Source organism: Methanomethylovorans sp., assembly GCF_050177135.1.
Classification (GTDB): domain Archaea; phylum Halobacteriota; class Methanosarcinia; order Methanosarcinales; family Methanosarcinaceae; genus Methanomethylovorans.
The window spans coordinates 1-57,671 of the sequence record NZ_JBFXHJ010000001.1 but is presented as its reverse complement, the minus strand read 5'-3'; the positions used below and the strand labels follow the sequence as shown (position 1 = coordinate 57,671).

62 protein-coding genes, 1 tRNA gene and 1 pseudogene (1 of these 64 running past the window's edge) are annotated in these 57,671 nt (G+C 44.8%); 21 read left to right on the top strand and 43 right to left on the bottom strand.

Annotated features, from left to right (window positions below; genetic code table 11):
• The 28 genes and pseudogenes from AB7U21_RS00320 to AB7U21_RS00185 all read right to left on the bottom strand — a co-directional run.
• On the bottom strand, window positions 1-419 hold the beginning of the coding sequence (locus tag AB7U21_RS00320; protein ID WP_333786408.1) for a glycosyltransferase family 4 protein. The gene continues 757 nt to the left of window position 1, outside the view; only the first 419 of its 1,176 coding nucleotides appear in the window; its start codon is at window positions 417-419; its stop codon lies off the left edge, out of view.
• Between the two features lie 2 nt (window positions 420-421).
• Window positions 422-2,794: a glycosyltransferase family 4 protein gene (locus AB7U21_RS00315; RefSeq protein WP_333786409.1), complete on the bottom strand. Its 2,373-nt coding sequence runs from the start codon at window positions 2,792-2,794 to the stop codon at window positions 422-424.
• A 517-nt stretch (window positions 2,795-3,311) separates the two neighbouring features.
• Window positions 3,312-4,298, bottom strand: a complete 987-nt coding sequence (locus tag AB7U21_RS00310; protein WP_428386368.1) for a methanogenesis marker 12 protein — start codon at window positions 4,296-4,298, stop codon at window positions 3,312-3,314.
• A 16-nt stretch (window positions 4,299-4,314) separates the two neighbouring features.
• On the bottom strand, window positions 4,315-4,671 hold the full coding sequence (locus tag AB7U21_RS00305) for a DUF2103 domain-containing protein (protein ID WP_298685224.1): 357 nt from the start codon (window positions 4,669-4,671) through the stop codon (window positions 4,315-4,317).
• Window positions 4,672-4,763: 92 nt separating this feature from the next.
• Window positions 4,764-5,201 carry an ACT domain-containing protein gene (locus tag AB7U21_RS00300; RefSeq protein ID WP_333786411.1) on the bottom strand — a complete coding sequence of 146 codons (438 nt, stop codon included), beginning with the start codon at window positions 5,199-5,201 and terminating at the stop codon, window positions 4,764-4,766.
• A 41-nt stretch (window positions 5,202-5,242) separates the two neighbouring features.
• Window positions 5,243-6,547 (bottom strand): phenylacetate--CoA ligase family protein, encoded by a 1,305-nt coding sequence (locus AB7U21_RS00295; protein ID WP_428386366.1) that lies wholly within the window; start codon window positions 6,545-6,547, stop codon window positions 5,243-5,245.
• A gap of 30 nt (window positions 6,548-6,577) precedes the next feature.
• Window positions 6,578-7,552: pseudogene (locus AB7U21_RS00290) on the bottom strand (DHH family phosphoesterase).
• Window positions 7,553-7,629: 77 nt separating this feature from the next.
• Window positions 7,630-7,983, bottom strand: coding sequence for a prefoldin subunit beta (locus AB7U21_RS00285; protein ID WP_333786413.1), 354 nt, complete (start codon window positions 7,981-7,983; stop codon window positions 7,630-7,632).
• Window positions 7,984-8,031: 48 nt separating this feature from the next.
• Window positions 8,032-8,286, bottom strand: coding sequence for a KEOPS complex subunit Pcc1 (locus AB7U21_RS00280; RefSeq protein WP_333786414.1), 255 nt, complete (start codon window positions 8,284-8,286; stop codon window positions 8,032-8,034).
• An 8-nt stretch (window positions 8,287-8,294) separates the two neighbouring features.
• Window positions 8,295-8,750: an rRNA maturation protein gene (locus tag AB7U21_RS00275; protein ID WP_428386363.1), complete on the bottom strand. Its 456-nt coding sequence runs from the start codon at window positions 8,748-8,750 to the stop codon at window positions 8,295-8,297.
• A 4-nt stretch (window positions 8,751-8,754) separates the two neighbouring features.
• Window positions 8,755-8,892, bottom strand: coding sequence for a DNA-directed RNA polymerase subunit P (locus AB7U21_RS00270; RefSeq protein WP_292353231.1), 138 nt, complete (start codon window positions 8,890-8,892; stop codon window positions 8,755-8,757).
• A 12-nt stretch (window positions 8,893-8,904) separates the two neighbouring features.
• On the bottom strand, window positions 8,905-9,192 hold the full coding sequence (locus AB7U21_RS00265) for a 50S ribosomal protein L37ae (RefSeq protein WP_292353232.1): 288 nt from the start codon (window positions 9,190-9,192) through the stop codon (window positions 8,905-8,907).
• A 62-nt stretch (window positions 9,193-9,254) separates the two neighbouring features.
• Window positions 9,255-10,046: an exosome complex protein Rrp42 gene (gene rrp42, locus AB7U21_RS00260; protein WP_333786416.1), complete on the bottom strand. Its 792-nt coding sequence runs from the start codon at window positions 10,044-10,046 to the stop codon at window positions 9,255-9,257.
• Complete coding sequence (gene rrp41 / locus AB7U21_RS00255; RefSeq protein ID WP_333786417.1) at window positions 10,027-11,010, bottom strand: exosome complex exonuclease Rrp41; 984 nt, start codon at window positions 11,008-11,010, stop codon at window positions 10,027-10,029. The genes rrp42 and rrp41 overlap by 20 nt, the downstream gene beginning before the upstream one ends.
• 63 nt (window positions 11,011-11,073) lie before the next feature.
• Window positions 11,074-11,892 (bottom strand): exosome complex RNA-binding protein Rrp4, encoded by an 819-nt coding sequence (gene rrp4 / locus AB7U21_RS00250; RefSeq protein WP_428386360.1) that lies wholly within the window; start codon window positions 11,890-11,892, stop codon window positions 11,074-11,076.
• A gap of 11 nt (window positions 11,893-11,903) precedes the next feature.
• Window positions 11,904-12,596, bottom strand: a complete 693-nt coding sequence (locus tag AB7U21_RS00245; protein ID WP_333786419.1) for a ribosome assembly factor SBDS — start codon at window positions 12,594-12,596, stop codon at window positions 11,904-11,906.
• Between the two features lie 61 nt (window positions 12,597-12,657).
• Window positions 12,658-13,443 (bottom strand): archaeal proteasome endopeptidase complex subunit alpha, encoded by a 786-nt coding sequence (psmA, locus tag AB7U21_RS00240; RefSeq protein ID WP_333786420.1) that lies wholly within the window; start codon window positions 13,441-13,443, stop codon window positions 12,658-12,660.
• A gap of 63 nt (window positions 13,444-13,506) precedes the next feature.
• Entirely contained in the window at window positions 13,507-13,875 is a 369-nt protein-coding gene (locus AB7U21_RS00235; RefSeq protein WP_333786421.1) for an Rpp14/Pop5 family protein, read from the bottom strand.
• Window positions 13,872-14,609: a ribonuclease P protein component 3 gene (gene rnp3 / locus AB7U21_RS00230; RefSeq protein ID WP_333786422.1), complete on the bottom strand. Its 738-nt coding sequence runs from the start codon at window positions 14,607-14,609 to the stop codon at window positions 13,872-13,874. The genes AB7U21_RS00235 and rnp3 overlap by 4 nt, the downstream gene beginning before the upstream one ends.
• Window positions 14,602-15,033, bottom strand: a complete 432-nt coding sequence (locus tag AB7U21_RS00225) for an RNA-binding protein (protein WP_333786505.1) — start codon at window positions 15,031-15,033, stop codon at window positions 14,602-14,604. The genes rnp3 and AB7U21_RS00225 overlap by 8 nt, the downstream gene beginning before the upstream one ends.
• A 20-nt stretch (window positions 15,034-15,053) precedes the next feature.
• A complete protein-coding gene (locus AB7U21_RS00220; RefSeq protein WP_428386357.1) occupies window positions 15,054-15,644 on the bottom strand; it encodes a 50S ribosomal protein L15e in 591 nt (196 codons plus the stop codon).
• 163 nt (window positions 15,645-15,807) lie between these two features.
• On the bottom strand, window positions 15,808-16,809 hold the full coding sequence (locus tag AB7U21_RS00215) for a response regulator (RefSeq protein ID WP_428386355.1): 1,002 nt from the start codon (window positions 16,807-16,809) through the stop codon (window positions 15,808-15,810).
• A 314-nt stretch (window positions 16,810-17,123) separates the two neighbouring features.
• A tRNA-Trp gene (locus AB7U21_RS00210) sits at window positions 17,124-17,311 on the bottom strand.
• A 544-nt stretch (window positions 17,312-17,855) separates the two neighbouring features.
• On the bottom strand, window positions 17,856-18,920 hold the full coding sequence (gene cobT / locus AB7U21_RS00205) for a nicotinate mononucleotide-dependent phosphoribosyltransferase CobT (RefSeq protein ID WP_333786425.1): 1,065 nt from the start codon (window positions 18,918-18,920) through the stop codon (window positions 17,856-17,858).
• A gap of 39 nt (window positions 18,921-18,959) precedes the next feature.
• On the bottom strand, window positions 18,960-20,396 hold the full coding sequence (gene proS, locus AB7U21_RS00200) for a proline--tRNA ligase (RefSeq protein ID WP_428386353.1): 1,437 nt from the start codon (window positions 20,394-20,396) through the stop codon (window positions 18,960-18,962).
• Window positions 20,397-20,504: 108 nt separating this feature from the next.
• Window positions 20,505-21,230, bottom strand: coding sequence for a redoxin domain-containing protein (locus tag AB7U21_RS00195; protein ID WP_333786506.1), 726 nt, complete (start codon window positions 21,228-21,230; stop codon window positions 20,505-20,507).
• 75 nt (window positions 21,231-21,305) lie between these two features.
• Window positions 21,306-21,941: a ZPR1 zinc finger domain-containing protein gene (locus tag AB7U21_RS00190; protein WP_333786427.1), complete on the bottom strand. Its 636-nt coding sequence runs from the start codon at window positions 21,939-21,941 to the stop codon at window positions 21,306-21,308.
• Window positions 21,938-22,318 (bottom strand): cell division protein SepF, encoded by a 381-nt coding sequence (locus AB7U21_RS00185; protein ID WP_214044843.1) that lies wholly within the window; start codon window positions 22,316-22,318, stop codon window positions 21,938-21,940. Before AB7U21_RS00185 ends, AB7U21_RS00190 begins: the two co-directional genes overlap by 4 nt.
• A gap of 14 nt (window positions 22,319-22,332) precedes the next feature.
• Here AB7U21_RS00185 and AB7U21_RS00180 point away from each other — a divergent pair, with 14 nt between their 5' ends.
• Window positions 22,333-22,434 (top strand): hypothetical protein, encoded by a 102-nt coding sequence (locus AB7U21_RS00180; protein WP_428386383.1) that lies wholly within the window; start codon window positions 22,333-22,335, stop codon window positions 22,432-22,434.
• Between the two features lie 17 nt (window positions 22,435-22,451).
• On the opposite strand, the gene AB7U21_RS00175 is transcribed toward AB7U21_RS00180, so the two are convergent.
• Window positions 22,452-22,937, bottom strand: a complete 486-nt coding sequence (locus AB7U21_RS00175; protein WP_333786428.1) for an RNA-binding protein — start codon at window positions 22,935-22,937, stop codon at window positions 22,452-22,454.
• An 89-nt stretch (window positions 22,938-23,026) separates the two neighbouring features.
• Complete coding sequence (locus tag AB7U21_RS00170; protein ID WP_333786429.1) at window positions 23,027-25,627, bottom strand: valine--tRNA ligase; 2,601 nt, start codon at window positions 25,625-25,627, stop codon at window positions 23,027-23,029.
• 203 nt (window positions 25,628-25,830) lie between these two features.
• On the opposite strand from AB7U21_RS00170, the gene AB7U21_RS00165 reads away from it, so the two are divergent.
• Window positions 25,831-26,181, top strand: a complete 351-nt coding sequence (locus tag AB7U21_RS00165) for a DsrE family protein (protein ID WP_333786430.1) — start codon at window positions 25,831-25,833, stop codon at window positions 26,179-26,181.
• Between the two features lie 111 nt (window positions 26,182-26,292).
• Entirely contained in the window at window positions 26,293-26,643 is a 351-nt protein-coding gene (locus AB7U21_RS00160; RefSeq protein ID WP_333786431.1) for a class II SORL domain-containing protein, read from the top strand.
• 204 nt (window positions 26,644-26,847) lie between these two features.
• Here the strand turns inward: AB7U21_RS00160 and ahbC are convergent, their stop codons facing one another.
• From ahbC to AB7U21_RS00130, 6 genes are all read right to left on the bottom strand, one after another.
• Entirely contained in the window at window positions 26,848-28,050 is a 1,203-nt protein-coding gene (gene ahbC, locus AB7U21_RS00155) for a 12,18-didecarboxysiroheme deacetylase (RefSeq protein ID WP_333786432.1), read from the bottom strand.
• Between the two features lie 113 nt (window positions 28,051-28,163).
• Window positions 28,164-28,967, bottom strand: coding sequence for a uroporphyrinogen-III synthase (locus AB7U21_RS00150; protein ID WP_333786433.1), 804 nt, complete (start codon window positions 28,965-28,967; stop codon window positions 28,164-28,166).
• A gap of 5 nt (window positions 28,968-28,972) precedes the next feature.
• Window positions 28,973-29,737, bottom strand: coding sequence for a uroporphyrinogen-III C-methyltransferase (gene cobA, locus AB7U21_RS00145; RefSeq protein ID WP_333786507.1), 765 nt, complete (start codon window positions 29,735-29,737; stop codon window positions 28,973-28,975).
• A 145-nt stretch (window positions 29,738-29,882) separates the two neighbouring features.
• Window positions 29,883-30,284 carry a DUF1699 family protein gene (locus AB7U21_RS00140; RefSeq protein WP_292352721.1) on the bottom strand — a complete coding sequence of 134 codons (402 nt, stop codon included), beginning with the start codon at window positions 30,282-30,284 and terminating at the stop codon, window positions 29,883-29,885.
• Window positions 30,285-30,380: 96 nt separating this feature from the next.
• Window positions 30,381-31,667, bottom strand: a complete 1,287-nt coding sequence (gene hisD, locus AB7U21_RS00135; protein WP_333786508.1) for a histidinol dehydrogenase — start codon at window positions 31,665-31,667, stop codon at window positions 30,381-30,383.
• 25 nt (window positions 31,668-31,692) lie between these two features.
• Window positions 31,693-33,897: an ATP-dependent DNA helicase gene (locus AB7U21_RS00130; protein WP_428386347.1), complete on the bottom strand. Its 2,205-nt coding sequence runs from the start codon at window positions 33,895-33,897 to the stop codon at window positions 31,693-31,695.
• A 140-nt stretch (window positions 33,898-34,037) separates the two neighbouring features.
• On the opposite strand from AB7U21_RS00130, the gene AB7U21_RS00125 reads away from it, so the two are divergent.
• Window positions 34,038-35,009, top strand: a complete 972-nt coding sequence (locus AB7U21_RS00125; RefSeq protein WP_333786435.1) for a mechanosensitive ion channel family protein — start codon at window positions 34,038-34,040, stop codon at window positions 35,007-35,009.
• Window positions 35,010-35,110: 101 nt separating this feature from the next.
• Here the strand turns inward: AB7U21_RS00125 and AB7U21_RS00120 are convergent, their stop codons facing one another.
• A complete protein-coding gene (locus AB7U21_RS00120; protein WP_333786436.1) occupies window positions 35,111-36,415 on the bottom strand; it encodes a TrpB-like pyridoxal phosphate-dependent enzyme in 1,305 nt (434 codons plus the stop codon).
• Between the two features lie 217 nt (window positions 36,416-36,632).
• Between AB7U21_RS00120 and hisS the strand changes: the two genes are divergently transcribed.
• From hisS to AB7U21_RS00060, 12 genes are all read left to right on the top strand, one after another.
• Complete coding sequence (gene hisS / locus AB7U21_RS00115; protein WP_428386345.1) at window positions 36,633-37,874, top strand: histidine--tRNA ligase; 1,242 nt, start codon at window positions 36,633-36,635, stop codon at window positions 37,872-37,874.
• 14 nt (window positions 37,875-37,888) lie between these two features.
• On the top strand, window positions 37,889-38,380 hold the full coding sequence (locus tag AB7U21_RS00110; RefSeq protein WP_428386343.1) for a hypothetical protein: 492 nt from the start codon (window positions 37,889-37,891) through the stop codon (window positions 38,378-38,380).
• A 6-nt stretch (window positions 38,381-38,386) separates the two neighbouring features.
• Window positions 38,387-38,983: a hypothetical protein gene (locus AB7U21_RS00105; protein WP_428386341.1), complete on the top strand. Its 597-nt coding sequence runs from the start codon at window positions 38,387-38,389 to the stop codon at window positions 38,981-38,983.
• Complete coding sequence (locus AB7U21_RS00100; RefSeq protein ID WP_428386339.1) at window positions 38,964-39,464, top strand: hypothetical protein; 501 nt, start codon at window positions 38,964-38,966, stop codon at window positions 39,462-39,464. Before AB7U21_RS00105 ends, AB7U21_RS00100 begins: the two co-directional genes overlap by 20 nt.
• A 15-nt stretch (window positions 39,465-39,479) precedes the next feature.
• On the top strand, window positions 39,480-40,673 hold the full coding sequence (locus AB7U21_RS00095; RefSeq protein WP_333786441.1) for a DUF7284 family protein: 1,194 nt from the start codon (window positions 39,480-39,482) through the stop codon (window positions 40,671-40,673).
• Between the two features lie 165 nt (window positions 40,674-40,838).
• Window positions 40,839-41,297: a 30S ribosomal protein S15 gene (locus AB7U21_RS00090; RefSeq protein ID WP_333786442.1), complete on the top strand. Its 459-nt coding sequence runs from the start codon at window positions 40,839-40,841 to the stop codon at window positions 41,295-41,297.
• Window positions 41,298-41,509: 212 nt separating this feature from the next.
• On the top strand, window positions 41,510-42,724 hold the full coding sequence (gene glmU, locus AB7U21_RS00085; RefSeq protein WP_428386336.1) for a bifunctional sugar-1-phosphate nucleotidylyltransferase/acetyltransferase: 1,215 nt from the start codon (window positions 41,510-41,512) through the stop codon (window positions 42,722-42,724).
• 10 nt (window positions 42,725-42,734) lie between these two features.
• Window positions 42,735-44,564, top strand: a complete 1,830-nt coding sequence (glmS, locus tag AB7U21_RS00080) for a glutamine--fructose-6-phosphate transaminase (isomerizing) (RefSeq protein WP_333786509.1) — start codon at window positions 42,735-42,737, stop codon at window positions 44,562-44,564.
• 19 nt (window positions 44,565-44,583) lie between these two features.
• Window positions 44,584-45,882: a phosphoglucosamine mutase gene (gene glmM / locus AB7U21_RS00075; RefSeq protein WP_333786444.1), complete on the top strand. Its 1,299-nt coding sequence runs from the start codon at window positions 44,584-44,586 to the stop codon at window positions 45,880-45,882.
• Window positions 45,882-47,075: a bifunctional sugar-1-phosphate nucleotidylyltransferase/acetyltransferase gene (gene glmU / locus AB7U21_RS00070; protein WP_333786445.1), complete on the top strand. Its 1,194-nt coding sequence runs from the start codon at window positions 45,882-45,884 to the stop codon at window positions 47,073-47,075. Before glmM ends, glmU (AB7U21_RS00070) begins: the two co-directional genes overlap by 1 nt.
• A gap of 5 nt (window positions 47,076-47,080) precedes the next feature.
• A complete protein-coding gene (locus AB7U21_RS00065; protein WP_428386380.1) occupies window positions 47,081-48,433 on the top strand; it encodes a DHH family phosphoesterase in 1,353 nt (450 codons plus the stop codon).
• Complete coding sequence (locus tag AB7U21_RS00060) at window positions 48,430-48,672, top strand: KEOPS complex subunit Pcc1 (protein ID WP_333786446.1); 243 nt, start codon at window positions 48,430-48,432, stop codon at window positions 48,670-48,672. Before AB7U21_RS00065 ends, AB7U21_RS00060 begins: the two co-directional genes overlap by 4 nt.
• 31 nt (window positions 48,673-48,703) lie before the next feature.
• Here AB7U21_RS00060 and AB7U21_RS00055 read toward each other — a convergent pair whose 3' ends face one another.
• The 3 genes from AB7U21_RS00055 to AB7U21_RS00045 form a co-directional block, all read right to left on the bottom strand.
• Window positions 48,704-48,892, bottom strand: a complete 189-nt coding sequence (locus tag AB7U21_RS00055; protein WP_333786511.1) for a YegP family protein — start codon at window positions 48,890-48,892, stop codon at window positions 48,704-48,706.
• 195 nt (window positions 48,893-49,087) lie between these two features.
• Window positions 49,088-49,681 (bottom strand): uracil-DNA glycosylase, encoded by a 594-nt coding sequence (locus AB7U21_RS00050; protein ID WP_333786447.1) that lies wholly within the window; start codon window positions 49,679-49,681, stop codon window positions 49,088-49,090.
• 16 nt (window positions 49,682-49,697) lie between these two features.
• Complete coding sequence (locus tag AB7U21_RS00045) at window positions 49,698-50,621, bottom strand: 2-dehydropantoate 2-reductase (protein WP_333786448.1); 924 nt, start codon at window positions 50,619-50,621, stop codon at window positions 49,698-49,700.
• 202 nt (window positions 50,622-50,823) lie between these two features.
• Between AB7U21_RS00045 and AB7U21_RS00040 the strand changes: the two genes are divergently transcribed.
• A complete protein-coding gene (locus tag AB7U21_RS00040; protein ID WP_428386333.1) occupies window positions 50,824-52,332 on the top strand; it encodes a serine--tRNA ligase in 1,509 nt (502 codons plus the stop codon).
• A 175-nt stretch (window positions 52,333-52,507) separates the two neighbouring features.
• Window positions 52,508-53,095, top strand: coding sequence for a 30S ribosomal protein S3ae (locus AB7U21_RS00035; protein WP_333786450.1), 588 nt, complete (start codon window positions 52,508-52,510; stop codon window positions 53,093-53,095).
• Between the two features lie 44 nt (window positions 53,096-53,139).
• Here the strand turns inward: AB7U21_RS00035 and AB7U21_RS00030 are convergent, their stop codons facing one another.
• Together AB7U21_RS00030 and AB7U21_RS00025 are read right to left on the bottom strand one after the other, a co-directional pair.
• Window positions 53,140-53,379: a transposase gene (locus AB7U21_RS00030; RefSeq protein ID WP_428386331.1), complete on the bottom strand. Its 240-nt coding sequence runs from the start codon at window positions 53,377-53,379 to the stop codon at window positions 53,140-53,142.
• Between the two features lie 55 nt (window positions 53,380-53,434).
• Window positions 53,435-54,379 carry a YbgA family protein gene (locus tag AB7U21_RS00025; RefSeq protein ID WP_428386329.1) on the bottom strand — a complete coding sequence of 315 codons (945 nt, stop codon included), beginning with the start codon at window positions 54,377-54,379 and terminating at the stop codon, window positions 53,435-53,437.
• Window positions 54,380-54,537: 158 nt separating this feature from the next.
• Here AB7U21_RS00025 and AB7U21_RS00020 point away from each other — a divergent pair, with 158 nt between their 5' ends.
• Complete coding sequence (locus AB7U21_RS00020; RefSeq protein ID WP_428386327.1) at window positions 54,538-55,767, top strand: PLP-dependent aminotransferase family protein; 1,230 nt, start codon at window positions 54,538-54,540, stop codon at window positions 55,765-55,767.
• Window positions 55,768-55,840: 73 nt separating this feature from the next.
• Here the strand turns inward: AB7U21_RS00020 and AB7U21_RS00015 are convergent, their stop codons facing one another.
• The gene (locus AB7U21_RS00015; protein ID WP_333786454.1) at window positions 55,841-56,323 is read right to left on the bottom strand and encodes a hypothetical protein; all 483 of its coding nucleotides are present in this window, start codon (window positions 56,321-56,323) and stop codon (window positions 55,841-55,843) included.
• 154 nt (window positions 56,324-56,477) lie between these two features.
• On the opposite strand from AB7U21_RS00015, the gene queC reads away from it, so the two are divergent.
• Window positions 56,478-57,182, top strand: a complete 705-nt coding sequence (gene queC / locus AB7U21_RS00010) for a 7-cyano-7-deazaguanine synthase QueC (RefSeq protein ID WP_428386378.1) — start codon at window positions 56,478-56,480, stop codon at window positions 57,180-57,182.
• A gap of 16 nt (window positions 57,183-57,198) precedes the next feature.
• Window positions 57,199-57,671: DUF366 family protein (locus AB7U21_RS00005; RefSeq protein WP_428386325.1), on the top strand; the 473-nt coding region annotated here is incomplete at its 3' end.

Genomic DNA, 57,671 nt, shown 5'->3' with positions numbered 1-57,671 from the left:
GCCTCCTTTATCCCATAATATGTTGGATAATATCGGAATGTAAAAAAAACAAAGCAATCATAGTTATCCCTGTTATGGGAAATGTACTGCACCAGTCCGGGGCAATTTGGCCCCTGTTCGTTTATCCATGAGATCTCATCGTTTATTGTATGTGCAGAGTAATAAACAGCTTCCTGTATCTTTGTATGTTTATTTGGATTTCTTTTTGCTGCGTTCCTGAACCTATGTATACGAACCCCACTTATTATATCAAGACCTTCAGGATATTCATTTTTCCAGAAATGATACTCTGCTGCACAGGTAGTAAGAATTTCTATCTCATGGTATTGTCTCATTCTCTCGGCTACCAGTCTTGTGAAGTATTCGGCACCTCCGACAATATCTTCTCCATACCTTTGGACAACAAAAGCTATCTTCAAGTTTAAGCTATCTCCTTCAATTTTGCAATTATGGATGCTGCGATCTTGTCCCACGAATATCTGGATTCAACAAGTTTCCTCGCGTTTAGCCTTAACCTATTTCGTAAGGTTTCCGTGTTCATCAGTTCGATTATTTTTTCACGCATCTGATCTTCGGTACATATCAAGGCATGTATCCCATTTTCAATATCCAGACCTCTTGCACCTGTAGGAGTGCTGATGGTGGGGATGCCTGCACTCATATAGTCCAGCATCTTTAAATTCGTTCCCGAGCCGCTGAACATGGGATTTATGGCCAGGTCTGCCAGCTTATAAAGCTCATATTTCTCATCTTCATCGACAACACCGAAAGCCAGAACATTTTTCGGGAAATCTTCATATTCGTGCATATAATAATGTTTTATACTTCCGATAACTAAAAAAACACAGTCCGATAATTTGCTGGTGATCTCATCCAGAATGAACTTTAAAGCCTCCAAATTCGGGGGATGCCAGCTACCAATAAATAGAATAGTGCGGTGATCAGATAGTCCAACTTCTTTTTTCAGCTGCTTCTTTTCTTCCAGGCTTATAAGTTCAATTTTTGATGCATCCACTCCATTAGGAGTTACAAGGATCTTATTTCGGGCAATGCCATATAAGAGCATCAGATGCTCCTTATCTTCATCAGAGGTTGTAAAAACAAGATCCGACCTTTCAGCCGCTTCTTTCTCAATATCGAATACCTTTTGAGAGTAACGGATACCTGCGTAGTCCTTTTTAAGAAGGTATTCTACATTGTGTGATTCATATACGATGATCTTTTCATTCAGATCGACCCAGTTTTTCAGCACAAAAAGGTATGGGTGTGAGAATATAACTATGTCGGCGTCATCAGCCAGCTTTTTTACTTTTTCAATGTAGTTCTCTGATCTTTCAACAAGATCTATCATGAGGACATCATATAGGTTCAAACCAGTCTTTCCTTCTATCTCCCACTGGCACCTTGCGTGTTCGATGCTCTGTGGAATACATATTTGTGTCAGTCCATTCTTCAAGATAAGTTTCTGCTCCTCCTTATCATTTTCAATTATGGAGCAAATGGTCACATCAAATTTCTTTGCAAGTCTGGAATATATATTATATAGCCTTTGCTGGCCTCCCCCTCTTGGCGGATAACAGGAGTAAGTAGCCAATACAAGGACCTTCTTTTTTCTCTGGGATCGGATATCTCTTTCTCCTATCAGTTTAGCTACAAAGTCATTCCATGAGATCTTTTTTACTTTTTCATTTGCAAGAAGTCCCATTTTTCTGGCTTCTTCCACATGTTCAACGAAATAATTTATTTTATCTGCGATATGTTTAGGTTCAGGGTCAACTATAAACCCGGTTTTTGAATCCGACACAAATTCCAGGGGGCCACCACTGTCAAATGCTGTTATAACAGGTTTGGCACTCATCATTGCTTCAATGGTGATGTAACCATAGTCTTCATCCTGAGGAACGAACAGGACGGCAAGAGCATTTGCATATAGGTCTACCAGTTCATTTTCTGTAACGAACCCAAGGAATTCTATCCTTGTATCACCCTGAGCCAGTTCCATGAGCCTGGCCTTTTCGGGTCCCTCACCTGCGATCTTTAACCTGATGTTATGTGGAACGAATTTCATCGCCTCGATCAGCATATCTATACGCTTTGGGCTGTCCAGCCTGCTTGCAGTGAAAAGGTATTCAAAGCCACGACACTCAAAATCCTCTATCTTTGAAGGTGGATATATGACCTTGACCCGTGCAGAAGGCGGGAAGTAATCTTGCCGTTTTTTTACATTCTCCGATATAGAAAAATATTCTCTGATGTTCTCATATGACAATGCCCAACGATCAAGAAAATGGATGATCTTTCTTATGAATGGTCCTGGAAATGTGAATAATTCTTTTGTGTAATTATCCTGTTCGGATCTCAGCTGGAATAGTTTCTGGAACAGGTCTTCTACGTTCTTGTCCTTTCTGATCCGGATCTCAGTGATATCAAGGATCTCTTTAACAAGGCCGGTTCTGAGTTGAGCAGGAACTTCCGGATCATCATTACACAAATGATATGTATCGTACAGTCCCCTTAAAGGATGGACCATATATACTATGTGGTTACGATGTCTGACCATCCATGAAGGATATTTTGTGGAAATGATCATATCAAAATGTGATAGGTCCAATTGATAGAATTTATAATATGATTCAACCAGATCCCAGAAGGTATTCTCTTTAGTTGTCAGTTTTATGAGTTCACATTGGTGTGAAGTATAATTGTTTATGGCATCCTGCATACCACTGAACAGCAGTTCAGCTCCTCCGATAGTGAAAGGTACAGGACTTGGTGCAATGATTGCAATTTTCATATTATACCTCTTACTCATCCTTTTCCGTATTTGCAAAATCCCATTTCTACGCAGGGTCAATTTTCAGGCATGTTGATGTTATCATAGATAAGACATGAGCGTTCAGAATAATATTTATCAAGATGCTTTAGCATTGTCTGTGAATATCCCAGGACTTATTCCTCACCCTTAGCATTTAACCCATCCTTTCAAAGACGATCCTGTAGAAATCTGTCAATTGGTAACGCTTTACTTATATATAGGTTTGGTGAATATTAGTTTTAGTGTGTTGTTCTCTCTAATATCAATTTGCACTCAATAAGAAAAGAATAATGCACCATATCCCGGGTTCAAATGTGGGTTATTTTGATCTTTTTTCATTCGCTGTTCTCTCTGTTCCTTTTCACAAGATGAATGCAATTGTGTATCTGTAACTGCAGATGATGTGTCATGAGCTCACACAGAGGCGATACATCAGGAACCTTTTTGAGTTACAGCATCCTTTTTCCTCCGCATCCGTAAGGAATGCCACAGCCTTTCACAATCCGTACTTCACTTCAAGGCCAAGTATTTCCCTTGCACCCATGGCAATGTCCCTGGCAATTTCAGCACAACCGATAGCAGCACTCCATCTGTCAAGTACATGACTCTGTACTCCAAGGTGCTGTTCTATCTTTTCAACGACATATGGTATCTCAGCTACTGAACCTTCTATAAAGACAATGCCATGTACACCGTAATCCTTCAATAGCACCTGCATGCTGGCTATTTCCATGGCAGCAAAGAGCGCCAGTGTATCAAGCGCCAGTAAAGCCTTTGGTTCTTTCCTGTCTGCAGCATCAATTAACTCTTGCCTGCCAGAATAACCGGCTCTTTTGAGCACACCGGTATTTGTGAATGCCTCATTAGCACTTTTCTGTCCCTTATCAACTTCGCGGATAGCTCTCACATCCAACGGTCCATGGTGCAGGCCGGGTGCAAATATGCAGGCATCTATGGCTCCTATTATCCTTCCCTGTGCTACCCCCAGGGTCACAGTGTTCGAACTGATGTCTGATAGCACAAAATCCTGAGATCCCTTACAAAAGGCGTGGTATGCAATACCTATCTTTTCTGGACTGGTGGAATGAGAAAATATATTCATTCTGGGATCAGTGTTACTACCTTCGTGGATCCCTGGTATCACTACTGCAGGTATGCCGGAATTAAGTATGGCATCAAATACCTTTGACCCACCTCCTGTTTTCTGACCGGCGCCTTCTATGCTCTGGACACCTCTGTGTTGCACAGTGTGGATATCTTCTATAGCAGTGATACCATCACCCATAGAATAGGTGACTGCTATAAGCCCTATATCTTCTCTGCCAATCCCGAAACTTTTTTCAAGGGCACTTATGATCTGTTCCCCTGACATGGCCGCTGCATCCGTGCGTAGTATTTCCAGATTCACAGGTTCGTGTGTTCCTTCGAACAACGCAGTGAATCTCATTGCTGTCGTGCCATGGTCCACTCCGACATAGATCATTTTACCCTTACTCCAATCAATTTGAATGTTCCTCTATCATCTGGTTCAGTTCATTCATTATGCGCTCTCCACTTTGCACATCTCCCACAGTCGTGATTATCCTCAGTTCCTGGGAAGAAGTACCGTGTGAGATCAGAAGCCTCAGGTTGCCTCTGTCATCCGGTCGCAGTACTTTGCCAATGATAAGACCACCAGGATTGTTCTTTCCTCTCACAGTGATCACTGAAGGAACTATCTTCTTAACTTCTGTATGAAGGCTGATGAGCCGCACAAGTTTTTTTCCGTGCCTGCCCCCAATTATTGTCGTATGGGAGCCCCCGATCTTATTGTGGGGTTGTGCGACCGTAGAACACTGCCTGATGTCCTCTTTCATCTCATGGGAATTCTAATACGTCCTATAAATTCGTAGTGGTTTGTCTTCCAAATAGCGAGATCAGGAAGTCTAAAAAAGAAATAGGATAGAGGTCAAATACCTTCTATATCCCGCATATCTATCAACTTAATGCTATTTCTTTCCAGAGCATTAACTGCAGCTTTTATATCGCTGACCCTCAGGATGAGCAGTGCTTTTTCTGTCTTTGTGACAAAAGCATAGGCATAATCTATATTGATGTTCTCCTTGCCCAGCACATCAGCTATCTTAGCAAGCCCGCCGGGAACATCTTCCATCTCTACTCCAAGCACATTAGTTTCCGAGACCGTGAAACCACTATCATGCAATACCTCATGTGCAAGGTCGGGATCGTCCACAACCATCCTTATGATCCCAAAGTCACCAGCTTCAGCTATGGTGAAAGCCCGGATGTTCACTCCTGCATCCCTGAACTTATCTGCGATGTTTGCAAGCCTTCCAGGCTTATTCTCTGAAAACAGTGATATCTGTTTTATTATCTTGTTTTCCATAGGACCACCATCTGTTCAATTATTTAATGCGGTATCAGTTGTTATAATTTCCTGTTGTCGATGACCTTCTTGGATTTTCCCATAGACCTCGGGAGACTTCCATGATCCACAAGTTCGACCTTCACGGCAAGGTTCAATACTTTATGCAAAGCCGAAGCCACTTTCCCTTCAAGCTTTATTATATCGTTCACCTTGTCGCTAAAGGCAGCGTCGGTCATTTCTATCTGCACGGTCATCACATCAAGCTCGTTAACTCTGTCAACGATGATCTGGAAGTGTTCTCCTACTTCTGGAATGTTCATGAGCACGGACTCTATCTGTCCTGGGAAAACATTGATACCTCTTATGATAAGCATATCGTCCACACGGCCAAGTATCCGCATGATACGAGGATGTGTCCTTCCACATCTGCATGGTTCCTTGTTGAGCACCGTATTGTCACCGATGCGATATCTTATAAGCGGCAAGGCTTCCTTGGCAAGTGTGGTGATCACGAGCTCTCCCCTTTCCCCGTCAGGTAAAGATTCCCCTGTCTTAGGGTCAACTACTTCTATCAGGAACTGGTCTGCCCATATATGGATACCATCCTGATATGTACACTCAGTGAAAAGAGGGCCACTTAATTCCGACGTCCCAAATACGTCATAAGCTTTGATACCCGTGATCTCTTCGATCCTTGAACGCATTTGTTGCGACCACGGTTCGGCTCCGAATATACCGATCTTAAGTTTAGTGTCATCCTTCAGGCTTATTCCCATGCTCTTTGCCACTTCTGTCATGAAGAGGAAATAGGATGGCGTACATGCCATAGTCGTAGTACCCAGGTCTTTCATAAGCTCTATCTGCTTTTCTGTGTTACCGGAACTTGTGGGCAATACCGTAGAGCCCACTTCTTCAGCACCATAATGCAGGCCGAGCCCTCCGGTGAACAGGCCGTAACCATAGCTTACCTGAATAATATCTCCCCTTCCGACACCTATTGAAGTCATGGCTCTTGCAAGTGATGTTGCCCACTCGTGAATGTCATTCTTTGTATATCCGACAACAGTGGGTTTTCCTGTTGTACCTGAAGATACGTGGAAACGGGCAAGCTGTTCATTGGGTACACAGAACATCCCGGTGGGATAAGTGTCCCTCAGGTCTTTTTTATATGTAAATGGCAATTTAGTGACATCTGCAAGGGTTTTGATGTCATCGGGTCTTATTCCTGCTTCGTCGAACCTCTTTCTGTAAAAGTCAGAATGCTCGTAAACGTATCTCACTATACTTTTCAGTTTCTCTTCCTGTAATTTGTTTAGCTCCCCAAGGGGCATTCTTTCGATAAGAGGATTCCAGTATTCTATCATATATTCGCCTCTGTTCATGGAATATGGATATCAGAAGGATTCGCAGATTGATGGATTGGGTTTATTTTCCAATATCATTCTGACACGCTCCTTACATTCGTTCAGTACTTCGTTCATATCTGCCACTACATCTATTCCGGCTGCTCCTGCATGCCCCCCGCCTGTGCCTTCATACCTGAAACTTATCTCTTCCATGATCTTTCCCAGATTAACCCCGGCATTAACAGCTTCCCTTTTGGCACGGCCGCTCACCCGGATCGTGTCATCCCTTTCAGTACCAATGAAAGCTACATCTGCACCGATGTTCAGGAACATAGAGGATGCTGCACCACCAAAGGAGTTAACATGTGAACAAACCACCAGCCAATCATCTATTCTCTCTATTGTGGCTCTGGAGGCACACTTAAGCATTGCTATCCTCATGGATATATCCTGAGGGGTTGCAGCCATCATTTCCAGCACATCTGCGTATTCCACTCCACTGGTAATGACTATTTCCGCAACGTTACGGAAAGTTTCGGCTGTTGCATGCTTAAAATGCCCGGTGTCTGTTACTATACCCGTAAGCAGACCAAGTGCCGTGCGCCGCATGATCGGTGCATCCATACATTTGAGTATATCAAACACTATCTCAGCTGTGGATGTAGCGTTACGGTGCAGGTAAAATTCAGCATTCTCTGTAAGGGCCGTTGTGGAATGATGGTCTATCACGCAAGACGTCCCACGCTAGATATCATTGAGCTGGGAACTGGTGGAAGTATCTACAACCAGAGTGATAACGTATTCAGAGGGATCAGGTTTATCAATAACATCTATTCCCAGCTTATCGATAAGTAGTGCAGCCATCTTATTACAGCCATCTACAAGCCCGACTGTTCCACCAAGTGCTTCGGCAAGTGCAAAGGCGCTGCTAACTGCATCCGGATCGGCGTTCCGGTGACATAGATATAATATCTTATTGAAGTCCAGAAGGCGGTTATAGAACTCTATTTCATCAACCTGCATCGAAACCTCTACTCATCACTTAATAAAGTAATATGAGCATTAAAGCAGAGAGAGAGGGAGGGGAAAGGACAGAGCACTTATTGTGCCTGCTGGCCCATTGACTGCTGTATTTGTTCCTGCAGTTGAGTAAAGCGTTTTGAAATGCGTTCTTCCTGTCTTGAGATAGATTGGACCCTTAAAGATAATGTTTCTATTTTCTCTTTAAGCTTGGAAATAGTTTCCTGCTTTTCAGATTTTATCTGGAGGTCACCTACCGCCCTGTATATTACCGCATCATCTGGAAGTTTTTCAAGTTCCTCAAGAGCAAGTTCAGATTCTTTCTGCAGCGTTTCCATCTGGGATTTCTGAATGGCAAGTGATTGCGCTTGCTGTTGAACCTGCTGCAACTGAGCGATCTGGTTCTGTACTTGAGGGGGTATTTGCGTACTCATGTGGTTTCACCTGAATCTGAATTAACCTTAAATGATTTTAATGTTTCTCTAATTGGACTGCAGTTCCATGCTGGTATGCCCAAGTACTTCATATGCTACCTGTATCAGGCGTAACCAGGTGTTCATTGTGGAACGCAGAGAGACCAGGTCTGATGCGATCACTTTCAATATAAGTCTATCTTCCAGCACTTGCAGAGATATTTCTGATCGCTCAGTGACCGTTGTTCCTATCTCGGGTATCAGGGACCTATAAATGAGAAGTGCTCTGTCAGTTTCAAAGACCGATTCTGCAGTTGCTTCCAATGGATCACCTACCGGATACTTCTAATGTTCAACCTGAAAAGTTCCTGGCCTTCATACATAAAATCGAGTTGATCATTCGATATGTTGAGAACCAGGGGAGAAGCAGGCTCATCAACTAATTCTATTGCAAGTATCTTCGCCAGGATAGGTGCAATATCGGCATGCCCGGTTGCTACAGGCGGTGTTTTAGGAGATACCTTTTTCTGAAGCTTCTTTACAGCAGTTACACTTATCCGAATAGAAATAAGTTCCCTGCCATCCGGCGTATAGAATATCAAGCTTCCGGGATTTCCGTGGTATTCTCCGACTATCAATAATGGCCCAGGAGTATCTTCTATCAGGGAAAGCACTTCTTTCATTCCCATCTTGCCACGGTTGATACTCTCACAATGAAAAAAAGAAGCAAGGTCTTTGCAAAGAGCCCTGGTATTTATTGAAGGTTTACGAGAAGAAGTAATTAACATACTTCTACTCGGCCTTTATTCTTTTGATAGAGGTAGGCCTTTCTTTGACAAGTATGCGATGTCCGCAATAGTCGCAGCGTATACCGAGAGCCCTATAATTTATCTCTACCACTTTTTTGCAGCGTGTGCACTTGTATCCCATAGTTGTTATCACTCACTCCAGGATCTCTGTCGCCTTCTTTACAGAACGGGCAACTGTAAGGCCTACAGGTGTCTGAGGCAGGAATGTGCCGCCGGCAAAAGTATAGCCACATTTTTTACACTGCCAGATGCCTGTTCCTATTCTCCTTACGGTCGGACGCGCACATTTTGCACAGGTGTGGGGCATATGCATCTTTTCTTCAAGATCAGCAACCAGTTTGCGATCTTTCCTACCATATCTCACACCAAATCTCCCTGCAGATCTGGTCACACGTCCTTTCCTTGAATATTTCTTTGCCATGAGCATTCTCCTTGATCTTCAGTATACTGAAATTAACTTTTTATATAAATGACCATTTGCCCTCAGATGTTCAGCAGGTATTTTTCTCTGATCTCTTCAGCTTTAGCACATGCCATGTCCACTGCTTTCAACAATTGTTCCTGTGTCAGCATGCCTTCTCCTGTTTTCTGCATCGCAGAGATCGCACCGTTCTGGTTGGATGATATGGTCAATTTTGAATCTGCTACAGTTTCCTCTGCAAGTCCCGGATCTACCATCAATTCCCCGCCAATGTCCACCAGTGTAACACCTATAGGCATATCTCTGATCGGCATCATCATGTCCTCTCCCTTGCCTTCTCTTTCAGCAGGGACCTTTGAGGTCATGAGGGCAGCGATCGCACCAAGACATGATGCGTCCTGAAGATTGCCATCGTCATTCAGTACATGCACATCTATGAATACGATCCAGACTTCTTCTCCTTCCGTAATACATAACTTATTTAAATCAATTGCGCCTGATTCCCGAATCCCCCTGTCGGTGACCCTTGCCATCTCGATCGCACCTTCTTTTGGGGGTCCTGCTTCGAAGTCCGGTGAAGCAAGCGGGTTCATCTCCAGATTTGTGATGATCACACCTTCGTCAGGTGAATCAGAAAATGGGGCTCCTACCTGCAGTTTGACCCCTACCAGTACCTGGGTCTCTCCTATACACACTTTTGCAGAACCTTCTGCCTTATCAATGACATTTGTCTGCACAGTAATTTTTCGATACTCGTCGAATGAGCGTCCATCATCCCTTTTCCCTTTGAGCATCAGGTTGTAGATGTAATCCTTCTTAAGTGAGGCCATTACTTCACTGCTCATATCTTTCACCTACCTTCTCTGCTTCAGGGTCCTCAGGTTCATCTGTTTTTGACTCTTCATCTTCAGTAAGTTCTGTGAAACCCTCTCCTGAAGTTTCATCAGCAGGCTCAGATACATCTGTTTTAACTACGATCACTTCGATGCCTTCTTCATCGTCAAACTCAGATGTTTCAAAATCCTCTTCTATCAGTTCGATCTCGTTCTGGATATCCTCGGCTTTTTCTTCAGCAACTTCTACCAGGCTTTCTACGACCTCTTCATGAGATGCGAACTTCTTTTTCAAGGCTTCCTTTTGGATCTCGAGGATCTGTCTGCAGCCTTCTGTTGCCATTTCCAGTGCTTTTTTGAATTCTTCCTTTGTAAGATCTCCATCCATCTGCAGAAGGGATATCTCTCCGTCCTGGGTCATGGCAATGGGAAGGTCTGCGTTCCCATAATTGTCCTCATCCTTGTTCAAATCCAGCACCAGCTGTCCATCAACTTTACCTACAGCACATGCCGATATGAGCCCCTTCATCGGAATACCGGCGTCAGCAAGAGCGATGGATGCAGCGTTAATTGCTGCTGTCCTGGTGCCTGCATCAGCCTGCAATACCTCTGCAAAAACATCTATTACTGCACTGGGATAATATTTTGTCATTATGATAGGGGCAAAAGCATCCCTGCTAACTTTTGAGATCTCAATGCTTCTTCGGCTTGGTCCGGGTCTTGCCCTGTCCTCAACTGAAAAAGCTGCCATATTATACCTGTATCTCACTATGGCCTCATCAGGTTTCTGCATCCTGCGGGGATGCAGTTCCCTAGGACCATATACTGCTGCCAGTATCTTGTTCTTACCCCACTCTAAATAACATGAACCGTCAGCCCTTGATAAGACACCTATCTCGATGGTCATGGGCCTGATCTCATCAACTGCCCGTCCATCCAGGCGCAGGCCATTCTCATCAATGAACTTCTCAGGTTTATTAGCCATAATACATTCTCCAATATATACTAAATCTATTTTCTGATCATGTGCAGAACATACAGTAAACTTTCAGTTTTCCTCTGTATCCAGTAGCTGATCTACCTTTCTGCTGGTTTCGTCAACTTTCTCCTGGTCTTCACTGTATTCCTCATCTGCAGAATTTATATCTTCCACAACCTCTTCCTGCCCGATATCAGTGTCTCCAGTTTCTTCATACACAGTTGTATCTTCGGTTTCCTCTTCTACCTGAAGGAACCGGCTGATCTTGTCTGTCAGGCCGGAAGTATGGGATTCACGGATGATCATATCAATAGCTTCTGAAAGCTTATCCATATTCTCGTCTTTACCATTTATCCATATCCTTCCGTTCTGCCCCACGAATATCTCGCAGTCTGTTTCCTTCTTTAACATGGAGACCATGGAACCGTTATGCCCTATGACGCGGGGAACTTTTGTGGAAGGCACTTCAAGCAGTCTGCCCCCTTTGATCTTTCTTAATCCCTTCTCTCGGAGGGTGAGTTCTATCTTCATGGAGGCATCAACATCTTTTATTCTGAGGATAGCACAATCTCCTATGTTAAATATCTCCCTCATCATGGATGATTCCACCCGTCGGGGGTACTCTGATACATGCAACAGGCCATCATAAGGAGAGCCAATATCAAAGATCCAGTTTGAAGAGGTTGTCTCAAAAACAGTACCTATGACAAAATCCTTTCTGGAAGGAATGTACTTCCCAGAAAATGGAATAACAGATATCTTATTCTTTATGTTAGCTACTCCATAAAGGAGGGAATATACTTTTCCCTCCTTTACATAGGTTCCGGAGCCCGAATCATTCGTATTATCAGAAAGAAGTTGACCCGGAACTACAATTTCTCTATCCATTATCTAGCCTCTTATAAAAGTTTAGTTTCAGCATCACCCTTTGTAAGGTGGTTCACAAGACCATAAAAATCGTTCTGCATTCCAGCCGGCATTTTAACAACACCTACCCATGAACCATCTTGCTGCCATTGTTCCTTGACCAAGGTCCCAAACCTGGCGATCTCCCCATATGATTTTGGAGCATATACCGCTGGTACTTTGACTGCTATTTGTACTTCTTCAAAGCGTATAGGTATGATCGGGCGGATAGCCTTCATCACGATCATCACTTGTTCATCTACGGGTTTGAATGGGTCAATATGGACTTTTGCCTCTTCCATGGCCTTCTCTATTCTTGAAGGAGGGTGAGGAGCTTTGGTTTGCGGATTTATTGCATTCTGTGCGATCGTACTGATTATACGCTTTGTCTTCTCGTCAAGGATATGCTTTCTCTGCTCTTTGGTTAACTGAAGTTCTCCATGTAAAATGATCTCCTTTGCAATGATCAGGGCATCCAGTGTGCCAAAGATATTCTGAAGATCGGATTCGGATGCATGTTCCCCCTGTCCAGCATCAGAAAAAATGGATTCGACTGCAATGATCTCTTCGACATTTACTTCATCCCCTTTTTTCAGTGCCAGTGCTCCCTCAGGCTCAACAAAGACCTCATAGTGATTTTTGCCTTTCTTAAGTCTTGCAATAACGCATTCATCAAGAGATACCATTTTATATCCCCCACATTCATACACGAAGTATTTTTATATAACTTTATGTCATTTGAGTCTTTCACTCACCGGCAGCCCCATTGTCGGAAACGGAACCGGCATCCTCTTTTACTTCCTTCTTCTGTTCTTCGAGGACCTTCGACACATATTGCTGGACTTCTTCTTCTGCAAGCTTGCGGAATGTACGGTCCTGTAGTGTAACTACTCCCACTTCCAGTGTTGCAGCATCGATCTTTCCTTCGGTGGACTTGTATAAGGCGGTCATGCCAAGCAGAATTGCTTCATCAATGCTCAGATCCCCGCGGTACTCCGCTTCGAAAACTTCCATGAAAGTGTTCCTGCCTGCACCGATGGCTGTGGCCTTATATTCCAGCAAGGCACCACTGGGGTCACTTTCAAATAGTCTTGGTCTGGTGTCATCCACTCCTGCTATTAAGAGCGCGGTACCATAAGGCCTGACCCCTCCAAACTGAGTGTAGTTCTGTTTGTGATCGCAGATCTTCTTTGCAAGCACTTCAACACCTATGTTCTCATCGTAGGATACTTTGTTGATCTGTGCTTCAACTCTGGCTCTGTCGACCAGTGAACGGGCATCGGCCACCAGCCCGGAAGTAGCAACACCTATGTGGCTGTCTATCTGGAAGATCTTCTCTATGGATTCAGCTTCAATTAGTCTGCTGGTAATTCTTTTATCCACAAGAAGTACAACGCCTTCCTTTGCCTTGATGCCTGCGGCAGTTGTTCCTCTCTTCACGGCTTCCCTAGCATATTCCACCTGAAAGAGCCTTCCATCCGGACTGAATACTGTGATGGCACGATCATAACCCATCTGTGGCGTCATTTGCATATCTAATCATCTCCTATATTAACAAACTATCTATTCTTCGGCTCTGTTCTATGAACATTGTTATTACTTATATATTAATGTGCTCGGGTTCTGATATTGCTGCACACTTATATACTTTTGTGTTGCACCCTTCACAGTTCCCGATATACCCTGTACATGCACTATTGCACGCTGTCCACCAATAGTGGTTATTGTGGCAAGTGCTGCACGGGATCTTTCTTCCATCCCGTGGGAACAGCGCAGTATACCTTTCTGGTTTCCAAAATCAAGCAATCTCACTCCACATTCACTGGCACCTATATCACCATACAGTGACCCTATGGCAGAGAAAATCTCACGTAAAAGTTCTTCTCTGGATACTTCGCGTTCCGTAATTATCTCTATTGCAAGATAACGTTTTCTTTGTCTTAAGCTGGAAGGAAGTGTTTTCAACAGAATTCCTCCTGTTTTTCAGAAGGGACCTGTTCCTCTATGAGTTCCACACCATCCATAATAAAGCCATGAGTCTTTCTTTTTGTTCTAAGGATAGCAGCAGGTATAGCGGTCATGGCATTTATTGCTTCTTCCTTTGTCATTCCGAACAAACTTGCCAATGCAATGAGCTCTCTTGGTCCTCGTATATCATAGATGGACCGTGCACCACTGGTCAGTACCATGTGCACATCGAACTTCCTTGCAAGCATCAGGCGCTGCTCAAGTTCTGAGATCGCATGCAATCTTTTCCCGCCTCTGTATCTTATCAGGGACCCAACATCAAACTCAATGGCAATGCCTCTGTCAGCAGCAGATCTTGCGACCACGTGGTCCAAGCCGCCGTCCTTGATACCAAAAGGCAAAGATAATATGTTCACATTTGCGGCTTCAACTGCTGAACGGTTCAGTTTGTCCGTTCCTCCCTCTACCATCACAAAATCGACTTTTTTAGCGTAGTGGCTGATCTGGGAGTGGAGTTTAGAAGGATTCTCTTCATGTATCTCCACTCCATGTACAAGATCAAAAAAAGAATTACGGGGGCCAGTATATGGTGCCAGTAATCTGCTATTTGTTACTTGTGCTATTCCTGCACCATTAAAGCCAAAATGTGTTGCAAGTGAGAGGAATCTTTCCATTGCCTGGTCATCTTCAGGAAGGTAACGGATGCAAAGATCATAATACCTTTCAACCAAACAACTCCTCCACTATCTTCCCTGCCATTTCCCTGTTCTTTGGATATGTTTCTATCTTCACTTTAGCAGTTATAGCATCAGAGGATGAAACAATTTTCACACGGCCCATGTAAGCTTCTTGTTTATCGAACCTCAGGTGGAATACCTGGTCATCATCAAGCCTGTCGGGCATTTCATTTCGAAGGATCTCAATATCTTCCAATGTCATATTATTGTGGACGAACTCTGAGAAGGCCATTGTATCATGCTTACGGGTAAGCTGTATACTGAAAATCGTTATTGGATTTCCATAGTGTCCTTCAGCTTCAGTAGTATCGACTACCTCTGACAATGGATCAGGGTCCTTATTCCTTAAAGAATTCTTTAAAAATAAACCCAGGGCATCCATGACCCTGGATCTTTCTTCCGTCGAGTGCGCTATCACTCGCAAATTTATATGATGGATCACTTGCCCCTGTTCATGTTAGACCTGATACTGGGCCGGTTCTTCTCGGTTCCCGTACCACGTTTACCCATGCCTCTGCCCTTTACACCGGCACTTGTCTTTCCACGGAAAGCACGCCCCTTCTGACTATTGTTGCAGATCCAATTAAGATTATTATCGTTCTTGATCACGGGGTGGCTGGGGTCCACAAGGATCACTTCGTACCACTTGGCTTTGCCATCCTCTCCTACCCAGTAGGAGTTGAGGACTTCCATGTTCGGGTATTTTCTGGACGCACGCTCTTCAGCAATTCTCTGGATACTCTTGCCTGCAGTGGTCTTGTTCTTACCCATGTTGTGGCTGCGCCTTCCGCGGACATATCTTTGATTTCTGCGGCTTCCTCTTCTTACCTTTGCACGCACCACTATTATCCCCTGTTTAGCCTTGTATCCAAGGGACCTTGCACGGTCTATACGGGTAGGCCTTCTGATCTTTACAATGGAACCCTGTTCTCTCCATTCCTGAAGCCTTTCCCACCTAAGATCCTTGACATAAGTTTCATCAGGGTTCTTCCAGGCATCTCTTATATATCCATAAAAAGATTTTGACAATATGTTCACCTTGTTTCATTTTCAGTTTCACGGTTCAACCCATTTTGGGCCACATTCCCACGGGATAGCTCCCGAATGAAACGAAACTACTACGCACATGATATGATTTAAATGTTTTTGCCAAATGCCCTTTTAAATCATACTTCCAATTCTTATGTCATATTTAATTTTCTGGCCGCTGGTCCAGATAAGCTGAGGCATTCTTCAGAGTTTCGGTCATAGTAGATATATTTTGCATTATCTTCTCAATATATGCTATATTCTCTGTTTCAGTTTCCTGTTCGAGAAGTACCTGCATATAATCCTGTATCTCAGTAACCGGACCCATCAGACCCTGGTTGAGCACGCCAGTAAACTTTTCTCTCATTTCATTCAAATTCAGCAACAGATCATCTTTCATCCTGAGTTCAGTGATGTCCTTTCCGGAACATATCAATGCCTCTATATTTCCATCACTGTCATAGATAGGGGACTCGCTCCAGCTAACAATTATTGTCCCTCCGTCCTTTTTAAGGATCTTTCTCTCAAATAAATGTGGAGTTTCGATCTTCTTCGTTATGATATCTCTGAATTTTTCTTTTTCCTTCTCTCTTTCTTCCTGTAAGGCCAGCACATCGAACATATTTTGGCCAATAAGTTCAAACTCATCATAACCGAGGACTTCATTTCCTGTACGGTTAATAAGGTTTATCTTTTGCTCGCGATCCACTACAAGCATTAGCACTCCGGCCACATCGATACACTGATATGCATAATTACGTTCAGCAAGTATCCGGTCCTGAAGATGTTTTATTCGCGTGAGGGATTTTACACGGGTCACAAGTTCGAGCCTATTTACGGGCTTACTTAGGAATTCGTCTGCACCTGACTCAAGGCCTTTGATCTTCTCATCCTTGCCTGAAAGCGCTGTTACCATTATTATAGGTATGAATTGTGTTTCCACCGATGTCTTCAAGACCTTGCAGACCTCATATCCGTTCATATCGGGCATCATTACGTCAAGTATTATTACCGAAGGCTTTTCGGATCTGGCTTTCTCAAGCGCCTCCTTTCCATTATAAGCTCTGATTATTTCATAATCTGTCTTGGGATAAAGTTCCATGAGATCTACGATAGCCGGCTCATCATCAACTACTAATACCCTGTCAAGATCTGATCCTATCATGGTAACCTCTCGTAAATCTGTTATTCAGGGAAGACTGTATAGCTATTTTGGATTTGCTATTATCAAATATTACGTTCCCTTCGGAGTATATATATTTGTGTGTCATTTTTTTAAAGATCTTAATACCGTCTATATCTTTTGACACGCTATTCCCAAACATACTATTGTCCATCCTTCAAACAACTTATTCCCTCATAAAGTACATATATATTTCAATAAGTAAATAAGTATCGTATTACCTAAAAGTTCGGAAGTAGTAAATACCTTTTGCCCGACATATCATGTATCTGTCAAACTGCTACTTTTATAAAAAATGGGGTTGGTGAGATTTGAACTCACGATCGACGGGTCTCTCCGAACAAATGCTTCTCAGCATCCTGAGCACATATCAGTGCTCCAACGGCTCCTCACCGATAAGTCCCGTCGGACATATCTCAGTAGACCCGTTGTTCATCATCTATCCGCTGGAGCCCGTCGCCATGCCGGGCTAGGCCACAACCCCAGATAGGTTTATCCCCTGAATACATCTTATCACTGATATATCTATCGGTAATTGCTCTCGGATTTACTGGGCATTTCCTATACTCTTATCAGGCGTCAATACTCTGTTTATTTGATCAACTGTTTAAAATAATATGAAAAATTGTATGCCTGTATTTCTAAATACTTTTAAATAATATTAATTCGTACTATAAGTGGGTTAGGAAGAGAGAAAGTAAAAGTTGCATTAGAAATCTTATGTTCTAAAAGAACTGCAAAGAACTCTGTCTTCAGAATTGGTTATCTAAATTCACTTGCTCTTTCCTATCTACCACAATTTATGGAGAGAATATTGTGGCACTTGCCAGCAACAAAAACGTATGTTCCATTGAGGACCAACACTTTAAGGGTGGATCTCTGAAAAACAATCTGAGTACGAAAGTCAAAATATGCAATTTTTGCCGAACACCTATGAAAAAGCAGGTGATCGGCTCAAATGTTGTTTACTATTGTAAGGAATGTGGATCTACCCGATCCACATAAATCTCCTTTTTTATTTCTGTATCCTACTTTACCCTCTCAATATCGCCATACTCTGAGAGTTTTTCACAGAGCATTTCTATCTCAGCTCTCAGCTTTTCGGCAGGGATACCAAGCATCTGTGCAAGGTATATGGCTCCACCTGCACCTACTCCTTCTTTTACGAACCCTGCCTCGTATTGTTTCAGTCCCTGCAGACGCGAATGGCCAAAATCGGGATCTGTGGCATATGCTTTTGCATTCAGCTTGTCTGCGATCGCAGCAAAGTGAGCGGAAGTGTCATTCATCACATAGCAAGTTGTTACAATGGTAATGTTATCAGCCCTATATCCAAGATGTTTGATCACGGCAAACACTGCTGCCATCTGAGTGCCACCTGCAAGGATCACTGGTATATCTTCAAGCCCTGTGGCTATCCCCGCCACTGCTGCCATCATAGGATCACCCACGCATCTGATCGCTTCCATGGGATCGTTACGCAGGTCTCCCGGTTTTATCCCGGAAGACTTCAGTGCATCCTTTACAACCTGTTTCTTAAGCTCAAGAGGGTTTGTGGACGCACTGCTGCTGACATTTCCATCATAGCCAAGGGCTGTTAGGACCGCATTGGCAGTAGTAGTGCCCGCAGGTATGCTCTCCCCTATCATGACAAAGTCATATTTTTCCCTTAGCTCCCTGCCCAGGCTGAAACCACGCTCAAAGATACCCTGGGCATCAGGAACAGCAATTGGTTCACGTATATCTTTTCCAGGTGAACCTCCAATGTCTCTCAGCGGTACTATTTTTGCGGGGAGGATCTTCAATCCTGCATTAACGAGCATGTGTGGCACGCCGGTCATATCCAGGGCCACCCGGGTAATAAGCGCAGGCGTAGGCGTGTCATAAGGCGGTGTCATGGGCAGAATTGGTATGTCCACCACCATGCCGGTTTCAAGGACCTCGGCATCTCCAGGCGGTGTATAGTCAGTAAGTTTTGCTGTCTTACCGGCAGCTGAGAGGCCCTCTATGTAGGCCGTTTCAGTATTTGCCAACACGCACAGGAACAATGGTCTTTCAGGCATCTTCATATTTTCCGGTGATGGTCCTTCCATGATATACCCTCTTTTTCAGTAAAAAGTAAGTTGCAGGAATCAATATTTCCTTGCTACATAAACTTTTACACTTGCATCTTTGCCACATACGGGGCAATGTCCTTTGTGTCCTTCTTCCTGGTCGGTGGGTATGCCCAGAATGCCTGCGCCAATCTCCTCTTCTATCTGCAGGCCACATGTCTTATCACCGCACCAGGGAAGGAGTGCGATACCTTCAGGTAATTTCTCTTTGACATCTGCAAGGGTAGAGCAAACAAATATGCGTGCCTGCACATCTGTGACTGCTTTCTCAAAAAGGGCGGACTGAATGACCTTTAGTGTCTCTTCTGTTTCATGGCTTATGTTTTCCAGAGGTGCCTGTCTTTTTTCTCCAGTATCCCTACGCACAAGCACAGCAACACCATTCTTGAGATCACGGGGGCCTATTTCAAGTCTCAGGGGCACACCTTTCATCTCCCATCTATAATATTTAGCTCCAGGGCGATCGTCACTTAGATCTATTTTTACACGGATCCCTGCATCCTGCAAAAGTTGCTGTACTTTCTCGCATGCATGGATCACATCAGATGAATCCTTGAACACTATAGGTATGATCACCACCTGTATGGGAGCCACTTCAGGGGGTAATACAAGTCCCTTGTCATCACCGTGTATGGATATCAGTGCAGCTATCGATCGCTCTGAAACGCCATAACATGTCTGGTGTGCATATACCTGTTCTCCTGCCGGGTTCTCATACTTTATGTCGAAGGTTCTGGCAAAGTTGTCACCAAGATGATGAGCTGTACCTACCTGTAAGGTCTTGCCGTCAGGCATCAATGCATCGACTGCTATGGTATAATCGGCTCCCGGAAATTTATCCCAGTCCGGGCGTTTAGAAGCAAGCACAGGCACCGCCAGTCTCTTATAGAATTCTGTATAGATCCTTATGGCCTCATCTACCTGTTCAGCAGCTTCCTCCCAGGTGGCATGTACGGTGTGGGCCTCTTTGAAAGAAGTGATCTCTCTTAGCCTTATAAGGGGACGGGTGTGTTTTGTTTCATACCTGAAGGTGTTGACCACCTGGTACAATTTCAAAGGCAGATCAGCATGGGAACGCACCCACAATTTATACATTGGATAGATCGCAGTTTCGCTAGTGGGCCGCAGGGCAAGTTTCACATCCAGAGGAGAAGTACCTCCATGGGTGACCCAGTACACCTCATCCTCAAAGCCCTTTATATGTTCAGCCTCTTTCATGAACTCATGTTCAGGGATAAGAAGCGGGAACATTGTTTCCATATGGTCCCTGTCCAATAGTTCCCTGATGATATTGTATACGTTTTTCCTGATATTAAAACCAAATGGGTACCATACGTACAGGCCTTTTACAGGATAGCGCACGTCCATTATTTCAGCTACCTGTAAGAGTTCATTATACCATTCACTAAAATCCTTCTTCGCAGGAAGGGTTGCTTCTTTCTCCTTTTCTGTCATGAGGTCACCTGCTATCTTGATCTTCAGGTATAAACAGATGCATTGCTTATAGGCATTTCCTTCTTAGGACCATATCAGGCTGTTGAGGACCTGTAAAAAAGTCAAGGTTTATTTCTCAGGATCTTCTTTCAGGCACAGGAACCAGTCCCCGCATGCTGTGCCATCTTTCCTCTTCAGGAGCCTTTCTTTTGCCTTATCCCATGACACAGGGTTTGGAAGGATCACATCTTCCCCGGGATGCCAGTTCTCAGGAGTTTGTACATTATGTTTGTCAGAAACCTGCATCGCTACTAGCAGGCGCTTGATCTCTTCCATGTTCCTGCCGTTGGTGAACGGGTAATATAACATTGCCCTGATCCTAGCCTTTGGGTCGATGATAAATACTGCCCTTACGGTCTCAGTACTGGATTCCATGAAATGGAAAGAGCCACCTGTAGCCTCAAATTTGTCAAGGACCTCTTCCTGTGTGTAAGATGCGCGGGGATGGATCATGCCATACTTGCGTGCTATTTCCATGTTCAGATCTTCAATAATGGGAAAATCGATATCTATCCCTTTAAAACCTTTATAATCTACCTTTTCTTTGATAGCTGCAAGCCATGATATATGAGAGTAGAGGCTATCCACCGAAAGACCAATAAGTTCAGTATTAAGTTGCCTGAACCCCTCCTGCATTGTTGCACATTTGATGAATTCGGTAGTGCATACAGGAGTAAAGTCTGCCGGATGACTGAACAGGATGACCCATTTACCCTTATAGTCTTCGGGGAAGTTGATTCTTCCTTTTGTCGTCCTTGCCTGAAAGCCAGGAGCAATATCTCCTATGAGAGGCATTGTAGGTCTCTCAGTCCTTTCGCCTTCCATGTTGATCTCCCTAATTTTAATTGCAGTGATGGAACCGATAGATAATCAATTTCCTATCGTGTGTTCATCACATGCGTCCATTTCTATCTCAGCACTCTCTGCATCGAAAACTATCATGCCCGTTTTCAGCATACGTACCTGTTCAGGAGTAAGCTTGGAAGATACAGCTTTTTCGGATATTATGGCACTGTTGCCCAAAGGATCCTCTATGATTACGGTAAGTTTCCTTTTGCCATCTACAGCCTCGTGTATCATTTCCTGTAACAGAAGGCCGCGTTCATATTTTTCCGGCTCATCTGATACCCATTTTGTTGCGCTTATCACAACTCCCAGTATCCTGTCAAGCACACCTTCGATATTTGTTATGTATGATTCGGAGATAGAACCAGGCTCTACAACTATTCCAAGCTCAGGAACCTTTATCGTTCCTGAAGTAGAGCGCACGACCTTAGCATAAAGGTCTTCAGATCCCTCAATGACAAGTTCGTATCGGACAGGTTCTTTCTGGGACAGGATCATTGTGTCAGTGAAACGAAAACTACAGTCGCAGCACGCCGTAATGTACATGACATCCCCAAAATATGGGATCTCATCTCTCTCCCAATTCATTATGATCTCTTTGTGGCAGAGAGGACAATGCGTACGGGTAACGAATGCTGCCTGTGGACTATCAATGGTCAATATCTTCCACCAACTATCTTCGAACGATCTATCTTGATCCCTGTAGGGGTTACCAGCACCTGGTCTTCTTTAAGCCCGGCTATATCCCCATGGACATCTATGACAACATCTTTCAGGTCCTTGAGAGCCCTGTCCAGCATAAGTTTATCGTTCTTGATAGTGGATATATCGATCATCAGGATATTGCCCTCATACACTTCCTTCTTGAGCAATGTCAGATCATTCAGGTTTGTAAGTTCTGCCACTCTCACATATGTTTCTGCAGGCTCTTCTCCTGTTACTTCTTCATATTTGCTCAGATCAAGCTCAGTGAACTCATCTTCGCCGGTAGACGATCTTTTAGTTGCTCCAAAAAATTTATCCATTAACTTTGCCATAACATGCACCCTTTATCAAATTAAAGTATTCATTTCATTATCGGACTAATCCAGTTAACAATATCTCCTACTGCTTTAGCACCTTCATTATTTATAAGAACACCCATATATTTTAATGATTATGCCCGTAAACTCACAATTCGATATTCCATATCTCATCACCCACATGATGCAAGGACTTCACAGCTTTCCCCGAATCTGAAACCATGGCCTTTCCGGGAACAAGTGCTTTGCCAATGGCAAGAGGCTTGCCATATTTCTCTTCTTTCACGATCACAGGATCACCTTCAAGGATGTTCTCATCTGCACGGACAATGCCAGGACTCATAATGTCTGCGCCGTTCACTACAAAGCGCACGGCACCAGAATCCACTACTACCACGTTCTTCTCTATTCCGAGTTCCATGACACCTCGCACTGTCGGGAAAAAAATATCGTCAACTGCAAACAAAAGCACTTTCCCGTCTATGAGGACCACAGAATTGTCACCCGCATCAGCATGCTCGAACTTATACGATGCGATATTCTCTACCACTGTGTCACCATATATGGACCTGAGATCATCAAGCAGCTTATTCTTGGCAGATTTCCTGAGTTGTATCCTTCCTCGGATCTTCAATAGACCACCTGGTTACTTTTTCCAGTGATTAGTATCATAGTGCATCAGCACAATTAAAGATTACGAAAAGGGAGCATTTGTTCCCATTTTCATCTGATGATTACAACAGGAATACCCCTTACATCCAGCACATCTACAGCTCTGCCAGCAGAGATCGCTTCTTTTTCGATCTCCACGCTTTCAGGCCCCAGCTCTATAATGCCGCTCTTAGTATGAAGGCTGATCTTCCCATTCTGTTCCATCTCATGAACCAGCTTTTTCGGGTTAGCTTCCGATAAAGCATCTATTACAGCCTTTGCCTGGCCTTTGAATTTGGGGCCGATGACTCCCATGTTAGGCTTGATATTCACTGGCACGTGCTCAAAGTCAGGGTTGCCTGCCATCATTTCTACTGGTGTGTTCGTTGCACCGGTTATGTCAATGACGTCTGTGAGCGCTCCATATATCTCAAGTTTCTTCAGAGGAGCATTAAGGGCAATACCATGTTCGGATTTATATCTCCTTACACTGCTCACGATCTCTTTAACAAGTTCTCCGGCTTTACCGGCCTCTTCGTCCTTCCAGGAGGCATCCGCCTTTGGCCAGGATCGCATATGTACGCTCCCGGTCCCAAGTCTTGAATACATCTCCTCTGCAAAGAAGGGTGCGAACGGAGCAAGCAATTTTGCCAGTACCTCTATTGTTACGTATAGTGCATATTGTGCTGCTTTTCTGTCCGTTGCATTGGTGCCATACAGACGGGACTTGACTAGTTCAATGTAATTATCGGCCACTACGTCCCAGGCAAAACCCCTGATAGCTTTGAAAGCCTCATCGAACTGATAGGCATCCATGTTCGCAGTTGCTGTAGTTATCAGCTCGTGCAACTTATCTAACAGCCATCTGTCAACAATGTGAAGTTCTTCTGCCTCAGGCACGTAGGATGTATCCAGGTCATCGAAGTGGGAAACAGAGAACCTGTAGATGCTCCACATCTTGGAAAAAAAGCGTGATGCAGCTACTACATCTTTCCAGCGGAACATCACATCTGAACCAGGAGCGCCTCCTATGGCTGCCCACTGTCTGAAAGAATCTGCACTGTATTCTTCAATTACCTTTTCAGGAGAGATTATATTGCCCAGGGATTTGCTCATCTTGTGGCCATCCTCACCCAGGACCATGCCATTCACAAGTATGGAATCCCAGGGGCGCTTGCCTGCAAGTGCCATAGATCGGAGGATCGTATAGAAGGCCCATGTCCTGATGATATCATGCCCCTGTGGTCTCAATTGGGCAGGTAACCTGCTTTTATGTTCAGTGAGCCAGCCGGTCACATGCTGGACTGTTATGGAAGAATCCATCCATGTGTCAAGGACATCTTCCTCTGGCTCGAAATCAGTGCTGCCACATTTGCTGCATGGCTCTTTAGGAGAATCCCGGGTTGGGTCAATGGGCATCCATTCTTCCTTTGCCACCATTACCTCCCCACATTCTTTACAATACCATACGGGTATAGGAGTTGCAAATATGCGTTGCCTGGAGATACACCAGTCCCACTCCATGGTACCCAGCCAGTTCTCAAGCCTGACCTTCATGTGCTCAGGTGTCCAGTTGATCTCATCGGCAGCTTTTTTGACATCATTGGTATCTATCTTAACGAACCACTGCTTTTCAGACAGGATCTCGATGGGTGTGTCACATCTCCAGCACATTCCCACATTCTGTTCGAGTTCCTTTTGCTCATATAGATAACCTTCTGCTTTCAGATCTGCTATGACGGCTTCCTTACATTCAGGGATAGTCATGTCCGCATACTTGCCTGCTATCTTTGTCATACGGCCGTTCTTATCAATGGCCTTGCGCAGGGGAAGTTTATGTTCCACCCACCAGCGTACATCCTGCTTGTCACCGAAGGTACAGATCATCACGACACCCGTACCAAACGCAGGATCAACGACACCATCGCCTATTACGGGGACCTCATGCCCGAAAAGTGGTACTTTTACCTTGCTTCCTATATGTGTGCTGTAGCGTGTATCTTCAGGGTTGATCGCAACAGCCACACATGCTGCCAGCAGTTCAGGCCGGGTGGTGGCTATCTTCAGTTTATCGAAATTAAGGAAATTAAGCTGCGTGCTCCTGCCTTCATATTCCACTTCAGCAAAGGCGATGGCAGTTTCACATCTCGGGCACCAGTTAACAGGATGCTCGGACTGGTAGATCCTGCCCATGTCATACATCCTGCGGAAAGAGCGCTGGGTCTTGGAGTAATATGCAGGTTCCATAGTGATGAACTCATTACTCCAGTCCACGGAGAAACCCAAGTTCATCATTGTATTGCGCATTTTTGTAATGTTGCTGGTCGTCAGTTCACGGCACATTCTCCTGAACTCTTCCCTGGGCACCTGGTTCTTTGTGATCTTGTGTATGTCTTCCACCTTTACTTCGGTGGGAAGTCCATGGCAGTCCCATCCCTGTGGGAACATCACATTGTATCCGCACATACGCTTGTAACGGGCAACAAAATCGATGTAACACCAGTTCAGAGCGTTCCCTATATGGAAATTACCGGTAGGGTAAGGTGGAGGTGTGTCGATGATGAACTGTGGTCTATTATGATCTTCCCAGTCGAAATGGTACATGGACATGTCCCATGCTTCCTTCCACTTTGGCTCGACCTCATGAGGGATATATTCCTTTGGAACCGTCATTGCAACTCTCCGATAAATATGATGTAGTGATTGTGTAGTATCCGTAACAGTGGTTTTTTCATTATTTAAATATATCTGGTTGATGCAGCGTGCGAATAATATACTTTATTCCTGATGTCAGGATCGAGAATACCGTAAATCCTTTATATTAACCTGTTCAATTCCATCGGGGGTTGCCATTGCGCTGTATCGGAGGAGACTATATGGGCAAGAAAATAGCTATCTTTGCTTTCAATGGTGAGCCTATGTGCTTTGCTCACGCACTGATGAATGCGATAGACATGAAAGAAAGGGGACATGACGTAAAACTGATCATCGAAGGTTCTGCTACCAAAAACATATCTGATCTTATAGATCCTACAAAGCCATTTTCCAGCCTTTACATGAAAGTAAAGAAGGCAGGGGTCATGGATTGTGTTTGCAGGGCGTGTGCCCAGAAGATGGATAGCCTTGAAAGCGCCAAAGAACAGGGTCTTCATCTGTGCGATGAAATGTTCGGGCATCCGAGCATGGCCAGGTATGTAGAGGAAGGATATGAGATCATCGTAGTTTGAACTGATCGGATCTTTCATACTTAACAAGGCCTTTTCTGTACGTGTGTTCACGCCACCGGCAGACAAGGGCAGAACAGAATAAAGACCAACGGTATTAAACGAGGTGAAATAATGCAATTTGGAGAAGTACTGAAAGGAAAAGAAGTAGAGGGTAAAGAGAAACATGTCCCGGTCATTGAGGTCATAAGGGGTCATGGATCAACAGGTGCTGATTTTGTAAGGGTCGTTGTGGGAAAGGAAGTGCCTCATCCCAATACAGTGGAACATCATATTGAATGGGTGGAGCTTTACGGTATCACAAAGGATGGGAAGACCATTGACTTTGGAAGGATGAACTTCGAGCCTGTGCACACACAGCCAATAGCCAGTTTCCACGTTAACAACATTGACAATTTCAAGGCCTTCTGTGCTCTTGAATACTGCAATATCCATGGTGTCTGGCAGAACTGCATCGAAGTCTAACTTGATCTTCTGTTTTTATGACCTTTTCGGAGGTCATACTCTTTATATACCTGTCCACACTAACTGTAAAAGAAAAATAAGCAGACAGGTGAGGCATTTGTTTGCAATGTTCTTAAAAACGTTGTTCGTATTATTATTGGCTATTATACTGGCAGATATGTTCGTGGAATATATTTTTGCCTGCATGCAAAATTGAATTAAGAGTTATTCCTTTCTGTGGTAGCCTATCTCCTCTTCAGTGAGGTAGCAGGCCGGGTCATCAGCCCATACATTGTTGTATACAGCTTCGGCCCTGACCCTGAAATTTGCATTGCATACTTCCAGCCATTTACACCTTGCACACCTATCCGCATGTTGCCTTATCAGAGGCTTGCGGTCCTTAAGGCCTGCCATCAGCTCATCGGTTGTATCTCTCCATATCTCGCTGAACTTTCTTTCCCTTATATTTCCAAAAGTGTAATGCCTCCAGAACTGGTCAGGGTGTACCGAACCATCCCATGAGACACAACCTATGCCTATACCTGTGGAATTTCCCTGGTTCATCTGCAGCAGAGAATATACTTCTGCAGCTCTTTCTGGATCTTCTTTAAGGAGCTTCAGATAGATGTACGGTCCATCACAGTGATTGTCAACGGTGAGCACTTCTACAGGCAATCCCTTCTCATGTAACTGCCGGGTCCTTTTCATTATCAGGTCAACTACTTCCCGGCTCTCTTCAAGGCTAAGGTCTTCTTCTACCATATCCGAACCCCTGCCTGCATATACCAGATGATAGAAGCATATACGGGGTATGTTCTCTTTTTCGATCAGATCGAATATGGCAGGAATATCCTGCACATTGTGCTTATTGATGGTGAACCTGAGGCCGACCTTGATACCTTCGGCCCTGCAGTTGCGCAGTCCGTCAAGGGCAGCATCAAAAGCACCTTCTGATCCTCTGAACTTATCATTCGTTTCCCTCATGCCATCAAGTGAGATACCCACATATGACAGGCCTATCTCCTTTAATTTCTTTGCCATTTCTTTGTCGATGAGGGTCCCATTCGTAGAGATGACCGCTCTTCTTCCTTTGGACCTGGCGTATGCTGCCAGCTCAGGCAGATCTTTGCGCATGAGGGGTTCCCCTCCGGAGAAGAGGATCACAGGAGAGCCAAAGTCAGCAAGGTCATCGATGAGTGCCTTACCTTCTTCTGTTGTCAGTTCGTTCTTGTAATCAATATCTCTGGAATGTGCATAACAGTGTGCGCATTTGAGGTTGCAGCGTCTGGTCACATTCCAGACGACAACAGGTTTTTTGTCGATAGAGAACTGCAAAAGATGGGACGGGAGTTTTTTAGAATCCCTGCCGTACCTTAAAGCATCTGATGGTTCCACAGTCCCACAATATAGTTTTGAAATACCTATCATGATAATCGTTCCGCTTAATAAATAGGATCAGGTAAACAAATGCAGCCTTAGGGCATTTCTCTGTTCGTCCGAAATTTGCATGAGAAAAAGAAAAAATGGTATAAATAGGTTTTTCAGGAACATGCAGAAAGCATGTCCCTTATCTTTTTCAGTATCTCTTCGAACGTATACTCTTCAGGGATCACGGAAACATTCACATCGTAGCCACGCAATGTTTCTGCTGTAGGCAGGCCAATAGCTGCCACGATAGACCCATTGAGCACCTGCACGATATCATCTCCGGCTTCGAGTTCTTTGGCCACGTCAAAGAAATTATGCACCATCATGGAACTGGTAAAGGCAAAAGCTGTGATCCTGCCTTCCAGAGCAGACCTTATCAGGTCCTTTTGCTCCTCGCCATCAGGCCTAAAGAGGCTATACACTTTTGTTTCCAGCACATTTGCGCCACAGCGGGTAAGTCCCTCTGTAAGCACAGTTGAGCCAAAGACGCTGCGGGCCATGTCTACGTTCTTACCCTTGACATCCTTGCAAAGATATTCGATAAGACCCTTTGAACTGTACACTCCTGGCATGCCCATGACCTTGATACCTTTCTCTTCCAGAGCTTTCTTTGTGGTAGGACCTATAGCTATGACATTTGTGCGGTTCAAAGCCTCTACGAACATATCACGCATAACGTACGGTATCTTCTGCAGTGTAAAGTCAAGTCCATTGGCACTGGTGAATATCACGTAGTCGGATTCTTTTTTTGTTATGTGCTCGAAGAAAGGCTTGAATGCAGAATCCTGCATTCCTGCAAGCTCTATCATGGGAACAGCCATGACATCAAATCCCATGGATAGTGCAAGCTTCACGGATTCTTCCTTGTATACAGATGGCCGCATAATGGCCAGAACGGGTTTTTTTTCGTCAGCCATATCCATTAGCTCCTTTCCATGACCTGCTCTCCAAGTTCATCGTGCAATTTGACCACATCACCGATTATAGTTATGGCAGGCGCTTTTACCTTCCTTTCGTTCTTAAGGTCAACAATGTTCTCAAGAGTACCCACCGTTACTCTCTGGTCAGGACGGGTTCCCCTCTCTATCAGTGCTATTGGTGTGGATGGATCTTTGCCGCACCTCATAAGTTCGTTGACATTGCGTTCCAGCATCTTTACACCCATGAGGATCACAATGGTGCCAGGGAATTTTGCAAGTGTTTCCCAGTCCAGCCCGCTTTCCTCCTTGGTGGGGTCTTCATGACCAGTTATAAAAGTGACCATAGAGGCATGATCTCTATGTGTTACGGGAATACCTGCATAAGCAGGTGCGGATATCGCAGATGTTATGCCGGGCACGATCTCAAAACCAATTCCTGCCTTTATCAACTCCTGGGCTTCCTCTCCCCCTCTTCCGAATACATAAGGGTCCCCGCCTTTGAGGCGTACCACCACTTTACCTTCCTTTGCCTTCTCTACTATCAACTCGTTGATCCTGTCCTGGGATAGAGTGTGATCGCCTGCATATTTCCCTGCATCTATCTTCTGTGCTTTTTGAGGAATTGAAGAAAGTATCGCTTCGCCCGGAAGCTGGTCGTATATGACCACATCTGCATCATCAATAAGCCTTCGAGCCTTCAGAGTAAGCAGTTCCGGGTCACCGGGGCCCGAACCCACCAGATATACTTTTCCATGGTTATCTGTCATTATCGCAAAACCTATCGTGTTTTCAAAAGATGAAGTGATAAAGTTATTTATAGGCATCGTTGGGATGCCATATAAATGTCTTTTAAAAGACAAACAATCTCATGGACCGGAAACAGTATAAAAGGTGATCAACTTAATGATGGGTCTACTTCTGCTTTCCGAGTATGTAGAATATCATTTCCCTGTTAAGTTTCCCTTCCCTTTCGATCTTATCGGCTATATCGGAATCAGATCTGCCTTCAGCCTTCATTTCCTTTATTTTGTCCATAATTGCAGGTGATATGCTGAAATACTCGTTGATATCTTTCCTGTGTCCCCACACATCTCCTTCCACCAGTTTGATATTCTGCATTTGCAGGAACATCTCTATGGACTTGGAAACTGTTCTCCTGTAAGAGCTTGGTATCTGGATGACCTCTACTTTGGTGCAGGTCTGTACAAGGCTGAATATGTCCTTGTTCGACGGGCGGAAAGCGAGGTGTATCACTTTCTCATTCGGATTCAGCTCATTTATCTCTTCTCTGGAACTTACAACTCTTATTTTCATAGGTGGCCCCCCCGCCAGTTTAATTCCAAAAAGAACTTATTAAACAAATTATGCATTTCACCTATTAAATAATTGTCGATTGAAACTGATACTATATTATTCCGAACGTGAAAAGCGGATACGGATGGCATCGGCATGTGCCTGCAACCCTTCCTTTTCAGCAAGCGATATTACAGTGTCCCTGATCGTTGCAAGTCCTTCCTTACTAATACGCTGGATGCTGGAAACTTTCAAAAAATGCATTATATTGAGGCCAGAGTACATTCTGGCATAGCCGGCAGTGGGTAATACGTGATTCGTACCGGATGCATAATCACCGACAGGAACGGGAGCGTAGTTGCCCACAAAGATGGAACCTGCGTGCTCTATCTTCTCTAGTACCATATCATCGTTCTTCGTCATTATCTCCAGATGTTCAGGAGCGAAGCTGTTTGAGATATCTATGCACTGTTCAATGGAGTCAGCTATCAGTATGGCTGCATTCTTCAGTGATGAGCTTACTATCTCTCCTCGCACAGTGCTTTGTGCCTGTTTCAGCACTTCTTCTTTAACTCCTGATGCCAGCTTCTCCGAAGTTGTTACCAGGACGGATACAGCATGAGGATCATGCTCCGCCTGCGCTATCATGTCCGCTGCGACCATTGCAGGATGCGCAGACTCATCAGCAATTATCAGCACCTCGCTGGGTCCTGCGGGGAAATCTATCTCTGCCATGTCCCTTATTTGCATCTTGGCTGCCGTCACATACACGTTTCCCGGACCCACTATCTTATCTACCTTCATCACGCTGGCAGTGCCAAAAGCCATGGCAGCAATGGCCTGTACACCTCCCACGCGGTACACATGATCAGCACCTGCTACTTTTGCTGCTGCCAGTGTGAGGGGATTGACCTTTCCATCAGGACCCGGAGGCGTACACATTATAACGTTCCTGACACCTGCGACCTTTGCAGGTACTACTGTCATAAGTGCGGTGGAGGGATATGAAGCCCTGCCGCCGGGCACGTAAGCACCTACGCTATCAAGGGCAGTGATCTTCTGTCCAAGCTCGATCCCCGGAGCCAGCTGCATGAACCACATCTTTTCAGGCATTTGTGCCTCATGGAATTTGCGGATGTTCCCTGCAGCTATTTCAAGGTGCTTTATAAGTTCCTTATCTGTGGTATTGTATGCTTTTTCGATCTCTTCCCGGGACACCTCGATGGCATCGATCTTTGCACCATCAAAACGCTGCGTATATTTCCTCAGAGCCATGTCGCCCTCTATACGTACATCCGCAAGGATCGAGGAAACAGTGTCACTTACATTTGTGAGTTCGCCTCCGCGTTCAATGAGAACCCGTATTTCCTTTTCAGGAAGTTCTGATAATTTACCGTATAGCATCATACATCTCCTTATAAACTATGGTCTAATCCTCAAAATCGTTGAAGGTCCTCTGTAGTCTTTCAATCGGCCTGTACACTTCGTCTGCAGAGCCGCTCCTATTTTGTTCCCCTGCCCGGTGTGAACCCATTATATTGTTCATTATCTTCTCTGCTGTCTTTGGCCCGATCAATTTAGCTATTCTTTCAACACCAGCATTCTTTAATGCTTCCACTGATGTAAGACCGGCATCATACAACTTGCGGGCACGCACCCTGCCCACATCACGAATGCTTACCAGTTCAAGCAATTGAGCATCAGCTCCATATTGGATGCGTTTTTCCAGTTCATAGGCCTTTTCCACTCCCTGGAGGCCCATGGTTTCCGCAAGCCTGGCTGTGGCGTGCATAAGCCATTGTGCCATATCGGCAAAAGCGTGTATATCCCCTTCACCAATGTTGAACTGGACAGTTATCTCATCCATTGGTATCTCATCTATCCATTTGATCATCAACAAGGAAGTTTTCACTTCTCCGAGGAACCATTCATACTCGATGGCCTTAAAAGGGCTTGGCATTCTGGTAAATTCATCTTTATGGATAGTTGCGAATTCATTGATCATAGTATAATCAGAGCTGCGCATGTAAAGCTGCTTCATGTCGGGGGTACTGCATATAAGATGCATCAAAGTAAGGTCAGTGATCTTTTTGGCTTTCCCTAATCCCTCGAGTATGATAGCAGCTGATAGCGGATCAACGTACAGCATGGAAACAAGTTTTCCAAGTTTTGTAGCCCTCAGCCTGTCTTCATCCTGCAGCATACCATGTTCCAGCAGGAATGATATGCTTTGTTCCACCAGTTCCTGCAGATTACGTGCCTCCTGCTGGTGTGCAAAAAAAGTTGCACTCATGAACTCCATGAGTCCCTCTTCACTGGAAGCGAAACCATTGACCACTGTAGAAAGGACATGGGTACGCAATGCATTCTCTGTGCCAAGTTTGGACCAGATGTCTTCTGCTTTTGCATTCACATAATTCTCAAAAAGCGCTTCCATCTCTTCATATGAGCGGGCAATAAGCACTGATTCACCGTAAGGGTCAAGGTGAGGCCGGCCAGCCCTGCCTGCCATTTGTTTATACTCAAGGACAGGTATGGGCTGCATTCCGAAATTGGAATCATATCTCTTGTAGCTACGGATGACAACTCTGCGTGCAGGCAGGTTCAGTCCTGCTGCAAGAGTAGGCGTGCTGCATATAACTTTGATCACGTTCTCCCTGAACCCATCCTCCACAAGTCGTCGATGGGGTGAGTTCAATCCCGCATGATGGAAGGCCACACCATTTCTGACACATTGTGCGAGCACCCTGGAAGCTTCTGTTTCAGATGCGTCTATTACAGCTTCCACTATTCTGTCAAGGGCACTGCGCTCCTGTTTGCTGAGCACTTTCTCAACGTGTCTGGCCAGCTTCTTTGCAAAACCCACACAGTTCTTACGGCTGCTTTCGAATACAAGGCACTGTCCTCCTTCCTCCAATGTTCCCATCACGATATTGACACCATCGTCCGAGGATGTAATCTCAACAGCTTTCTGAGAGCCTTCGAAATTTATTGCATCAGCATAGTATACTCCTTCACGCAGATCGGTGGGTCTCCATTCGCTCAGTACCAGTCCTCCTTTCAACCAATCGGCTATTTCCTGTGCATTGCCCACGGTTGCAGATAATGCGATGATCTGAGCTCGAGGGTTAAGCTTCCTCAATTTAGCAATGGTGACTTCCAGAGTAGGGCCCCTGTTAGCTGAATCCAGCAGGTGTACCTCATCCACCACTATCACAGTGATGTCCTGCATCCAGGATGTCTCATTGCGCAGGAGAGAATCTGTTTTTTCTGAAGTGGCAACTATAATATCATTAGAGCCAAGCCATTCATCCCTTGCCTCAAAATCCCCGGTGGATATGCCGGTTTTGATACCTATCTGTCTGAACTTTAAAAAACGGTCCATCTTTTCAGATGCCAGTGCTCTTAAAGGCACAATGTATAGTGCTTTTCCACCATTTGTGATGGAGCTCAGCATTGCAAGCTCGGCTATGAGGGTCTTCCCGGAGGCCGTGGGAATTGCAGCTACTATGTTCTTTCCTTCAAGGAGGCCTTTTGCGATCGCTTCATCCTGAGGAGGATACAATTGTTCAATTCCGGAGTCCAGGTAAAAGCCAATGACCTTTTCCGGCAGGCTGATTTCTTTGATCTGCATGAGGGACCATGTGAAAGATGGTCTGATGTCTAATAAAAGTTGCTTCTTTGAACTGGCCGGTATATCAAGGGATCAACTTATATTGATCAGTTATCAGTAATTATAAGAAAGCTTCACAATTAACCGGAAACTGGATCTATATGTCTGCTTTAGGGAATATTTCATCTGCATCTTCAATGTTATTATCAGGTTTGTATGAGTTCGTGCCTGCAGACCTTACAGAGATAATTTTTATTATATTGGTCGCTGTCCTTACATTCGTTGCCGCAAAACTGTTAGACAGGCTCATGGATGCAGAATTGCGTACAATGAACAAAAAGATGAACATAGACCAGACGTCCTATAAACTTTTAAGACACATCAGTGTGGCAGTCGTCTATTTGATAGGCTTGGTCATTGTGATCTCCAGTATTCCTTTCCTGGAGAAGGTTTCACTTGCTCTGCTGGCAGGAGCAGGTTTTGCAGGTATCGTTGTGGGTCTTGCAGCTCAGAGCACTCTTGGTAATATTATAGCAGGTATTTCTCTTGCTGTATTCCGGCCATTCAGGGTTGGAGACAGAGTGAATGTAATGAACGAGTACGGCAAGATCACAGATATCACCCTTCGTCATACCGTTCTAAGGACATGGGACAATAGACGCGTGATAATTCCTAACAGCATCATTGGAGATGAGGCTATAATCAACTGGTCCATAGAGGACCCCACAGTTAACTGGCCTGTTGATGTAGGTATAAGTTATGACTCTGATATCGATCTGGCGCGTAAGATCATGATAGAGGAAGCAAGGGGGCATGTCAATGTCATGACCCATGTAGAACTTGTGAAATACGATACAACTATCCAGAAAGATGAAGTCATCCAGGTACTGGTAACCGAACTAGGTGACCATGCTGTGAACATGCGTCTTTTATTCTGGTGTGCTGATCGTAAATTGTGCTACACCACAGGGTGTGAGATCAGGGAATCCATAAAGAAGCGATTCGATGCAGAAGGCGTGGAAATACCATTCCCATATCGCACTATTGTGTACAAGAAAGAGATGGGTCAAAATGCAAGGCTTAATAGTAAAACAAATGAAAACACTTCTTTTCACGCTGTGCAGGACAATTGAGTAATGAAATAGTACCTGAAAAAGGAAATTATCCCTGAAAAGCCAATCTCTAAAAAAATTATGTCCTGCCATTCTGGCAGGCCTTTTCTCTGTTCCGCAGCTTATTCGTTGGTCAGCTTACCGCTGAAATACATGTCATAAGATGCCATGTCGAAGTGTCCATGACCGCTGAGGTTGAACAGTATGGTTTTCTCTTCACCGGTTTCCTTACATTTGAGCGCTTCGTCTATTGCACATTTTATCGCATGGGCTGATTCAGGGGCTGGCGCTATTCCTTCACTGCGTGCAAAGGTTACAGCTGCATCGAAGATCTCTACCTGATGATAGGACCTTGCTTCCATCATGCCATCAGCGACCAGTTTACTGACTATTGGTGAAGCACCGTGATATCTGAGACCGCCAGCGTGAATGGCAGGGGGTATGAACTCAGAGCCGAGCGTGTACATCTTAAGCAGTGGTGTCATTTGTGCCATGTCGCCAAAATCATAGTCGAACCTGCCTTCTGTCAGGCTGGGGCATGCCGATGGTTCTACTGCAATGATCCTAGTATCTGTTTTACCGGCAATGTTGTCTCTGATGTATGGCAGACTTACTCCCGCAAGGTTACTTCCTCCTCCACAGCATCCGATAACGATATCGGGGTAGTCTTCAGTTTTCTCGAACTGTTTCTGTGTTTCAAGACCCACGACAGTCTGATGCAGGCATGTGTGGTTAAGGACACTACCCAGAGCGTATTTGGTGTTGTCGTTAAGGGCTGCCACTTCTATAGCCTCGCTTATGGCTATGCCCAGGCTTCCGCAGGTATCGGGATATTTCTCACGGATCATCCTTCCGAACTGTGTCTCAGGGCTCGGTGAAGGGACAACGTTCGCACCCCAGAGGTTTATCAGGGATTTCCTGTATGGTTTCTGATAGAAGCTGGAGCTTACCATGAACACTTTACACTCTATGTCAAAATAGTTACATGAAAGGGATAATGCACTGCCCCACTGACCTGCACCGGTCTCAGTAGTGATCCTTTCGGTACCTTCCTTCATATTGTAGTACGCCTGGGCAATGGCTGTATTTGGCTTATGGCTGCCTGCAGGGCTCACGCTTTCATTCTTATAATATATCTTCGCCGGCGTGCCAAGCACCTTTTCAAGTCTGTGTGCCCTGTGAAGGGGTGATGGTCTCCAGAGTTTGTATATCTCAAGTATTTCCTGTGGGATATCGATATACCTCTCAGGGCTCATTTCCTGTTTGATCAGCTCTTTTGCGAATATCGGCTCAAGTTCCGATGGCTTGATAGGTTCCCTGGTTGCAGGGTTAAGCGGAGGTGCAAGGGGTTCGGGAAAATCCGCAAGTATATTATACCAGCGAGTTGGCATCTCGTTTTCGTCAAGTAGTATCTTTGTATGTTCCATGGTGATCCTCAGAAAAATGTATTAGTTTGTACAATAATGTACATGTAAATGGTTATATATATCATTTTTGGTTTTACCCCCAGTGTCCTCAAATGTGTCCTTAAATGCATAACTAATCGAAACAGTAAAATATACTGTATAAATACTAACCTCCAGACTAGATCAGTCGAGATATAAACTTCACATGTTTATCTCACTAATACATCAGGTTGATCCGATGACGATACAAAGACCAAGAGGAACAAGGGATTTCCTTCCGCAAGAAATGGCCCGCAGAAGACATCTGGAGAACCGGCTAAGGCAGGTCGTTGGCAGATGGGGTTATCAAGAGGTAGTTACACCCACTTTTGAAAACCTGGAACTTTTTACAATGAAGTCAGGTGAAGGCATCGTAGGTGAACTATATAATTTTACGGATAAAGGAGATCGTGAGATGACACTGCGTCCTGAACTCACGGCACCTGTGATGAGGATGTTCGTAAATGAGATGCAGGCATTGCCACGTCCATTGAAACTGTTCTATTTTGAGAATTGTTTCAGGTATGAAAGGCCTCAGAAAGGCAGGTTCAGAGAGTTCTGGCAGTTCGGTGTGGAACTTATAGGTTCCGAGGGACGGGATGCGGATGCAGAGGTCATAGCCCTGGCAACTGCCATGCTTGAGGTTGCAGGTATCCAAGGTGACCTGCATGTAGGCTATCTGGGGATCATCCGTCATGTATTGAGTTCCCTGGAAGTTGAACAGCAAGGTAAGATCATGCGACTGGTGGACAAGAAAGATGATAAGGGACTGGATGATTATCTGGAGGAGATCAATGCGCCCATAGGCCTGCGCATGAAACTCCTTGGACTTATTTCCCTTACAGGCGGTGAAGCTGTTTCCAAGGCCCGCAACCTGCTCGGTCCAATTCCTGAAATAGATGCTTTCCAGCAGATACTTACCCTTTTAGATGCATATAGTATAGATTACACCATTGATTTCGGAATTGCCAGAGGTCTTGATTACTATACAGGCATGGTCTTTGAGATATATGCCGAGGGCCTGGGTGCACAGAAGCAGGTATGTGGCGGTGGTTCATATAAACTGATCCAGCTTTTTGGCGGAGGGGATGTTCCATCCACCGGTTTTGGGCTGGGCTTTGACAGGATCATGGAAATATATAAGATTGAACCTGTACCGCAAAAGACCGTCGTCATGATCACCACGGAAAGCACACGCATCAATGCTATTCCTGTAGCCTGCAAGCTAAGGGAGTATGTTCCAGTGTATCTGGATATCATGAGCAGGAATTTCAAGGCTCAGCTATCCTATGCTAACAATGTAGGTGCCCGTTATGCACTTATATTAGGTGACAGGGAAGTGGCTCAGGGTCTTTTCACTTTCAAAGATATGGAAAGCGGGGTTCAGGAATCTCTTACTCTGGACGAGATCATTTTAAAGCTGACCGGTGAAAGCAATTGAGAAGGTCCGGTAATTTGCATGTTCTGACAGCTGACACCACAGCTGCTGTTTCCTTACCTATGCGGTTTGTGGTGGCATCCATCCTGCTGTTGGCGACCATGGCCCTGCTGGCCACAGCAACTTCAGGTTTCCTTACTCATATGAAAATGAGCGACCTCGAATCGCAGATGTCCCGGATGGATGCCACAGCTTCAATATTATATGCGGGTGGTCCGGGCAGCAACCTTACAATGGAAATAGATATTCCCAGCGGATGTACTGTGGTCATGGGGGCCATGCCAGGGTCTGAAGCAGCGTGGCCTTATGATGCAAAGAATTACTTTATGGAATATGAAGGAAAGTGCACAGTAAGGGAGTCCAGGGCTGCATATAGCAATGAATTAATGGATGGCGTGTCTTTTTTTGGTTCAGGCACGCACCGGGTATTCATGGAAACCACTGTTAACCCATCGACAGGGATGCTGTTCGTCAGGGTATATGAATTGAAACGAAGGGGACTGCAATAGATCAAAATGAAGCAGATGTCAGGTTTTCTCCAGGATGAACGGGCATGGGTGGATTTCGTTCTTTCAAAAACTGCGCTGATACTTGCAAGTGTGGTGGTCATTGCTGCAATATATCACTTTGCAGTAAGTATGGATGAAGTGAACCATCAAAAGGAACTGGATGTGTTATCCACAGAATTGCTATCTTATATTGATAAGGCTGGAAGCAGTCCGGATGAAGTGAACATCACCTATACCTTCAATAAAGAGCACCTTTCTCATTTTCAGGGTCAACATCTGGAAACTCTGATTTCCGGTGAATATGTTGTCGTTTATGCCAATATCGATGGAAGATCAATAATTTCGGCAAAGACTCCTGCTTTCAGAGTATATCCATATCCACCTTCTGTCCTCTATGATGACCTTAGATCAGAATATGGTTCAAGCGGTACTATAATAGAACCCATAAGGGCAGAACATGCGGATATGATAGGGTATTTAACATCAAGAACAGATGAGATCAGTTTTAATGCCAGTAAACAAGTGTACATCCAAAAAACATTTATATATTTTATCGGTGATGTAAATGTGGAAAAGATAGGATATGTGCTGGTTTATCAATGACGACAGGGCTATACTTGAACCGCAGAACGATATTTTCGCTACGGCATTATTGGTGCTGGGTTTTGTGGTTTTTGCTTGCGTTGTATCAAAAACATATATTGCTCATCAGGATAGTGCTTTCGCACTGGAGAATTATGAGCAGGCTTCTCTGATCGCGCAGAGCATTGCTCATTCCCAGATGCTTCAGGGCAGCAGACAGGATCTCATATCTGCTGAAAAGCTCGATACTCTGAACGGTCCGCAAGCTGATCTCCATACTTTGAGCCTGTTCTTTGACAGTTTCTCTCCGAATGTAAACTTCCAGGTAGATATCTCAACGGAGAACGGTGAACATATCTGGCATATCCATAAACCTGCATCTTCATCTTCTTCCATGGGACAGATAGCCGCCTCTATACCTGTCACATTGGAACTCAATCCAATGCAGCAGGTTCCCGGCACATTGACCGTGAAGCTCCTCAAAGATAGATGGAACTCTTAAAAGGATGGTACAGCAATGCAGCTGAAAAACATAGACACCAGAAAAATGTTATACGACAGCAGAGCTTTTTCCTCGACCATTGATGTCATGTTCTTTCTGTTAATGGTATCTCTGTCAGCAGTAGTGCTGATGCCTGCCATGCTTTCTTCAGGACACAATGCAGCAGTTCAGGATGTAGCAGCATACAAGTTCGATGAACAGTTGCTAAGATCTCTTCTGAACAGCAGGGTGGAGAGTTTTGAATATACGGTGATGCCATCCGCTATTTCTGGCATTGTTTCCGATACTCATGAAAATTCAATGTCCATCTACCAAGTCAGTGATATTTTTGCAAAGGAACATGCAACCAGGACGTTTGCAGACCTGATAGCAGAAGGAATGCTGTTTTCACTTCGTGAAGAAAAGAACGGAACATACCGTTATCTGCACCCGTTCAGTGCCGGATATTCAGAAGCCACAGAAAATGTGCTTGAAGAGCATCTGAACAGAAGAATAGGTGGCAGATACAATTACAGGCTTGAGGCAAACTGGCAGCCGGTTCCTGGGTGCGGACCTTCAGGACAGATGGTCTTGGGTGCTGTTCCTCCTGAAAGGTCCTTCAGGCAGAGTGCATTGGTATCTGTACCTTATAGTAATAGTGTAAGTTTGTCAGAGATCTCTTCTCCGGCAGATGATCTTAATTTCAGTCGTGCACTCAGCTCTTCTCAAAAAGAGCATCAATTGCGCAATATGTTCGAGCAATGTATGTCTTTGGCAGCTTCAAGTGCTTCGGGGTCTATAGTAGATATGTACTACCCGGAAGAAAACCTTAGGGATATGTGCAATGGACAGGCCAATTCTGTGCTAATGGGTGATCCTTTTATGGGATTACCTTCCTGTGAGGGAAATATCGGAAGGACCATGGCTACTGATATTCTTGGAAATGCTGCAAATGCAACAGCAAATATGTGTTCAGACCCGCCACGTAATGTCACGATGCTAAGAGAAGATTATGTCTTATCGGTTGGGAACCAGCTTAGGCAGGAGCACACAAATGAGATCTATTTATATCTTTCAGATGTGGTGTCTGAGGAAATAAATACAACAGTACAGGTTATGATGCAGACGAATGACAGCATTACTTTGTTTGAGCTCAGGGATAAACAGCTACATTCTATCTTTATGCATGTGCGACCTCAGGCAGCCGAAGTAACTCTTGTGATATGGTAAGGTCCCTATCACAAATTTTATATGCTATGCTGTTTCATTTACCTCGCCTCGCCAAGGACAATTATAGGCTATCTCTCCATAATGTTCACATAGCCTTTATTGAAATAAACGATATCTACTTTATTTAGATCAAATACTTTATTTACGATTATTAGGAGGAATTCAATGGCAAAAATGCATACCCGGAGAAAAGGTCAATCCGGTTCTAAAAGGCCAATGCGCTCTGAAGCTCCCGCATGGTGCACTATGAGCACAGACGAAATTACAAAAATTGTGCTGGAAATGTGGAAGCAGGGCATGAGCACAAGCCTTATTGGCATGGTCCTCAGGGACAAATATGGAATGCCAGATGTAAAGCTTGCTACTGGGAAGAAGATCACTGCTATCCTTAAGGAAAACGATCAGAAACCACCAGTTCCAGAAGACCTGTACAATCTCATTGTAAAAGCAATAGGCCTCAGGAAGCATGTGGTCCACAATCATTCGGACAATCATAACATCCGTTCCCTGCACAATATTGAATCCAAGATCAGAAGACTTGTGAAGTACTACCAGGTCAACAAAGTACTTCCAGCTGACTGGAAATACAAGCCGGAAACGGCAGAAATGCTCATTACAAGATAATTGTGTATGTACTCCGGCAGGTTATGGCCTGTCGGTGTCTTATTTTATTTCTGCTCTTTAAGAGCAAGGCATCTTTATAATTCTGTTTTCAATCTTGTCATATTCCTGGACTCGAATACAGTTCAAATTACTTAGTCCATATTTAAAAATATAAAACCTTTAATATAAAGACAAAGGTAAAATATAAATTGTTATAGTGCCCACTATAAGACATGAAAGCAGTCATCCTTGCAGCGGGAGAAGGCCTTCGGTGCCGTCCCCTTACTCTTACCCGTTCAAAGGTAATGCTGCCTGTTGCTGACAGGCCGATCCTTGAACACGTTATCCGTTCCCTTGAACAAAATGACATCAAGGACATCCTATTGATAGTTGGTTATGAGAAAGAACGCATAATGAACTACTTCAAAGATGGTGTTGATTTCGGGGTAAATATCCAGTATGTTGAGCAAAAGACACAACTTGGTACAGCACATGCTATAGAGCAGGCAAGAAGCGAGCTTGCAGGTGAACATGAATTCCTTGCTCTGAACGGTGATAACTTCATAGAACCGCAAGTCATCAGTGATCTGATCGAATCCAGACGTGGAGATGCAACCATACTTACCGTCAAGACTGAACATGTGAGCGGATATGGAGTTGTCAGGGCAGAAGGGACAAAGGTACTGGAGATCCTGGAAAATCCGGTTTCTGAGGTTAGTCATCTGGTAAATACCGGAATATATTATTTCAGTTCCAGAATATTTGATTTTATTGGACAAACTCCTCTTTCTCCAAAAGGTGAGTATGCGATAACCGATACTCTCCAAAAGATGATCGAGAGCGGAACCGAAGTATCCATGGCCGCTACCAGATCGTGGTGGCTGGATGCAGTGTATGCATGGGACCTTCTGCGGCTTAATTCTGTGACCCTCGGAAAGATGGGAAAGAACGTCCCGTCCACTGCAGTGGAAGATGGAGCCTATATTAAAGGCAATGTATCAATAGGCAGGAATACTATCATCAGATCCGGATGCTATATAGTAGGACCTGTCATGATAGGAGATAATTGTGATATCGGGCCAAATGCCGTTATATTGCCATCTACATCTATCGGGAATAATGTATCAGTGGATGCTTTCACGAATATCCGCAACAGTATAATAATGAACGATGTGCGCATTGGTTCTCATGGTTATGTATCCGATTCTGTCATTGGTAGCAATTGCCATATGGGTCCGTATTTCATCACAGAGACAGGGACCAACCTGAACATTATAATGAACGAAGAGCTTCATCAGGCTGGAAAATTAGGTACTATCATTGGTGATGACACTGATGTGGGTCACAGGGTCCTTGTAAAAGCAGGGATCATGATATCTATCAATTGTCGTATCGGATCAGGTAATATAGTGGATCAGGTGCTGCACAGGGGTACCCTGGTGCTCTGAGGTGATGATGATGTGTGGTATAGTCGGATACGTAGGTACTGAGAATGCTGTAGACGTCATCATTAGTTCCCTTAAGAAACTGGAATACAGGGGCTATGATTCTGCAGGTGTCACCATTCTGAATGGTGATCTGGAAACATACAAGACCGTGGGTAAGATCTCCGAGCTGGAAAAGATCATTCCAGCAGGTTTTACCGGACACATTGGGATAGGCCATACCCGCTGGGCCACCCACGGGAAGCCCGAAACCAGAAATTCCCATCCTCATCTTTCATCAAATATCGCAGTGGTGCATAATGGTATAATTGAGAACTACATGTTTCTGAAGGAAAAACTGATGGAACAAGGTTATGAGTTCGTATCGGACACAGATACTGAGGTCATAGCACATTTGCTGCACCGAACAATGAAGGATAGTGAAAGATGCAGTTTGCTCGATGCCGTAAGACATATAATGACGGAGATCGAGGGATCTTATGCCATTGCAGTATTATGTACGGATGAGCCTGACCATATCGTACTTGCCCGCAAGGACAGCCCTCTGGTCATTGGACTTGGAGATAAAGGTTACTTTGCGGCATCAGACGTACCTGCATTTCTCAGGTACACAAGAAACGCTGTATATGTCAATGATAAAGAACTTGTGTTGATAAGCCCCAAAGGAGTGGAGTTCTATAATAACGATGGTCAACGTATAGAAAAGCAAGTTGACATCATTGAGTGGAATGAAGAAGCTGCAGAAAAAGCAGGTTATGAACATTTCATGCTGAAGGAGATACATGAACAGCCCACTTCTATTCAGGCTACATATGCAGGTAAGATCTCTGAACTGGAAGGAAGGGTCATACTCGATGAGTTGAAGATGGACGAAGACCAGCTGAGGAATTTGCAAAGGGTCACCATAATTGCCTGCGGCACATCATGGAATGCTGGCTGCGTTGGCAAATATCTTTTCGAGAACCTCGCAGGGATACACACTGATATTGAAACGGCATCTGAGTTCAGATATGGGGATCCGATACTGTGCGGCCAGGTATTCACTCTTGCTATAACCCAGTCCGGAGAAACAGCTGATACACTTGCGGCTATAAGGAGTTCCAGGTCCTACGGATGCAAGGCAGCTTCTATAACCAATGTAGTGGGAAGTACCATTACCCGCGAAACCGATAGTGTGCTTTTTACCCGTGCAGGTCCGGAGATCGGGGTCGCTGCCACTAAAACCTTCACAGCTCAACTTATAGTTCTCTATCTTATGGCCATTCACATAGGCACTGTCAGAGGTCGGTTAACTCCTGAAACAGCGCGGGATATATTAGTGGGTATCAAGCAACTGCCGGGCCAGGTGCAAAAGATCCTTAACAATAAGGATGCAATAAAGAAATGTGCTGAACACTATGCAAAGGTACAGGACTATTTCTTTATTGGCAGGCATCTTAACTATCCGATCTCACTGGAGGGTGCCCTGAAACTGAAGGAGATCTCGTACATTCATGCTGAAGGATATGCAGCGGGTGAACTCAAACACGGTCCTCTGGCATTGATCAGCAGTGCAACGCCTGTAGTTGCCATTGCAACAAAAGGGCACACATATGACAAAGTGCTGAGCAATATCAAGGAAGTCAAGGCAAGAAGTGCCGAAGTTATAGCCGTGGCGAACGAGAGCGATACCGAGATCAATAAATATGTTGATCGGGTCCTAAGGATCCCCGATTGTCATGAACTGTTATCCCCGGTGCTTTCGTCAGTAGTGCTTCAACTGCTTGCATATTACACAGCCCTTGCAAGGGATTGCTCCATAGATAAACCCAGGAACCTTGCGAAAAGCGTTACAGTGGAATGATCTTAAGAGGTTTAGTATTATGAAATTATTTGGTTCTTCAGGTATTAGAGGGCTTGCCAATAAAGAAATTACAGTTGATCTTGCCCTCAAAGTGGGATTGGCGCTTGGCAGGTCCCATAAGTCTGCGGTCATTGGAAGGGATCCCAGGGTATCCAGTGAAATGATCGAATGTGCGCTGGTTTCGGGACTTGTTTCAGCTGGTTGTGATGTTGTAAAGATAGGTATTGTAACAACGCCCACACTTGCTTACGCTGCAAGGAAATATGAGTGTGGAGTGATGATCACCGCTTCTCATAATCCTGCTCAGTATGTAGGTATCAAGCTCTGGAATCCTGATGGAATGGCATTCGATTCCGCACAGCAGGAAGAGATAGAACGCATCATAGAACAGCAGGATTTCGTAGCTGTTCCCTGGAACGAGATCGGGGACATTACATCAGACAGTTCAGCTATAAAAGATCATGCTGAACTCATCCTGAGCAATGTCAAACCTGTCAAGATGAGAGTGGTTGTTGATTGCGGCTGTGCTGCAGGCAGTACTATCACTCCTTTCCTGTTGCGGGAAATGGGTTGTGAGGTCATCACCCTTAATGCACAGCTAGATGGTCATTTCCCTGCACGCAATCCGGAACCAACTGAGGAAAACCTGTGGATGCTCAAAAAGGCTGTGAAAGAATTTGGTGCGCGTGTGGGAATTGCTCATGATGGTGATGCTGACCGGATGATGGCAGTTGATGAGAACGGCGAGTTTGTCTCAGGGGATGAAATGCTTGCTGTCTTTGCATTACGCGAATGTAAAGATTCCGGCAAGCTTGTGGTGCCTGTAGATACTTCCATGATGGTGGCCGATTCCTTACCCCTTTCAGAAGTGGTTTATACGCGTGTAGGTGATGTCTATGTGGCTGAAGAGCTCAAGAAGGTAGGCGCAACGTTCGGTGGTGAACCTTCAGGAAGCTGGATCTTCCCAAGAGTATCATATTGTCCAGACGGCATTCTTGCAGCTGCGCTCCTTGTAGAAATGGTACAGGAAACCTCACTTGCAAAAATGCGTGATGTCCTTCCCAAATATCCTACTAAGAGAGGTACTCTTCCCTGCGATAACATGGAAAAGGAAAGAGTTATGCAGGCCATCGCTGTAAAAATGAAGCAGATGGGTAAAGTTACGGATATTGATGGCGTACGTGTGGAAATGAAAGACGGATGGGTGCTTATCAGGCCATCGGGTACGGAACCTAAGATAAGGATAACATCTGAGTCCCGTGAAAATGTGGAAGAGCTCTATGCAATGGCCGAGAAGATAGTAAAGGAGAATCTTTAATGAAAGCAGTGATCCTTGCAGCCGGTGAAGGTACGAGGATGAGGCCGCTGACCGCTGCACGTCCGAAGGTCATGTTGCCTCTGGCCAATAAGCCAATGCTGGAACATGTGGTACAAGCCTGTATACAGGCAGGTATAAGAGATTTTGTAATGGTCACAGGCTACAGGGAAGAGACCATCAAGGACTATTTCGGAGATGGGAACAAGTGGGGAGTACGCATTGACTATGTCACACAGGAAAAACAGCTTGGTACTGCTCATGCAATTGGTTGTGCCAGAAAATATGTGGATGGGAGATTTGTTCAGTTGAACGGTGACATGCTTGTAGACCCCATGCATCTTGAAAAGCTCATAAAGCACAATGAAGCTGCCGTGATCAGTGTGAAGGCAGTTGACAATCCATCGGAGTTCGGTGTGATCGTCACAGAAGGCGACAAGGTCGTCCGTATCATCGAAAAACCTCTTGTCCCCCCTGCTAAAACAGTCAATGCAGGAATTTACCTTTTCAATGATACTATCTTTGAATATATTGACAGGACACAGCCATCTCCACGTAACGAATATGAAATTACGGACTCTATGCAGATGATGGTGAACGAGGGCATACACGTAGGCTTTGAACCTCTTACCCATGTCTGGCTGGATGTGGGCAGGCCCTGGGATATGCTGGATGCCAACAAAGCTCTGCTTGAAAAGATCAAACCCATCTGTGAAGGTACCGTAGAACCCATGGCCACTTTGCACGGCGATGTTGTCATAGGCGAAGGGAGTATGATCCGCAATGGTGCATATATAATCGGTCCTGTGGTCATCGGTAAGAATTGTGACATCGGTCCCAATTGTTTTATCCGTCCCTCAACTTCCATAGGCAATAATGTGCATATAGGTAATGGTGTTGAGGTGAAGAACTGTGTTATCATGGATGGCACCAAGATCGGACACCTTACATACATTGGTGACAGCGTGGTCGGATACGACTGTAATTTCGGTGCAGGCACAAAGGTTGCAAATCTTCGCCATGATGGCAGGAACATCAAGTCCATCATCAAAGGCAAGAGAGTGGATACAGGTCGGAGAAAGCTTGGGGTCATCATGGGGGACGATGTACATACCGGTATCAACACCAGCATTAATGTAGGTGTTGTTATTGAGAACGGTAATGGCACCAAGCCGGGTGAAGTCCTTATGCAGTGATGGTGATGCAGTTGACCACCGAAAGCACAGCCATGGGCAGGCTTAAAGAGCTTGCAGTAAAAGCTGCGGATGTGATCTCTGCACATAAGTATGTGCGCCTTGTATCTCACAATGATGCTGATGGCCTTACCTCTGCGGGCATAATTTGCAGGGCTCTCTTGAGGAAAGGTATACGTTTCCAGACCACCATTGCAAGCAGACTGGCCCAGGACACTATCGATTCCATTAAGAGCAGTGTTTCTGACGGTGATCTTGTAGTATTCTGCGATATGGGAAGCAGCCATGCAGAACTCATCAGTCAGATCGAAAATGATGTGATCGTCATTGATCATCACATGCCTGTGGGTGACTCTCCTGCAAAGGTAGCCGTTAATCCGCATTATACTGGGATCGATGGAGCCATATACCTCTCGGCTTCAGGCACTACCTACCTGGTGGCAAAGGAGATGGACCCTGACAATGTTGATCTTGCCGGGCTGGCAATTGCGGGTGCTGTCGGAGACAAACAGCTCTTTGAAAGTGCTAATCTGCACATACTTGAGGAAGCCACACAGGCAGGTGTGGTTTCTGTCAAAAAGGGCCTTAAGGTGGGGGGTGGTGATATAGCGGATGTGCTTGAATATACACCGGAACCTTATCTGGACATCACAGGTGACAGGAAGAAGATACACGATTTCCTTGATATCCTTGGGGTGAAAGGGACATTAAGTGAGATGCCTCAGGGAGATCTCAAGAAACTGACATCATCTATCGCTCTCAAGCTTGCGAAGCATGCAAGCCCCGAAGCTGTGGATGCGGCCATAGGGGATGTTTATTATCTTGAAAAAGAGCTTGTGAAGAATGTGTATGACTTTGTTGCCATACTCAATACATGTGGCAAACTGGAAAAGGCTGGTCTGGCCCTGTCCATGTGCATGCAGGATGCATCTGGTGTAGAGGACGCACGCCAGCTGACGATCGAGTACCAGAGGTCAATAGTTGCTGGTATAAAGCAGGCAGAAGGCATGTTGCAGCAAGGAAAGAATATCTGGTATCTGGTAGCTAAGGATATGGACAACACAGGCATGATAAGCAGTACCGTGGTAAGGTATATGCATCCTGAGAAACCCTGTATTGCAACCAATGAAGTGGAGGGGATCGTCAAAGTTTCAGGCCGGGGTACTCGGGCTTTGATAGCTAAGGGTCTTGATCTCTCTTATGCCATGAGGGAGGGGGCTCTTGCTGTGGGAGGTCAGGGCGGAGGTCATAACATCGCATCCGGAGCCTCTATTCCGCCGGGCAGGGTGCAGGAGTTCATTGATATAGTGGATGGTATTGTGGGGCAGCAACTGGGTGCGGATGCAGGTGGCAAAAAATGAGGATAAGAACCACTATTACAATGAAAAGTCCACAAGCTTCGCAGATAGCGAGGAAAGTGGCTTTATCTCTTGCTCCGGACAATCTTTCCGGTATGAGTACAGAAATCGCTGAAGGAATGGCAACGATCAGTTTTGGTACAGAAAAGATCACAACTCTCATTGCTACTGTGGATGACCTGCTCATGAATGCCAGGATAGCCGAGGAAGTGCTGGAGAAGGTTGGTAAAAGGCCTCAATAGTATTCGTCATCATTTTGATCCATGACCATTCTTATTTAGCCGGAGTTTCCATCTCAACCACTTTTGCCAGAGGAGCATTCTTTTTTACGGATTCTATTCCTTTTAGGCAGCCAGCTTTGCTGGCGTAGACCTGGCCCGTGGCTATGATCTCGCCGTTCCTTGCTCTCAATCTGAAACTGTATTTTCCGGTATTATCGGTAAATACTTCGAACTTTGATATCTCATCACCTCCCCATTATGAAACTATCTATAACCTCAGCTAACCCTTACGCATAGATGCTCGTATTCCTCTTCCGCAGCAAAGATCTCTGAGGTGCCTCCTCCTAAAGCACTTCATACCTCAAAAAAAGGTTATTCCCATCTTATAAAAGAGTTCCTTTCGAACGAGTTCAAATGGATCGGAAAGCTGTGGCGTCTATTGTATTTTCTTCCAGAGATCTCTGTTCCTGTCTATCATCTTTTTTTGCTCTTCCATGAGAGCACGTCTGTAAAGCAGGGCAGCTGGATGGTATAGCTTCATGAGGTGTTTGCCCTCTGGTGTGATCATAGCTTCACCCCAATTCAGTGAAGAAACGCAAAATGCCTGTTCTGCCGTGTTGCCCAGCAGTATGATCACGTCAGGACCCAGTAGCTCTATCTGTGCAAGCAGGAAAGGTCTGCACGTCCTAAGCTCATTCTGTGTTGGTTTTCTGTTATTTGGAGGACGGCATTTGACAGTATTGATTATGGCATATTCGTTTTCTTCAAGGTCCATGTAATCTATAAGCCCATCAAGGACTTTTCCTGCCCTCCCGCAGAAAGGAATGCCAGCTTCATCTTCGCTCTTGCCCGGCGCTTCTCCGATAAAAAGCACCTTTGGTCTTTCAGAACCTCTCATTATCACTTTATTAGTGGCATTTTCATTTAACTGGCACAGTTTACATTTCAGTATGTTTGCCGTTATTCCCTGAAGTCCCTGTTTGACCAGTTCACTGTGTGTTATATCAGCTGTATTACGATCGGTGCTCATTTTTAATTACCATTTTTCAATTACTGTTTGTCCTTAGATCTTCCATGAAATGTATCTGTGAGGTGATGAATGCATTATATGGTACATCTATAGCATATTCTTTTGCACGCTGCACCACAGCACCATTTAAGAACTCTATTTCTGTCCTCTTGCAGGCTGCAAGGTCCTGCAGCATAGAAGAATGATGTGCCCTTGTATTTGGCAACTGATACTCTTTCAGATATTTCAGATATTGAGGGGCATTATCCCAGGGCAACAGGACCTTTTCAGCATCCATGATCCTGAACGCTTCATGTACCATTCCTTCTATTATGCTCCATGCATGTGGATTCTCCAGTTTGCCATAGGGTACACTCATTATGGCTCCAAGGGGGTTCAATGCACAATTGTAAAGTGCTTTGGACCAGAGCGCTCCTTTTATATTATCTGTTGTAGACACAGGAACGCCGGCTTGCTGTAGTACATCTGCAAGCTTTTGCACGTTAGCATCCATGCCCGAAGGGAATCTGCCAAGCTGCATAGGGCCACTTTCCACGGATACATGAACACTGGCATCCCCGGTCCATTCGAACCCTGTAATAATAGTGCCCCCGATAACGTTATCTGTATATTCTGCGATTATCTCTTCGTTCCCGATGCCATTCTGGAGGCTTACTACCTCTTTGCCCTTTATCATATCAGCGAACTGTTCACAAATGGATCTGGTGGCAGTGGACTTGGAACTTATGAATATGTGATCAAAGTCCCTGTTCTTTGGTACGTCTTCACCGCAACTGAAAAAGCTGGTCTCTTCTCCCCAGATGCCTGTCATTCGGAAACCATTGGTCCTTATAATGTCAGCATGTTTTTGTCTGCACACAGCATGCACATCAGAGACCCTGGAAAGACGGGCAGCAAGGGACAGGCCTACGGCACCCGCACCTAATATCAATATATCCATTATATCATCACACTTCAAGGCATAATACGGTTAGATAGAAACGACAGGGTATGCAGTACGGACAGATGTGAAATAAGTTTTTTGCTCATTCCTCTTCCTTGGTCACGGATGGAAAATTAATAAAGGATGTAAACCTTTTTGCCTACTGAAAAGCTTACCTACTATGCCGGCTCTTCATTCACTATTACCGAGGAATAAATAAATGGAATTGCATTTCACATTGAAAGTTGCTCTCCGGACGAGTTCGGACGTCACTCCTGCTCGTGAGATGATAGGGGAGTATTTAGAAGAGGCAAACAGGACCATTCTTGTCAAAGGTGCTTCCGATGGTTATGGAGCACAGGTCGTAGAATGGGCTATTGAAGGCAACAAGATAGACTTGGTTGTCGAATCAGGGCGGTATGTACGTGCCCATGATGCTCTCATGCGCATACGCAAACCTCTGGCAGCAAAACTGGGCAAGGATTTCCGTATTGGTCTGAGGGCCATTGAGGTAGAGTCTTTTATGATCACCATGCCGGCTGAAAAACCCTTAAAACAATTGAAGATACCCTATGTGAAGTCCATAGAATATGAGAATGGTGGAATACAGCTGTCCCTTGATGTGGGTGAATCTGAGATAGAGAACAGAGTACCGGACAGGATACTCACTCTGATGGAGGATAAGATCCAGCAGCAATCATATGGTGGCAAGGCAGAGCACTGGCAAGTACTGTGGCAGAGCGAAAAGAAAGAACATAAGTTCTTCGAGGACCCTACGCAGGCAATGGTAAAAGAGGGCTGGCTCAAGAGGGGCGCAAGCCGGGGTCAGTGGATACATGGGCCACAGTCCACGCAGATGTTCCGGGCCTTTGAGAAAATAGTGCTTGAGGAACTTCTGGGTCCATTAGGTTACAGGGAGATGATCTTTCCCAAGCTGGTGCCCTGGGAAGTGTGGCAGAGGTCAGGTCATGCTAAAGGTGTTTATCCTGAGATCTATTATGTATGTCCCCCCAAGACCAGGGACCCGGATTACTGGGAAGAGGTAAGTGATTATTACAAGGTTACCCATGAGGTCCCCACAGCTCTTATAAAAGAAAAGATCGGTGAACCCATTGGAGGGATGTGCTATGCACAGTGTCCTCCTTTCTGGGTATACCTGCAGGGAGAGACCATACCCACAGATGAGTTCCCGATCAAGGTCTTTGACAGATCAGGTACTTCCCACAGGTATGAGAGCGGTGGTATCCATGGTATGGAACGTGTGGACGAATTCCACAGGATAGAGGTCGTATGGCTCGGAACCAAGGATCAGGCATTGGAGTGTGCTAAGGAACTGCATGAGAGATACATGCACATATTCAATGAGATCCTGGAGCTGGAATGGAGAAAGGCCTGGGTGACTCCCTGGTTTATGGCGCAGGAGGGGCTGACCGGTGTAGCTGCCCAGAGCGAGGCTGGTACTACTGATTACGAAGCTGTTCTTCCATACAGGGGAGAGAACGGGGAATGGCTGGAGTTCCAGAACGTGAGCGTCAATGGGACCAAATATCCTTCTGGCTTTAATGTCAAGTGCCAGTCCGGCGAGGAACTGTGGTCAGGTTGCTCAGGTGTTGGTCTGGAGAGGTGGGCTTCTGCCTTCTTTGCTCAGAAAGGTCTTGATCCGGCTAACTGGCCAGAAGGATTCTCAAGGCGTGTAGGGCAAATACAAAAGGGTATTCGCTTCCTGTAAATGATGTTCATCGGTCAGGCTGCTGACCGATCTCTTTATATAGGGACATGTATAGTATAGAAAGCCATTAATCAGGATCTATTCTATGTTAGCGTTCTCAGGAACGGATGCACAGTGAACAGATACATTATTCATATCATCTATCATAAGAATTTACATTGATCGGAGGAATTACTTGGCAAGAAAAGTACAGAAAAAATTAGACAAATGGAAGTCAAAATCCTGGTATAACATTGAAACACCTGAGTTCATAGGCAGGAATAATATCGGCACCACTCTGGCAGAAGAACCTGCACAGCTCATTGGCCGTATTGTGGAAGCTACTGTCGGGGACTTAACTAACGATTTCTCAAAGCATAACACTAAGCTCAAGTTCAGGATCAACGATGTCAATGGGGATGTTGCTCAAACCCGCTTCATCGGACACGAAATAACTACTGATTATCTGCGTTCCATTGTCAAGAGGCAGACCTCCAGGATAGACACTAACCTTAAGGTCACTACCAAGGATGGCTATACGGTCAGGGTGAAACCCATTTGTTTCACTGTGAAGAGGGCAAGGACCAGCCAGATCGAGGGCATCCGCGAAGTAATGGACAGTACTGTGAAGGAAAGAGCAAAAGATCTTAACTTCGAGCAGTTTGTGGAAGAAGCTATTATGGGCAAGCTCTCTGCTACGATATACAGGAACGCAAAGAACATTTATCCGCTCAGAAGGGTAGAGATCAGGAAAACAGAGGTCGAAGGCATACCAGCCGCATGACCTTTTTCCAACACTTTTCCTTTTGCTATTTTTAAAGAATTAAGTTATTCTGCATCCCTGGCAGAAGTATTGTATTCTTTTCGGATAAGTTCCATCATCTCTTTGTTGGCATCTATTACAAAGGCGCCTATGTAGCCACAATGCTTGCAGTGGTATAGCCCTTCTACACCGCCGGCTTCATAATATAGTTCAGGGCTACCGCAGATAGGACATACTTCAATAAGTTCTTCTTCCGGCTGTGTATCATCTGTGAACGCCTCGATCTCTGCTTCTTCGTCTTTCATCTTATCTCCTCTCTTTATATCCTCAACATCTGCCATTCTCACTTATTAAAGTCGGTCAGTGTTGTATATTTACATTTCCTTTATATTGGTCTGCAATCCCTGAGTTTTCCGGATAAGGATAAAATAGTGTTTGATCCTCCAGGTAAGCTATGCGAAATCCTAATATCCAGGGAATCATGCTTTTTCGTAATTCCTGCAATGTAAGGACACCTTTGCGATACGCTTCCATGCAGTCGAGCAGGTACTGCTTTTTGTCAGATCCCATCTTATGGGAAAAATATCCGAACGCATGCATGAATGCATTGGCAACATTGCCCCTTGAAGGTGGTACTAAGGTGATTTCCTTTACAGTTCTCGTGTAAGCTCTTACAATTTCAGCAAAAGGCCGTTGTTTGTGGTCGGCCAGTATCCTGCCCAGAACCTTTGATCTCCTCTGATCATATGCCATGAGCAGCAGTTTATTGCGGCTCTGGAAATCCATGAGTTCCTGTATTGAATTAAGGTGCAGCCTCAGATCGGCATACATGAAGATCCTTGTAAGAAAATGTTCTCTGATCTCCGGGTCCATGAGAGCGACTTCATCTGCATAGGGCAGGTTTGTAAAGCGATCCAGTAATCCTTTTGCCAGAAATCCGGTGCCATGTTTGTGTAATGGCTCCTGAGCATCAGCAGTAGGAAATACTTTTGTTGTTCTTAGTCCACACGAAGGTGATTTTGATTTGAGAATGAATCCATCGACATCCGATAAATTTTCCAGGAAACTGCTGACAAAAAGCTGCATTTTTTCCGTAATGTCCTGACCTGTGGACGGCTGAATCAGCCTTAAATTTTCTCCATTGACAAGCCTTATCGGATCACGAGGTGTCCCCAAGCCTATATCGCCTTCGGGACATACTGTTATGAATTCCACAAAAGGCCGAAAATTTTCTATTATGTCAGAGGTAACCATTTTTCCGTTATATCTGCAGCGTTCAAATCCCAAGCATTTGCTTATGACCACAATGGGGCGGGAAAATGTATGAATAGCCGGACCTCCTTTTTAAGGCATGAGGGTTAGGCAGTATTTATAGGTGGTGTTGAAAGCTGTTCCAAAATTAAAACATATTTTCAATTATTGTTTCTCATCTGTTGAGAGGAACATTTAACTTGAATCAGGTGTTGAAAGAACACCTTATGAAGAATATTTTTGCTGACAGGATGCAGGCCACACGTAAGTCCTTCATCAGGGAGATCCTGAAAGTTACCCAGCAGCCTGAAGTAATATCTTTCGCTGGTGGTCTTCCAAATCCTGGCCTTTTCCCCGTGGAAGAAATTATGTCCGCTGCCAGCAAGGTTCTGTCAGAAGAAGGCAGGAGTGTTCTTCAATATAGTACGACTGAAGGTTATTTGCCTCTAAGGGAATTCATTGCACAGAGGTATCTCAAAAAGAGCGGATTAAATATAGATCCTGATGAGATACTGATCACTAACGGTTCACAGCAAAGCCTTGACCTCATAGGTAAGGTCTTTCTGAACAAAGGTGACAGGGTGGTTATGGAAAAGCCCGGATATCTTGGGGCTATCCAGGCGTTCTCTATCTTTGAAGCGGAATTTGAGGCCGTTCCTCTTCTTGAGGATGGGATAGATGCCGGTTCACTTGACAGAATATTGGATGGAAATAGCGCAAAGCTCTTCTATACAGTTTCCACTTTCCAGAACCCATCAGGAATAACCTACTCCGCACAAAAGAGAAAAGATGTTGCTGCAATCCTCAAAAAGCATAATGTAATATGCGTCGAGGATAATGCATATGGGGAGTTAAGGTTTGCAGGAGAGGACCTGCCGACCATAAGGAACTATTCGGATTATACTATCCTTATGGGGTCTTTCTCAAAGATCATTGCTCCGGGACTTAGAATGGGGTGGATATGTGCAAGAAAGGAAATAATGGAGAAACTGATTGTAGCGAAACAGGCTGCTGATCTTCATTCTAATTATCTCTCACAGAGGATCATCCACCAGTACTTATTGGATAATGACCTCGATGGTCATATTGCAAAAATAAAGGATGCATACGGAAAGCGTCGGGATCTGATGGTCAGCATGATGGCTGAACACTTCCCGGAAAGTGTCAGGTATACAAAACCTGAAGGCGGAATGTTTTTGTGGGTTACACTTCCTGAAGGTGTTTCATCACTTGAGCTGTTCGAACTTGCAATAGAAGAAAATGTTGCATTTGTTCCTGGTGATCCTTTCTACACTGATGATAACAGTGGCAGTAACACTTTAAGATTGAATTTTTCCAATTCAGATAATGAGCAGATAGAGGAAGGAATAAAACGGCTGGCCGTGTGCCTGGAAAGGCTCATGGGGAATGTCCGAAGAGCAAATGCTCAGCATGGCCCCTGAGAACCTTTTTCTCTTCGGATCGTTTAATTCCCGATGAAAATAATACATATTTTTTCTTTTGAAGAGTTAGGTCTCAGACAATTGTCTTGAACCCCCCTGCCTGTTTTGAGCATATTTTTCTGTGTTCTTCTTCATCTCTTATTAAGCCCTTTATGTCCCGGATGAATTCATTCCTGTTCTTTTCGTCGGGGAACATCGCTTCGATCACTGCAGGGTCAGCATCCAAGATGTCTGTATACGCATCACGTGCGAGGATCTCATATTTCATAATTTCATGGAATATCCGTGGTGGCACCATTCCATTGAAATTAAATATCTTTGCCGGAAGGCCCAGTGGAGCAGTCACAGGTACTGGAATATCTGCGATCAAAAGCCACTTTCTCAAAATGTTCCAATGCTTATCAGAGTCATGCGAAAGCTTTTCTAAAGCTTCTATGTTCTCTCCCATAAGCTGAATACGTGCTTCCCAGGTCCCAAGCTGTTCCATTTCAGCTTCGATCCAGTACATGCGTCTGAGAAGCGCCTCCAGCACACTCCTGTCTTCGATAGTTGGCATGTTGTATCTCCGTGGTATAAATATTTTTTTATTATTATAATATTAACTGAATGGATATAATGTTTCCTCTCATCTGAGTATTTTCGATCCCATCAAGTATATATAATATTCAGGTATTACTCGGAGAGTACCTACAGAATATGGAGGGCATACCATCACCGCAATTGCTTTGCTAAGTAGTGGATTAGATTCTGTCACATCCCTTGCAATAGCACAGAGGGAGACAGATGTAAGGCTGGCTTTGATATTTGACTACGGTCAAAGGGCCGCTGCAAGGGAGATAGAGTATTCCCGGAAAGTTGCTGAAAAATACGGTCTCGAACACAAGGTCATATCCCTTCCATGGCTTAAAGACATCACTGCCACCAGCCTGGTGAGCAAGGAAATGGATGTTCCTGAAGTATCTATACAGGACATTGCAGAGGAGTCTGATCCGGACATAACCCGGGACTCTGCAAAGAAAGTATGGGTTCCCAACCGTAATGGCGTTATGATAAACATTGCTGCAAGCTATGCAGAGAGCATGGACTGTAAGTATGTCATTGTTGGTTTTAATAATGAAGAAGCTGTGACTTTTCCCGATAATTCCATCGCATACCTCGACAGTCTTGACAAATGTCTTGGTTATTCGACCCTAAATGGTGTGAAGATGATGGCTCCGGTGGCAGGTCTTGACAAGCAGGGCATCATTCTTAAAGCTCTGGAAACAGAAGCACCCCTTGAATGGAGCTGGAGCTGTTATCACGGAGAAGAAGTTCCTTGTGGTGTATGTGAAAGCTGTACCCGCAGAATGCGTGCTTTCATGCAGGCAGGCATAACGGATCCGCTCATGGCAAGACTTGGTATATTAACGATCTAATGGCAGAGGGAACAATATGAGGTGGATAGTGCTTAAAAAACCTATTGATTACGATGGCAGTCAGATATCGTCCCTTTGGGGATACATGACAGCTGATCTGCAGGAAGATTCAATAATTGCTTTCCGCGGCTCATGCGATGTACAGATCCGCCATATGATCGATCTGGAGGACAGGAAGGAAGGAGATTCCATTTACTCCACCGATATGCTACATTTTGTGATCGAGCATTTTGATTCCACGGATCTCAAGCTTATTTATGCCAGACAGCGCCTGTTCACAGCTATGGTGGCTGAAAGCCTATTACGGAGGGGAATAAATACATCAAGGGCTGGGGATGATCTTTTTGTACAGGGCAAGAAGCTAAGTATTTCCATTGCCAGTACCTCTGCCGTGTCCCAGAAGATACACTTTGGCATGAATGTGGAACATGGAGTCTATGGCTGCCTCAGTGATCAAGGGGTTCCTGAAAAAGACCTGTTCCCGCTGAT

Coding starts and splice junctions, on each gene's coding strand:
- AB7U21_RS00150 (WP_333786433.1), bottom strand. CDS start 28,967: ATGGCTGACGAAAAAAAACCCGTTCTGGCCATTATGCGGCCATCTGTA.
- AB7U21_RS00195 (WP_333786506.1), bottom strand. CDS start 21,230: ATGCCTCTCATAGGAGATATTGCTCCTGGCTTTCAGGCAAGGACGACA.
- AB7U21_RS00120 (WP_333786436.1), bottom strand. CDS start 36,415: ATGGAACATACAAAGATACTACTTGACGAAAACGAGATGCCAACTCGC.
- AB7U21_RS00060 (WP_333786446.1), top strand. CDS start 48,430: ATGAGGATAAGAACCACTATTACAATGAAAAGTCCACAAGCTTCGCAG.
- AB7U21_RS00185 (WP_214044843.1), bottom strand. CDS start 22,318: ATGGCAAAGTTAATGGATAAATTTTTTGGAGCAACTAAAAGATCGTCT.
- AB7U21_RS00270 (WP_292353231.1), bottom strand. CDS start 8,892: ATGGGATACAAGTGCACACGCTGCAAAAAAGTGGTAGAGATAAATTAT.
- AB7U21_RS00310 (WP_428386368.1), bottom strand. CDS start 4,298: ATGATCTATGTCGGAGTGGACCATGGCACGACAGCAATGAGATTCACT.
- AB7U21_RS00315 (WP_333786409.1), bottom strand. CDS start 2,794: ATGAAAATTGCAATCATTGCACCAAGTCCTGTACCTTTCACTATCGGA.
- AB7U21_RS00300 (WP_333786411.1), bottom strand. CDS start 5,201: ATGGAAAACAAGATAATAAAACAGATATCACTGTTTTCAGAGAATAAG.
- psmA (WP_333786420.1), bottom strand. CDS start 13,443: ATGCAAATGACGCCACAGATGGGTTATGATCGTGCCATCACAGTATTC.
- AB7U21_RS00265 (WP_292353232.1), bottom strand. CDS start 9,192: ATGGCAAAGAAATATTCAAGGAAAGGACGTGTGACCAGATCTGCAGGG.
- AB7U21_RS00285 (WP_333786413.1), bottom strand. CDS start 7,983: ATGAGTACGCAAATACCCCCTCAAGTACAGAACCAGATCGCTCAGTTG.
- AB7U21_RS00305 (WP_298685224.1), bottom strand. CDS start 4,671: ATGAAAGAGGACATCAGGCAGTGTTCTACGGTCGCACAACCCCACAAT.
- AB7U21_RS00050 (WP_333786447.1), bottom strand. CDS start 49,681: ATGAGCACCGATCGTAATACAGCTGATATAACACACAGTGAACTGGTC.
- AB7U21_RS00105 (WP_428386341.1), top strand. CDS start 38,387: ATGAAGCAGATGTCAGGTTTTCTCCAGGATGAACGGGCATGGGTGGAT.
- AB7U21_RS00045 (WP_333786448.1), bottom strand. CDS start 50,621: ATGGATATATTGATATTAGGTGCGGGTGCCGTAGGCCTGTCCCTTGCT.
- AB7U21_RS00100 (WP_428386339.1), top strand. CDS start 38,964: ATGTGCTGGTTTATCAATGACGACAGGGCTATACTTGAACCGCAGAAC.
- glmU (WP_333786445.1), top strand. CDS start 45,882: ATGAAAGCAGTGATCCTTGCAGCCGGTGAAGGTACGAGGATGAGGCCG.
- AB7U21_RS00040 (WP_428386333.1), top strand. CDS start 50,824: ATGGAATTGCATTTCACATTGAAAGTTGCTCTCCGGACGAGTTCGGAC.
- AB7U21_RS00165 (WP_333786430.1), top strand. CDS start 25,831: ATGGGCAAGAAAATAGCTATCTTTGCTTTCAATGGTGAGCCTATGTGC.
- rrp4 (WP_428386360.1), bottom strand. CDS start 11,892: ATGGATAGAGAAATTGTAGTTCCGGGTCAACTTCTTTCTGATAATACG.
- cobT (WP_333786425.1), bottom strand. CDS start 18,920: ATGGAAGGACCATCACCGGAAAATATGAAGATGCCTGAAAGACCATTG.
- AB7U21_RS00090 (WP_333786442.1), top strand. CDS start 40,839: ATGGCAAAAATGCATACCCGGAGAAAAGGTCAATCCGGTTCTAAAAGG.
- AB7U21_RS00130 (WP_428386347.1), bottom strand. CDS start 33,897: ATGCAGATCAAAGAAATCAGCCTGCCGGAAAAGGTCATTGGCTTTTAC.
- AB7U21_RS00275 (WP_428386363.1), bottom strand. CDS start 8,750: ATGTTAATTACTTCTTCTCGTAAACCTTCAATAAATACCAGGGCTCTT.
- hisS (WP_428386345.1), top strand. CDS start 36,633: ATGACGATACAAAGACCAAGAGGAACAAGGGATTTCCTTCCGCAAGAA.
- rrp41 (WP_333786417.1), bottom strand. CDS start 11,010: ATGGCTAATAAACCTGAGAAGTTCATTGATGAGAATGGCCTGCGCCTG.
- glmS (WP_333786509.1), top strand. CDS start 42,735: ATGTGTGGTATAGTCGGATACGTAGGTACTGAGAATGCTGTAGACGTC.
- AB7U21_RS00170 (WP_333786429.1), bottom strand. CDS start 25,627: ATGACGGTTCCAAAGGAATATATCCCTCATGAGGTCGAGCCAAAGTGG.
- AB7U21_RS00140 (WP_292352721.1), bottom strand. CDS start 30,284: ATGAAAATAAGAGTTGTAAGTTCCAGAGAAGAGATAAATGAGCTGAAT.
- AB7U21_RS00015 (WP_333786454.1), bottom strand. CDS start 56,323: ATGCCAACTATCGAAGACAGGAGTGTGCTGGAGGCGCTTCTCAGACGC.
- glmM (WP_333786444.1), top strand. CDS start 44,584: ATGAAATTATTTGGTTCTTCAGGTATTAGAGGGCTTGCCAATAAAGAA.
- AB7U21_RS00245 (WP_333786419.1), bottom strand. CDS start 12,596: ATGGTATCTCTTGATGAATGCGTTATTGCAAGACTTAAGAAAGGCAAA.
- ahbC (WP_333786432.1), bottom strand. CDS start 28,050: ATGATAGGTATTTCAAAACTATATTGTGGGACTGTGGAACCATCAGAT.
- hisD (WP_333786508.1), bottom strand. CDS start 31,667: ATGCTATACGGTAAATTATCAGAACTTCCTGAAAAGGAAATACGGGTT.
- AB7U21_RS00065 (WP_428386380.1), top strand. CDS start 47,081: ATGCAGTTGACCACCGAAAGCACAGCCATGGGCAGGCTTAAAGAGCTT.
- AB7U21_RS00030 (WP_428386331.1), bottom strand. CDS start 53,379: ATGAAAGACGAAGAAGCAGAGATCGAGGCGTTCACAGATGATACACAG.
- cobA (WP_333786507.1), bottom strand. CDS start 29,737: ATGACAGATAACCATGGAAAAGTATATCTGGTGGGTTCGGGCCCCGGT.
- AB7U21_RS00295 (WP_428386366.1), bottom strand. CDS start 6,547: ATGATAGAATACTGGAATCCTCTTATCGAAAGAATGCCCCTTGGGGAG.
- proS (WP_428386353.1), bottom strand. CDS start 20,396: ATGACAGAAAAGGAGAAAGAAGCAACCCTTCCTGCGAAGAAGGATTTT.
- AB7U21_RS00160 (WP_333786431.1), top strand. CDS start 26,293: ATGCAATTTGGAGAAGTACTGAAAGGAAAAGAAGTAGAGGGTAAAGAG.
- AB7U21_RS00215 (WP_428386355.1), bottom strand. CDS start 16,809: ATGATAGGATCAGATCTTGACAGGGTATTAGTAGTTGATGATGAGCCG.
- glmU (WP_428386336.1), top strand. CDS start 41,510: ATGAAAGCAGTCATCCTTGCAGCGGGAGAAGGCCTTCGGTGCCGTCCC.
- AB7U21_RS00125 (WP_333786435.1), top strand. CDS start 34,038: ATGTCTGCTTTAGGGAATATTTCATCTGCATCTTCAATGTTATTATCA.
- AB7U21_RS00095 (WP_333786441.1), top strand. CDS start 39,480: ATGCAGCTGAAAAACATAGACACCAGAAAAATGTTATACGACAGCAGA.